Consider the following 57,671-nt stretch of genomic DNA (forward strand, 5'->3'; position numbering starts at 1 on the left):
CGTGCCGCGTGCCGCGTGCCGCGTGCCGCGTGCCGCGTGCCGCGTGCCGCGTGCCGCGTGCCGCGTGCCGCGTGCCGCGTGCCGCGTGCCGCGTGGGTTCCTGTTCCCCTGCTTTTTGGTCTTGGTTTCTGGTGTGCCCTCCTGGTCTGGGGTTGTGGTTGGGGCTGGTCGGTTCGGCCGGGTGGGTGGGGTGGCCGGTTGCGCGCCGGTGGTTTCGACAGGTCAGCGGTGGGGGTGGGTGCCGCCGATCGTGACGTTGGCTGTGGGGGCGGGAGTGGGTGCGGCGGCGCTGGTGGTGGGGTGGGGGTCCATGGTGCCGAGGCGCCAGAGGTGGGCGTAGTGGGCGTTTGCGGACAAGAGGTCTTTGTGGGTGCCCTGTTCGACTATGCGGCCGCCCGACATGACGACGATCTTGTCGGCGCGGGCGGCGGTGGCTAGGCGGTGGGCGACGACGAAGGTGGTGCGTTTGCCCGCCACGCGTTCACTGGCGGTGAGGACGGTGGATTCGGTTGCCGGGTCGAGGGCGGCGGTGGCCTCGTCCAGCAGGAGGATGTCCGGGTCGACCAGTTCGGCGCGGGCCAGGGCGATGAGCTGGCGTTGGCCCGCGGAGAGGCCTTGGCCGCGTTCGCCGACCGGCTGGCGGAAACCTGCCGGGAGGGTCGCGACCATGGGCAGGGCGCCGACCGAGCGGACGGCCGACTCGACGCGGGCGGGTGGGGAGTCGGGGGCGCCGTAGGCGACGTTGCGGGCGATGTCGCCGGTGAACAGGTGGGCCTCCTGGGGGACGACACCGAGGCGCTGGCGGTAGCCGGACAGGTCGTAGGAGCGCAGGTCGACGCCGTCGGCCAGGACCGCGCCGTCGGTGGGGTCGTAGAAGCGGGCGATCAGCTTGACGACCGTGGACTTGCCAGCGCCGGTCGCGCCGACCAGGGCGACGGTCTCGCCTGGGCGGACGCGCAGGGAGATGTTCGAGACGGCTGGGCGGTCCGCGCCCGCGTAGGTGAAGGAGACATCGCGGAGTTCGATCTCGCCAGTGAGGCGCGCGGGCACGGGGACCGGGTCGGCGGGCGGGCGCACCGTGGTCGGGGTGCGCAGCAAATCGGCGATGCGGCGCAGGCCGACCCTGGCCTGCTGGTATCCGTCGAACACGCCGGACAGTTGCTGCACCGGGGCGAAGAACAGGCCCAGATACAGCAGGAACGCCAGTAGCACGCCGGGAGTCAGCTCGCCGTCGGCGACCCGGTGGGCGCCCACGATCAGGACAGCCGCCTGCCCGAAGCCGGACAGCATGGACACGAACGGGAAATACGTCGCGATGTAGCGCTGCGCCCGCAGCCGCGTCCGCCGGTAGGCGTCGCTGCGTTCGGCGAACCGGCGCGCCGACACGTCCTCCCGGGTGTACGCCTGCGCCACCCGCAGGCCGGAGACGTTCTCCTGCATGTCGGCGTTGACCGCGCTCACCCGGTCGCGGGCCTCGGCATAGGCCGCGGACGACAGCCGCTGGAAGATCACCGTGGCGACGAGCAGCACCGGAAGCACGGTCAACGCCACCAGCGCCAACGACAGGTCGGTGACCAGCAGCGCCACCGTCACCGCCACCACCGTCAGCAGGCTCGCGGCGGCCGTGGTGAGCCCGGTCTGCAGGAACGTCGACAGCGCGTCGACGTCGGTCGTCATCCGGGTCATGATCCGCCCCGCCATCTCGCGCTCGAAGTAGTCCAGGCCGAGCCGTTGCAGGTGGGCGTAGCTGCGGACGCGCAGCAGGTACAGCAGCCGCTCGCCCACGCGCGCCGTCAGCACCGTGTTCACGGCGGTGTTCAGCCACATCACCCCGACCAGCGCCGCGGCGACGGCGGTGGCGACGAACAACGCCCCCGTCGCGCCGGTCAGCACGCCCGAGTCGATCCCGCTGCGGAACAGGGCGGGCAGCGCGACCGCGATCACCGAGTCGAGCACCACCAGCCCGAAGACCACCGCGAGCGCCGTCCGCGCCGGACGCAGCAGCCTGCGCAGCCGGAACCCGGGATCGGGCGCGGTCGGGTCCTCCCCGTGCAGATCGGGGCGCTCGACCGCGGGGGGCAGCGCCCGCACCCTGGCCAGCAACTCGTCCGTCGGCGGCACGTTCAGCGCGTCCGGCGAGCCGCCGCCCATCCGGCCGCGACCCACGGCGGTCGTCTTCTGCGTGTACAGCGCCGCGCCGGTCTGCGACTCGCCGCTGTCCTCCGGCCACAGCGACGGCGTCACCCCGTCCGGCCCTGGCATCAGGTCGGCGCCCGTGCGGCGGGTCGGGTCCTCGATCGCGTCGCCCGGCCCGGCCAGCAGCGACCGGTACAGCGCGCACCGCGCGTTCAGCTCCGCGTGCGTGCCGACATCGACGACCTTGCCGCCGTCGAGCACCGCGATCCGGTCGGCCAGCGCGAGGGTCGACCGGCGGTGCGCGACCAGCAGCGTCGTCCGGTCCGCGGTGACCTCGCGCAAGGTGTCGTGGATGGCGGACTCGGTGGCCGCGTCCACCGCGGACGTCGCGTCGTCGAGCACCAGCACGCGCGGGTCCGACAACAGCGCCCTGGCCAGCGCGACCCGCTGGCGTTGCCCGCCGGACAGCGTCAGCCCGCGCTCGCCCACCACCGTGTCGTACCCGTCGGGCAGCGCTTCCACGAACTCGTGCGCCTGCGCGGCCTTCGCCGCCGCCCGGATGTCCTCGTCGGTGGCGTCCGGCCGCCCGTAGGCGATGTTCGCGCGCACCGAGTCGGAGAACAGGAACGCCTCCTCGAACACCACCCCGACCGTGCCGCGCAGCGACGACAGCCGCAGGTCGCGCACGTCGACCCCGTCGATCCGGATCGCACCAGACTGCACGTCGTAGAACCGGGGAAGCAGCAGCGACACCGTCGACTTGCCCGACCCGGCCGTGCCCACCAGCGCCAGCGTCTCGCCCGGCGACACCCGCAGCGACACCCCGTCCAGCACCGGCTCGCTGCGCGTGTACCCGAACCGGACCCCGTCGAGCACCACGTCGACCGGCCCGTCCGGCACGTCGATCGCGTCCGGCTTGTCCACGACGTCGGGCTGCGAGTCGATCAGCTCGTAGACCCGCTCCACCCCGGCCCGCGCGAGTTGCGCGTTGATCAGCAGTCCGGCGAGCAGCCGGGTCGGCCCGACCAGGTTCGCCACGTAGCTGGCGAACGCGAGGAACGTGCCCAGCGTGACCTGCCCGTTGAGCGCCAGGTAGCCGCCCAGCGCGAGCACCGCCACCTGCCCGGCCGATGGCATCGCCACCAGCGTCGCCGCGGGCCGCGAGGTCAGCTTCGCCGTGCGCATCCGCTCGGCGAACAGCGCCCGCGCGGTCTTCTCCAGCCGCGCGACCTCACGCGCCTCCTGGCCGAACCCCTTGACGACCCGCACGCCGGTGACGGTCTCCTCGACCTGCTGCGCGACGTCGGCCGCGCGCTGCTGCGCGGACCAGGTGGCCGGGAACAGGGTGGACCGGCTGCGCGTCGCCACGACCGCCACCACGGGGGTGACGACCAGCGCGACCACGGTCAGCATCGGTGAGAGCCAGAGCATCGCGCCGAGCGCCGCCAACCCGAACACGACGGTGCCGATCGACAGCGGCACCATCATCAGCAGGCCCTGGACCAACTGCAGGTCGTTGATCGACCGCGACACCACTTGCCCGGTGCGCATCGCGTCCTGCTTGCCGCCGTCGAGCCGCTGCACCGCGCCGAACACCGCCTGGCGCAAGTCGTGCTGCACGTCCAGGGCCAGCCTGCCGCCGAGATACCGGCGCAGGAACGCGCTGCCGAAGGTCAGCAACTCCATCGCGACCAGGGCCGCGACCAGCCAGCCCAGCCGTGCCGTCTCGCCATCGACCGCGTCGTCCACGACGAACTTCACCAGCAGCGGGCCCGCCGCCTGGAAGCCGACGCCGATCACCGACGCGACCACCGACAGCACGACCAAGCGGCGGTGCTGCCAGCAGGCGGCGGTCAGTCTGCGGATCCAGCCGGGGGCTGTGGAGGTGTGGGGCACCTAGCCAGATTAGGTCCGGGCCGCACTCCGTGGGGGAGTGCGGCCCGGGGCCTGTGGATAACTTCGGGCTGTGGATAACTACGTGATGTCCCGCCGCTGATTCCGGATGATTCCGGTCATGAAGAACAACGCCGTCCAGCCGAGGAAGATCAACCCGCTGATCCACAGCGAGAACGCGCCGGGAGCGCCCGCGGAGAACCGGATGATCTCCTCGATGGTCTCCTGCCTGCTCGCGGGGATCGCCGCGCCGCCACGGTTGAACACGAGTGTCTGGATCTGCTCGAACAGCAGCGCGGCGGCGGTCGAGCCGGTGAGGCCGTTAGCCGAGCCGTTCGGCAGGAAACCGGGGAGGTTGGAGCCCTCGGTCGTGCCGAAGAGCACCACTTCGCCGAAGGGGCCGACGACGAGCGCGTAGATCAGCAGGATCACCAGCGCTCCCACCGGCGAGCCGATCAGCGCGCCGACCCCGAGGCCGACGAGCGTCCACAGGATGCACATGATCATGCCCGCGAGCACGATCAGGAACCACTGCTCGCCCTCGGGCAGGAGGTTGGTGTCCGAGCCGATCAGGGTGCCCAGGCTCGCCGCCGCGCTGATGACCAGGCCGAAGATCGCGCCCCACAGCACGTACGTGATCGCCTTCGCGCCCAGCACGCTCGCGCGGGAGGGGGCGGTGAGGAACGTCGTGGTGATCGTCTTGCGGCTCAACTCGCTGGCCAGGCCGAGCGCGCCGAAGATCATCGGGAAGATCGAGGCGATGTTGATGCTGCGCGCCAGCGCGATCACCGACCAGGACATCTCGTCGACGGGCACGTCGAAGTTGCGGAGCTCAGGCTCATTGGTGACGTCGTTGATGAGTTCTCCGGTGACTGCCGACCAGCCCCATGCCCAGAGGACGGCCAGCACGACAGCCGGGATCATTAGGCCCCACCACAGCTTGGTGGTGAGGATCTTGCGGAACTCGGCGTTGATCAGCCTGCCCATCACGCGTTGCCCCCCTGTCCGGTCGGGTTCTGTTGCGACTCCGGCGGCGGTGGGGCCTGCGGGACGTCCACCGGCCGCGGCGCGGGCGGCACGGCGTCAGCCGCGGGCGGCTGGTTCGACGCCGTGTCCTGTGCCGGGTTCTGATCTGCCCCTGCCGGGGTCGACGGGGACGCCGCCGGGGTCGGGTGGGACGGCGGTGTCTCCGCCGCAGGCTCCTGGGGCTCCGGGCTCCGCGCCGGGGGATGCTCCGGCGTCGGGCCTTGTCCGGGGGTCTGGGAGGGCGGCGGGGTTTGGGCCGCGGCCTGCTGCGTTTCCGGGGTCGCGGGCGTGGCCTGGTAGGACGCCGGAAGCTGCTCGCCGACCTGGTGTGGCGCTGCCTGGTAGGGCGAGGGAGTCTGCGCCGCAGCCGGGTAGGGCTGGGCGAAACCGGGCTGCTGGCCACTCTGCTGCGGCGCGAAGGCCTGCGAGTCGCCCTGGGGCGGAGCGAAAGGCTGCGGGTTGTTGCCCTCGGCAGGCGCGAAGGTCTGCGGCGCGCCTTGGGGTGGCGCGAACGCCTGTGGGTTGCCTTGGGGTGGCGCGAAGGCTTGTGGGTTGCCTTGGGGCGGGACAGCTTGGTGCTGTGTTCCTTGAGGCGGTTGGTAAGCCCGCGGGTCGCCCTGGGGTGGGGTTTGGTGGGGTGGCGCGAAGGCCTGGGGGTCGCCCTGGAAGGGCAGGGTGATCTGCGGGGTGCCCGGAGAAGGGGTGTGGACCGGCTGGGGGCCGCCCTGCGGCGGGGTGCCCGGCGGGGCGTAGCCCTGCTGCTGGTAGCCCTGCTGCTGATAAGGCTGCTGCTGGTAGGGCTGCTGGTGCTGCGGACCCTGTTGGTACTGCGGCACGCCATAGCCGGGTGCGCTGGGGGCTGCCCACTGGCCGCTGGTCAGGCGGAAGAACAGCTGCTCCAGGTCGACCCGTTCCTCCTGCACCCCGTACAGCGCCGTCCCGGCCTTCGCGGCGATATCGCCGATCTGCTGGACGGTGGCGTCGACTACGGCGATCTTGCCGTCGGGGGTGGGGGTGATGCCGGTGATGCCCGCCGCCTGGAGGGCGGTGGCCAGAGCGGTGGGGTCGGCGGGTTGGACGATCACGCGGGACTGCTGTGAGCGGCGCAGGTCGTCGAGCTTGCCGTAGTACATGGTCTGGCCGCGGCTGACGATCACCACCTGGTCGATGGTCTGCTCGACCTCGGCGAGCAGGTGGCTGGAGATCAGCACCGTGCGGCCGGAGGCGGCGAACGCCTTGAGGAAGGTGCGCAGCCAGGCGATGCCCTCGGGGTCCAGGCCGTTGGCGGGCTCATCGAGCACCAGGACCTGCGGGTCGCCCAGCAGCGCGGTCGCCAAGGCCAGGCGCTGCTTCATGCCCAGCGAGAAGCCGCCCGCCGCCCGGTTGGCCGCGGCGCCGAGGCCGACCAACCCTAGAACCTCGTCGGCGCGCTGGTCCGTCAAACCCATCGCCGCCGTGTAGACCCGGAGGTGGTTGATCGCCGTGCGCTTCGGGTGGAAACCCTGGGCCTCCAGCACCGCCCCCACGACCCGGCCCGGGTTGCCCAACCCGGCGAAGGGCTGGCCGTTGATCGTGGCGAACCCCGACGTCGGCCGGACCAACCCCAGCAGCATCCGCAGCGTCGTGGTCTTGCCCGCGCCGTTGGGCCCGAGGAAACCGGTCACCGAACCCGGCTCGACGTGGAAACTCAGGTTCTGCACCGCGGCGACCGGACCGAAGTTCTTGGTCAAGTTCTGCACCACGATGCGACCGCTACCGTCCTGCACAGGCCCCTCCAGCTCGCCAGGCGTGTCGTGGCGGCCATCTTGCCGCATCGTGACACTCCGCGTCCGGGTAGGGCGCGGAACGCCGAGCAAGCCAACGGGCAGGTCACCCTGAATTGGGTGGGCGGTCACCGAGTGTCAGTACTGGCGTTCCCTTACCGGGGCGCGGTGCACCGGCTCCATCGGGACGACCGGCGGCTCGGGAGGCGCTTGCGCCCGCGCCCCGGCAGGCTTCTCCTGCGGCACCAACACAGCCTGCCTGCCGAACGGATTCCGCAGCGGCCGCTTCCGGTCCCGGTGCGCCACACCCTCGCCGATCAGATGCTCATGCGCCATCCGCCACACCTGACACGGCCACCGCAGCCCGCGGAAACCCCGCAGGCTCGCCGCCCCCGCCGGACACGCCCGGCACCGGCTCTCCTCATCCGGTTGGTGCACCGTCAGCAGCAACCGCCACCCATCGGCCAACCGGCTGATCTCACTGCGCGCCAACGGCAACAACGTGGACTCGTCCGCCGTCCCCGCCACCTCGTCCAGCAGCGCCAACCGCGCCAGCACCGCCGCCCGCAACGCCTCGTCCCCACGCACCGGCATCACCCGGCCCGCACGTTGTCCGCGCGACCCGCCGCCTGGTCCAACACCACGCCGAGCGACCGCGTCTGCTGGGCGGACAACACCGCGGACGCCCCAGGCGGGGGAACCAAGACGACCAGATCGTCCTCCACCAACACCGTCAACGCGCGATCTCGGCCGAAGGGATCGTGGCAGCCGAGGCACCACCGAGGCTCAGTCACCGATGAGGCATCGGCGCGCCGACCCGGCCACCGTAGCGCCGACCGGCGGTTTCACCCCGATGCGCGGTTTCTCACCCGAAAGGGTCCATTATCTGTGAGGAAGTAATCACGACTCGCCCGCCCCCAGTGCAGCGAACCGCGCCGAATGTGCCTAAGCTATAGGTGGCGGCCCGCTCCCAGTGACCCCCAGGCTGGTTGAGCGGGCCGCCCTCACACCTCCCCCTCCCATGCTCGCGGAGAGCGCGAGCCGGTGGTGTTCGTCAGTGTTGGCCGGGGGGCCGAGCCCCCCGAGCCCCCCACGGTGCGGCTGGTTCCTGACCCGGCGTTGTTCTGTGTGGGCCTGTGGGTGGTTGATGGTGACTGGTGTCCGATCCCGACGTTTCTATAGGACCGTCCACATGCCTCACCTGCGGCGTGTGCCAGGGGACTGGGGTGGGGCAGGGCAGGCGGGGGCGGGGGCATAGAGGGGGTTAGGGGGTTAGGGCGGTTTGTAGGGGGGTTTGGGGGAGGGTGGGGTGGGTGTGGGCTACTTGGGGGTTGGTTAGGGCGCCTGCGTGGGTGTTGAGGCCGTGGGCGAGGGTTTGGGAGGTTTGGAGGGCTTGGCGCCAGCCTTGGGTGGCTAGGGACTGGGTGTGGGGGAGGGTGGCGTTGGTGAGGGCGTAGGTGGAGGTTCTTGGGACTGCGCCGGGCATGTTGGCCACGCAGTAGAAGAGGGAGTCGTGGACCTGGTAGGTGGGGTTCGCGTGGGTGGTGGGGTGGGAGTCTTCGAAGCAGCCGCCCTGGTCTATGGCTATGTCTACTAGTACTGAGCCGGGCTTCATGTGGGCGACGACGGTGTTGCTGATGAGTTTGGGGGCCTTGGCGCCGGGGATGAGGACTGCGCCGATCAAGAGGTCTGCGGTCTTTGCTGCCTGTTCTATGGCGTAGTGGGTTGAGGTGGTGGTTCTTACTTGGCCGTGGAACTGGGCGTTTATGTGGCGCAGGCGGTCGATGTTGGTGTCCAGGACCTCGACTTCCGCGCCCATGCCGTGGGCGATGGTGGTGGCGTTGACGCCCGCCACGCCGCCGCCGATGACCACTACCTTCGCGGGGTGGACGCCGGGGACGCCGCCGGGGAGGACGCCGCGGCCGCCGGAGGGGCGCATCAGGGCGAACGCGCCGACCTGGGGGGCCAGCCTGCCCGCGACCTCCGACATGGGGGCCAGCAGGGGCAGCGCGCCGGTTTCGGTCTGCACCGTCTCGTAGGCGATCGCGGTGGTGCCCGCGGCGAGCAGGGCCCGGGTCAGCGGCTCGTCCGCGGCCAGGTGCAGGTAGGTGAACAGGATCTGCTCGGACCGCAGGTACGGGTACTCGGCGGCGACGGGCTCCTTCACCTTCAGGACCAGTTCGCCCTCGGCCCACACGTCCTCGGCGTCGGCGAGGATCTTCGCGCCCGCGCCCAGGTACTCCTCGTCGGTGATCGCCGAGCCCAGGCCAGCGCCCGCCTCGACGAACACGGTGTGGCCGTGGGCGGTCAGCTCGTGGGCGCCCGCTGGGGTCAGCGCCACCCGGTACTCGTGGTTCTTGACCTCTCGGGGAACGGCGATCTTCACCGGGATCGTCCTCTCGGTCGGGGCTGGACCCGCTGCGGGGTGTCCCCTATCACGGTCAGGCAGCGTTAAGCGGCTGTCATCGTGCCCTGAAACCGAGAGTAACCCCGCCGTGTTGTGCTCGCGGAACAATCACTGCCAGCGGAGCGCGGTGAGCTGGGTGAGCAGGGCGAGGCGGGTGTCCGGGTCGGCGAGGTCGGCGTCGAGCCGGGCGGTGATCCGCGACAGGCGGTACCGCAGGGTGTTGGGGTGAATGCTCAGCGCCGCCGCGGCGGCTCGGGGATCGCCGGGGTGGCGCAGCCACTCGTAGAGGGTGTCGGCGTACCAGCCCGCGTCCGCGTCGGCGATCAGCTGGGTGAGCGGGCCGAAGGCCGCGACTCCCGCCGCGTTCGCCGCCACCGCTGCCCGGTGGAGCACGAGGACTGTCCACACCTGGTCGTGCACCGCTATCGGCCCCTCGGCGAGGCCCGTGCGCAGCAGGCTCAGCGCCTCGTCCGCCTCGGCGCGCGAGCGGGCCAGGTCCGCCACCTCGACCGGAGTGCCCGCACCGACCAGCGGACCGTCCAGATCGGCCAGTGCCGTGCGCAGGGTTGGCCAACCGTCCACATCCGGCACTATCGCGTAGAGGACACCGTGGAGGTCCGCGATAGCGGGACGCTTACCGACGCCCTCGGTAAGTCGTTCTAAGAGGGACAGTCTTACGCCTTCTCCGTCCAACGCGTCGTCGCTCTGCGCGTCGATGGCGACCACGCGGTGCGGGCCGCGGTCCAGGTCGAGTTCGGCGGCGGCCAGGCGGGTGCTGCCGGTTCCTTCGAGGACCGACCGCACCAGTTCGGCCGAGTGCCTGCGCTCGCTGGCCTCGCGGGCCCGCCTGCGCAGCAGGTGCAGCGCGACGACCGGCGCGGCGTCGGCGAAGGCGGCGGCCCGCTCGTCGGGCACCGGGCCCGCGACCACCGCCCACATGGAGCCCAGCAGCTGGCCGCCCATCCGGATCGGCACGATCAGCCGGGGCAGCGTGCCGTCCTTCTGCGCGGGCACGAAGATCGCCGTGCGGCCGCGGCTGAGTTCGCGGAACACCCCGCGCGACCGGAAGCGGGCCAGCACGTCGTCCGGCACGCGCCTGCCCATGATCGTCGACACCCGCGCCGGGTCGGTGCGGTCCTGCCGGGCGGAGTACGCCAGCACGCGGGAGTTCGCGTCCTCGATGGTCACCGGCGCGTCGACCACTGCCGCCGCCGCGTCGGCGAGCCGGAACAGGTCGCCGAACGCGGCCGAGTGCAGGGCGTCGGACTCGTCCGCGGCGGCGTCGAGAACCGACCGCAGCAGCCACACCAGCTGCGCCCACGCCGTGGCAGCGTGCACCTCGACAATCGCCGTGCCCGCCCGCAGCGCCGCGGTCTTGACCGCGCCGCGCGCCGCGTACGGGGGTTTGAGCAGCACCGCCGCGGCGCCGTGCGCCCCGCAGTGCCGCACCAGCGCGACCGCGTCCTGCGTCGAGGCGACCGCGACGCCGAGCACCAGGTCGCCCGCGCCGACCTGCGCGCGCCGCCCCGCCTCGGCGATGACCACGTCGGTGACGTGCAGCCCGTCGGCCTGCTCCACGGCGAGGGCGGTGCGCAGCAGCGTGGGACCCACCCGGTCCACCACGCCCTGCACGCTGATCATCGCTCTCCTCGGCGCTGCCCGATTCTCAGACCACGGTAGCGCTGCCGGAGAGCCCTGAAATCGCGGAAGTCCTAATCCGACAGTGCGGCGGCGACCAGCCCGCCGACGTGCCGCTGGCCCGCCGCGTTCGGGTGGACCGGGACCGACAGGCTCGTCGGCAGCAGGCCCTCGACCCACTTGTTCCACGGCAGGAGCTGGCAGACGTCGTGGCCGGTGGTCAGGCCGGGATTGACGAACACCGCGCCCGCTGCCTCGGCGCTGGCGCCGATGGTCTCGTTGAGGACGCGCTCGATGCCGTCGAAGTAGGGGACGTCGCCGACGGCGAACGGCACGACCGGCCAGCAGCCCGTGGTCGGCGGCAAGATCCGCAGGTAGCCCACGACGACGATGGTGGCGTTGGGCGAGCGCTGCGCGATGCCGTCGACCACGGCGGTGATCTTCGGCGCGAGCTGGGCGATGCGCTCTTCGAGGACGCCCGCGTAATGGGCCTTGCACGGCGCGCCGAGCGGGTTGGTGAAGCTGAGCTTGGCGCAGGTGGTGATGATCTCGCCGAAGCCGATGTCGTTGCCGCCGATGGAGACCGTGACCAGGTCGGTGTCGGCGGTCAGCGCGCTGAACTGCGGCGGGTTCTGCCCTTGCGGCGCGGTCATCTCCCGGGTCTGCGCGCCGCCGCAGCTGATGTCGACGAACTCGGTGGGGGCGAGCTTCGCGGCGATGACCGACGGGTAGTTGTCCGTGGCCCGCGCGCAGCCGGGCGCGTCCTCGCGGAACTTGGTGAGCGTGCCGACCGACGCGAACGAGTCGCCGAGGGCCACATAGCGCTGGTAGTCCTGCGCCGCGTTGGCCGGTGGCGCGATCAGGGCGGCGGCGAGCACCCCGCTCAAGACAGTGGTGACGGCCAACGCGCGGAACCTGGGCATGGGGACCTCACTCGCCGATAAGCCGAAGGGGATTCGCATACTGCTGTGTGATCGCGGCCACTGTCAAGGAGTGCGGGCGAAGCGGAGCGTGAGCCAGGCGAGGCCCGCGACGATCTTCATGCCGTTCTCGTTGGGGTGCACGGCCTGCGCGGGCGCGGCGGGCCGCAGCGGCTCGACCCAGCGGCGCTCGGGCGGCTGGCAGGAGTCGCGGTCGAGGGAATAGGTGTAGGGGGTGACAAAGCGGGCGCCCGCGGACCGGGCGACCTCGGCCAGTGTGCGGTTCAGCGACTCCTGCACGCGGTCGAAGTACGCGTTGTCCCCCGCGGCGAACGGGACCTGGGGCCAGCAACCGGTTTCGGGCGGCAGGATGCGCAGATAGCCGACCACCAGGACGACGGCGTTGGGCGAGCGCTCTTTGACGCCCGCGAGAACCGCGCGCACCCGCTTGCCCGTCGCCTCCACCCGCTGGGCCAGGACGTCGGAACCGGACGCGGTGAAGTGCGCGCGGCAGGGGGAGCCGGTCGGGTCGGCCGCCCCGGCCCGGCCGCAGGCGTCCATGATCTGGCTGAACCCGACGTCGTTGCCGCCGATGGTGATGGTCACCAGGTCCGTCTCCTGGCGCAGCGCGTCGAACTGCGGCGGGTTCTCCCCGCCCGGAACCCGTTGCGGCGCGGTCATGTGCGCGGTCGTCGCGCCGCCGCACGTCACGTCGCGGAAATCGGGCACCCGCAACCAGTTCGCCAACTGGCCCGGGTAGTTCCGGCTGGCGCGGCCGCAGCCCGCGGGCTCGTTCCCTTGGTCGGGGATGCCGGGGCCGGACGCGTAGGAGTCGCCTAGTGCGACGTAGTGATGAAAGCGCACCGACGGAGTAATCGCTGTCGCAGGGGTGGCGGCGGTCAGGAAAACGAGCAGGCTGGACATCATGGCGGCGGCGCGCATGGTTCCGATCGTTCCCCGGCGGGTCGATCACGGCAACCGCGGTGTGTTCCAACCTGTGGACAACCGCCCGTGATCCGGCACGCGCGGTTACGGTGCTTGCCATGGCAGTCCTCACGGTTCGGCGCTATGTCGATCTCGGCCGTCTCTCCAGCGCCGCTTGTCGCTGATCTCCGCTCGCTTCGGACCACCCCCGTTTCCTCTTCGCCGCGCGCGGCTTCTTCTGCGTGCGCGCGGCGCCTTCGCCTAGGAGATTTCCGATGACCGAATCCGCCTGGTCCTTCGAGACCAAACAGATCCACGCAGGCGCCGCGCCGGACCCGTCCACCGGCGCGCGGGCGACCCCGATCTACCAGACCACCTCTTTCGTCTTCCGGGACAGCCAGCACGGCGCGGACCTGTTCAGCCTGGCCGAGCCGGGAAACATCTACACCCGGATCATGAACCCGACCCAGGACGTGCTGGAGCAGCGCGTCGCGGCACTGGAGGGCGGCGTCGCCGCGCTGGCGTTCGCGTCCGGCTCCGCGGCCACCACCGCGGCGATCCTCAACGTCGCCAACGCCGGTGACCACCTGGTGTCGAGCCCGTCGCTCTACGGCGGCACGTACAACCTGTTCCACTACACGCTGCCCAAGCTCGGCGTCGAGGTCACCTTCGTCGACGACCAGGACGACCTGGCCGCGTGGCGCGCGGCGGCGCGCCCGAACACCAAGCTGTTCTTCGCCGAGACGCTGGCCAACCCGGGCGGCAACGTGCTCGACATCCGCGCGGTGGCCGACGTCGCGCACGAGGTCGGCGTGCCGCTGGTCGTGGACAACACCGTGCCCACCCCGTACCTGCTGCGCCCGATCGAGCACGGCGCCGATGTGGTCGTGCACTCGGCGACCAAGTACCTCGGCGGCCACGGCACCACCATCGCGGGCGTGCTGGTCGACGGCGGCACGTTCGACTTCGGCGCGGACCCGGCGCGGTTCCCCGGGTTCACCGAGCCCGACCCGAGCTACCACGGCCTCAAGTACTGGGAGGCCCTCGGCCCGGGCGCGTACGCGGCCAAGGCGCGGGTGCAGCTGCTGCGCGACACCGGCGCGGCGCTCTCGCCGTTCAACGCTTTCCTGATCCTGCAAGGCATCGAGACGCTGTCGCTGCGCATCGAGCGGCACGTGGCCAACGCGCGGGCGCTCGCCGAGTGGCTGGAGCAGCGCGACGAGGTGGAGCGGGTCTACTACGCGAGCCTGCCGTCGAGCCCGTTCCACGAGGCGGCGCAGAGGTATCTGCCGCTCGGGGCGGGCGCGATCGTGTCGTTCGACCTGCGCGGCGGGGTCGAGGCGGGCCGCAAGTTCGTCGACGGCACGGAACTGCACAGCCAGCTGGTCAACATCGGCGATGTGCGCAGCCTGATCGTGCACCCGGCGAGCACCACGCACAGCCAGCTCGCCGCCGAGGAGCAGCTAGCCAGCGGCGTGACGCCCGGCCTGGTGCGGCTCTCGGTCGGCATCGAGAACGTCGAAGACCTCAAGGCCGACCTGGAGGCCGGTTTCCGGGCGGCCAAGGCCGAACTGTGACCGCTGGCCCGAGTGGTGTCCCCCTTCCCGCCACGGGCGCGTGGCGGGAAGGGGACCCGTCCGGCCACCGGCGGTGGCTGCGCGCGGAACGCCCGCTCGTGCTCGAGGCGGGCGGCGTTCTGCCGGACTTCGCGGTGGCCTATGAGACCTGGGGGACGCTGAACGCGGACCGGTCCAACGCCGTGCTGGTCGAGCACGCGCTGACCGGCGACAGCCACGTCGCCGGGCCTGCTGGGCCGGGGCATCCCACGGCCGGGTGGTGGGACGAGCTGATCGGGCCCGGCCGCGCGGTCGACACCGACCGGTTCTTCGTGGTGTGCCCCAACGTGTTGGGCGGCTGCCAGGGCACGACCGGCCCGGCTTCGGTCGCCCCGGACGGGAAACCGTGGGGCAGCCGGTTCCCCGCCGTCGGCGTCCGCGACCAGGTCACCGCCGAGGCGGTGCTGGCCGACGCGCTCGGCGTCGACACCTGGGCGGCGGTCCTGGGCGGGTCCATGGGCGGGATGCGCGCGCTGGAATGGGCGGTCGGCAGGCCGGAACGGGTCGCCGCCGTGCTGCTGGTGGCGTGCCCGGCCGCCGCGTCTGCCGAGCAGATCGCCTGGGCTTCCCCGCAGCTGCACGCGATCCGCGCCGACCCGCACTGGCACGGGGGCGACTACCACGACGCGGAGGAAGGGCCGCACGTCGGCCTCGGCATCGCCCGCCGGATCGCGCACGTGACCTACCGCAGCGAACCCGAGCTCGCGCACCGGTTCGGGCGGCGGCGGATGCCGGACGGCCGGTTCGCCGTCGAGTCCTATGTGGACCATCATGGCGCGAAGCTGGCCCACCGGTTCGACGCGGGCAGCTACGTCACGCTGACCACAGCGATGAACGAGCACGACATCGGCGTGGGGCGTGGCGGAATCCCGGCCGCGCTGGCCAGGGTGCGCGCCCGCGCGATCGTGGCCGGTGTGGACAGTGACCGGCTGTATCCGCTGGCGCAGCAGGAAGAACTCGTCGCGGGAATCGCGTCGGCCGACCGGCTTCGGGTGATCGCCTCGCCCGCCGGGCACGACGGCTTCCTGATCGAGACCGACCAGCTGTCGGGTCTGGTGAAGGAACTGCTGGGCTGAGGGTCAGCCGCCGCGAATCCACTCCGGGACCGGGAGATCGCGGATGGCGCATTCCTCGGACAGCCGCAGCGTCCAGCGCAGGGCCTGGACCATCAGCGTCGCCATCTCCTCCGGGGCGGCGTTGGCCAGCGCGATCTCGATCTGCGCTGCCGCGCTGTCGGTGTCGCCGTGCACCTCGGCCAGCAGCGTGCGCACCGCCGTCCGCACCGGCGGGTCGGCCTCGTCGATCGGGACCTCGTGGCCGTCGTCGTCGTAAACCTGCATCTTCACCGGGGCGGTGCCGCCGGAGCCCAGCGCGGCGACCATGGCGCTGCACTCGTGGAACAGCAGCAGCATCAGCTCCCGGGCGTTCGCGTGCCGGTCCGGCGCGGCCCGGACGGCGGCGGCGAGCCGGTCCAGCGCCCCGTCGTCCTCCCCGGCCCGCATGGCGGCCAACGCCCCCGCCGCCGCCTCGATGAGGCCGCGCCTGCGGTTCGGATCGGACTCGCTGTCGGCGTCCACGCCCTCATCCTGCAACAGCGGAGCGCCGCGCGGGGAGATCGGCGCAGGCCGATTCGCTCGGTTGGCGGTTTGTCCGCCCGGTCGCCTGCCTCATGAGGTGGTCGTCGCTGCGGAGCGGACGCGGGACAGGATGCCATCGGGGTCGGTGGGGTCGCCGAACGCGGGGCCTTCTGCGGTCTGCACGCCCAGGTCGGCCCACCAGCGGGCCTCGGTGTGGTCGCGGACGCCGAGCACGCCGACGGAGGCGCCCATGCCGGTCAGCGCCGCGACCAGTTCGCGGGTCGCGCGGACCGGGGCGGTGTCGGCGGGGAGCCAGTCGGGGCGCCAGCCATCGAAGAGGTCGGCGAGGATGACGGCGCGCACCTCGAAGCGCTCGGCGACGGCCAGTTGGCGGGGGCCGCCGGTGAACTCGTGCAGGGCGGCGGCCACGCCGATGTCGGCCAGGGTGCGCAGGTTGTCGCGGGCGTCGCCGCGGCCTGCCAGCACGGCGGGGGTGTCCAGGGCGATCTCCAGCAGGCCGGGCGGGACCTGGGCGGTGGCGATCGCGCGGTTGACGGTGGCGGACAGGTCCGCGTCGGCGGACTGCAACGGGGAGAGCAGCACGCGTTGGACGGGTGTGTCCGGGGTGAACAGGGACTGCCAGGTGGGCAGGTTTTCCGTCGACTGGTTGATCAGCCACGGGCCGAGAGCCACCGACAAACCGGTCATCTCCGCCAAGTCGCTCGCCGACTCGGACCCGGGCTTGTGGACCAGCGCCCGCACCCGCACCGGCGCGTTGTCCGAGAGGCGTACGACCGGTCGGTAAGCGACGGTCAGCTCGCCGTTTTCCCACGCCGCGGGAAGCGCGGTGGCGCCGCGGCCGATCTTGCGGGCCCGGTGGTCGGCTCGGCTGTCGAACTCGGTCCACTGGTGTTTACCGGTTTCCCGAGAGTGCCGCAGCGCGGCGTCGGCGGCGCGGAACAGCTCCGCGCTGGACGTGTCCGCTGCGTGCGCGCGGGCGACGCCGACGCTGGCGGTCGCGGCCAGGCCGAGGTGGCCGTCGTAGTCGGGTTCGGACAGCTCGCCGGTGACCAGCTCGACCACTTCCGCGACCGGGGGCGCGGTGCGGCCGTGCACGATGAGGACGGCGAACTCGTCGCCGTCGACGCGGGCGACGAGGGCGTCGTGGCCCGCGACCGCTGTGGCGAGCCGGTGGGCGACCGTGCGCAGCAGGCGGTCCCCGGCGAGGTGCCCGTGGGTGGTGTTGACCAGGGAGAACGCGTCGAGGTCCAGGCAGAGCAGGGTGAGCACGCTGCCCGGCGGGGCCTGGCCGTGGACGGCCTCCAGCCGGGACTCGAAGTGCAGCCGGTTGGCCAGGCCGGTGAGCGCGTCGTGCAGGTTCTGGTGGCTGAGCCTGCTGCCCAGCAGCTGCAGCTCGCTGAGGTCCTGGACCATGGCGACCCGGTAGACCGGCTGCCCGTCGTCGCCGCGCAGCAGCGAGGTGGTCAGGTACACCCAGGCGGTGTCGCCGCCGGGCCGGATCAGCAGCTTGCGGTCGCCGGGCAGGTTCGGGTCGTCGTCCGGGACGATGAACTCCGCCAGCGAGCGGTTCGCCAGCTCGTCGACGGGGCAGCCGAGGATCGCGGCCAGCGCCGGGTTGACCTCCACGAACCGGCCGTCCAGCTCGGTGATGGCGATGCCTATCGATGACGCGGTGAACACCTCGCGGAACCGGGTCTCGGTGTGCCTGCGGTCGCGTTCGGCGCGCTGCTTGGCGGTGAGCAGGGCGACCTTCATGTTCTCCTGCTGGTCCAGCGTGCGGATGCGCAGCGCGCCCGCGTACCCGGTCGCCACGGCGCCCAGCGCGGAGACCACCGCGACCGGGTCATGGCCGCCGTCGAGCAGGCCCCGGCCCAGCACGCGCAGCGAGCCCGCGAGCGTCGCCTCCCCGGTCAGCGCGCCGGTCACCATGCGCTCGCCGACCCGGGCGGCGCGCGCGGTGTCGACCGGGTCGGCCGCCACCGCCGCGGTCAGCTCAGCGAGCAGCCCGGAGAGCAGCGACTCGACGTCGGCGGCGGACGCGGGGACGTACGCGGTCGCCGCGACGACCCGCAGCCACCCGCGCACCAGGGACTGCCGGTCGCCGGAAGGTTCCAGCGGCTGCATCGGGGCCTGCCGTCAGCGCTTCCGGCCCACACCGGCGTAGATCCCGGCCCGCTTCGGGTCGTCGCCGTCGTAGAGGCCGGTGTCCGGGCGCCACAGCGCGGTCGGGACGATCCCCGGCTCCAGGATGTCGAAACCGTCGAACAGCTCGGTGATCTCCGGGCGCGAGCGCGGGTACATCGGGTCGCGGCTGGACTTCATCACCTCGACGATCCGGTCCATCTCCGCGGGCATCAGGTCCCGGGTGAACTGTGAGAACGCCAGGTAGCTGCCGGGGGCTATCGCGTCGCGGTAGTCGGCGATGATCTTCTGCGGGTTCTTCTCCGGCGCGACGAAGTGGAACACCCCGGCCATCAGCAGCCCGATCGGCTCGGTGAAGTCGAGCAGGCCGACCGTCTCCGGGGCGTTCAGGACATCCCCCGGGCGGGTGAGATCGGCCTGCACGATCGTGGCAAGCGGGTTGTCGGCGAGTATGAGCGCGCTGTGCGCGTAGGCGACTTCCTCGTAGTCGACGTAGACCACCCGCGCGGTGGGGTCGGCCTCCTGGGCGATCTCGTGGACGTTGCCGACGGTGGGGATGCCGGAGCCGAGGTCGAGGAACTGCCGGACCCCGTTCTGGATCATGAAGAGCACGCTTCGGCGCAGGAAGGCGCGGTTGTGCCGGGCGATCTCCCTGGCGTTGGGCTGGGCGACGAGGAACCGCTCGGCCAACTCCCGGTCGTGGGCGAAGTTGTGCCCGCCGCCGAGCAGGTAGTCGTACAGCCGCGCCGCGCTCGGCCGCTCCAAGTCGATTCCCTGGGGGACCCAGTCGGTCTCCTCGGTCACGCCGCACCCTCTTCCCTGTCACGTTCCGTGCTGGAGAGGTTACCCACTTGGCGGGCGGGCAGACCAGGCGGCGAGGCCCCGGTTCAGTGAACGCGATCGGACAACTGGACCAACGCGGCCATCGCCATGCCGGTGAGCAGATCGGCCATCTGGTCCCGGTCGAGGTGCCTGCTGTGCGGGGTCGAGTTGATCAGGCCGAACACCGCGTGCGCGGCGGCGCGGGCGGTCGGCTCGCCCGCGGCGGGCACCGCGGCGCGGATGACCTCGACCCAGGTCTCGACGTAGCGGCGCTGCAGCGCCCGGACCTTGCGGCGGTCCGGGTCGGTCAGGTTGCCCAGGTTGCGCTCCTGCACGGTGATGAGCGCGGGGTTGTCCAGGGCGAAGTCGACGTGGAAGCGGACCAGGTCGCCGAGGGTCTTCTCGGGCCCGCTCGCCGCGTCGACCCTGGCCTGGCCGCCGTCGAGCAGGACCTCGCTGATGGAGGTCAGCATCTCGCCGAGCATGGCGTCCTTGGACCGGAAGTGCCGGTAGAGGGCGGGGCCGGAGATGCCCACGGCCGAGCCGATGTCGTCGATGCCCACTCCGTGGAAGCCGTGCCGGGCGAACAGTTCAGCGGCGGCGGCGAGGATCTGCTCACGGCGGCTGGGCTTGCCCGCGACGGGTTCGGCTGCTGGTGGCACGCGGTTCATCGTAAGACAGGCACGTTAGCGGGCGCTAACTTGCCGAAGTCGCGCCTCTTATCGCCATTGGCGAGCCAACTCCCATCGGCACTAATGATCGGAAATCTCCCGGCCGATTGATCGCTGGTAGAGCTGGATCTTGTCGATCCTTCCACGATTGGAGATTGGGAATGCGTCTATCACGTTCAGTGGCCGTCGCGGTGCTCAGCGCACTGTCGCTTATCGGTCTGGTGGCCTCCGCTCAGGCGGCCACCGGCAGGTACGTCGCCCTCGGCGACTCCTACTCGTCCGGCCACGGCGCGGACGACTACGGCAACAGCGGCGTCTGCTACCGCAGCTCGAACGCCTACCCCCAGCTCTGGGCCAACGCGCACGCGCCGTCGTCGTTCGCGTTCGTCGCCTGCTCCGGGAACACCACCAGTGACCTCACCGCCAACCAGATCAGCGCCGTCACCTCGAACACCTCGCTGGTCACGGTCTCGATCGGCGGCAACGACGCCAAGCTGGGCGACGTCATGTGGGACTGCAACACCAGCCTCGAGTCGACCTGCGTCACCCTCAACGAGAAGGCGCAGGCGTTCATCAGGGGGACCCTGCCCGCCAGACTGGACGACGTCTACCGGCAGATCCGCGACCGGGCGCCGTCGGCTCGGGTGATCGTCATGGGCTACCCGCACATCTATGAGCTCGGCGGTTTCTGTCCCGGCCTCAGCGAGGGCAAGCGGGAGGCGATCAACCAGACCTCCGACGTGCTGGCGCAGGTGATCTCCGCGCGGGCCGCGGCCGCCGGTTTCACCTTCATCGACGGCAGGCAGGTGTTCGCCGGGCACGAGGTCTGCGCCGACACGGAGTGGATCACCTCGCCCCCCGGCACCGTGTCGAAAGCGGCTTACCACCCGAACGTCGCCGGGCAGCGTGACGGCTACTACGCCGCTCTCCGCAGGGTGACTGGCTGATTTGTCCTGGCTCCGGAAAGGCCGCGTCCTGGGTGGAAAACGGCCTTTCCGGAGCCGCTGGTTCCGGTGGACGCGCGGGTTAGCGAGCGCTAACATCGAGGAAGGAGTTAACGATGACTAACAAATGATCACTGGCGAGGAGCGAGATGGACGCGCCCGTTCTGCGCACCGCGGCCGACCCGGCCGACGACCGCTTCCCGCGCAACGCCAAGGAGCACGCCGAGCTGGTCGGCGACCTGCGCGAGCGGCTGGCGCGGGCCGCGCTGGGCGGTCCGGAGAAGGCCCGCGCCCGGCACGTCGAGCGGGGCAAGCTGCTGCCCCGCGACCGGGTCGACACGCTGGTCGACCCCGGTTCCCCGTTCCTGGAGCTGTCCCCGCTCGCGGCCACCGGCCTCTACGGCGACGACGCCCCGGCCGCCGGGCTGATCACCGGCGTCGGCCGGGTGTCCGGGCGCGAGGTGGTCGTCGTGGCTAACGACGCCACGGTAAAGGGCGGCACGTACTACCCGATGACCGTCAAGAAGCACCTACGCGCGCAAGAGGTCGCCCTACAGAACAACCTGCCCTGCGTCTACCTGGTGGACTCTGGCGGCGCTTTCCTGCCCATGCAAGACGAGGTCTTCCCCGACCGCGACCACTTCGGGCGCATCTTCTTCAACCAGGCCACCATGTCGGCCCGGGGCATCCCGCAGATCGCGGCCGTGCTCGGCTCGTGCACCGCGGGCGGCGCCTACGTGCCCGCGATGAGCGACGAGGCCGTCATCGTCCGCGGTCAGGGCACGATCTTCCTCGGCGGGCCGCCGCTGGTGAAGGCCGCGACCGGCGAGGTCGTCACCGCCGAGGAACTCGGCGGCGGCGACGTGCACGCCCGCGTCTCCGGGGTCACCGACCACCTCGCCGACGACGACGCGCACGCGCTGCGGATCGTCCGGTCCATCGTCAGCACGCTCGGCCCGCGCGCCCCGCGCCCGTGGGACGTCGCGCCGGTCGAAGAGCCCGCCGTCGACCCGGCCACCCTCTACGGCGTCGTGCCCACCGACCCCCGCACCCCGTACGACGTGCGGGAGGTCATCGCGCGGATCGTCGACGGCAGCCGGTTCCGCGAGTTCAAGAAGGAGTACGGCGCGACCCTGGTCACCGGGTTCGCCCGTATCCACGGCCACCCGGTCGGCATCGTCGCCAACAACGGCGTGCTGTTCTCCGAGTCGGCGATGAAGGGCGCGCACTTCATCGAACTGTGCGACCAGCGCGCCATCCCGCTGCTCTATCTGCAGAACATCACCGGCTTCATGGTCGGCCGCGACTACGAGGCGGGCGGCATCGCCAAGCACGGCGCGAAGATGGTCACCGCCACCGCCTGCGCGCGGGTCCCGAAGTTCACCGTGGTCGTCGGCGGCTCGTTCGGCGCGGGCAACTACTCGATGTGCGGGCGGGCGTACTCGCCGCGCTTCCTGTGGATGTGGCCCAACGCGCGCATCTCGGTCATGGGCGGCGAGCAGGCCGCCGCCGTGCTGGCCACGGTCCGCCGCGACCAGATCGAGGCGGGCGGCGGCGAGTGGTCGCCCGATGAGGAGGCCGCGTTCACCGAGCCCATCCGCCGCCAGTACGAGGACCAGGGCAACCCGTACTACTCCACCGCCCGCCTGTGGGACGACGGCGTGATCGACCCGGCGGACACCCGCCAGGTGCTCGGCCTCGCGCTGTCGGCCGCGGCGAACGCGCCCCTCGACCCTGTCCGCTACGGCGTCTTCCGGATGTGACCATGTTTTCCAGCGTGCTGATCGCCAACCGCGGCGAGATCGCCGTGCGGGTCGCGCGGACCCTGCGCCGGATGGGCGTGCGGTCCGTGGCCGTCTATAGCGACGCCGACGCCGACGCGCGGCACGTCCACGTGGCCGACACCGCCGTGCGCATCGGGCCCGCCGCCGCGCGGGAGAGCTACCTGAGCATCGAGCGGGTCATCGCCGCCGCCCGCGCGACCCGGGCCGATGCGGTGCACCCCGGCTACGGCTTCCTCGCCGAGAACGCCGAGTTCGCCCGCGCCTGCGCCGCCGCCGGGCTGGTCTTCATCGGCCCGCCGCCCGCCGCGATCGAGGCCATGGGCGACAAGATCCGCGCCAAGCTGACCGTCAGCGCGGCGGGCGTGCCCGTGGTCCCCGGCCGCACGGAACCGGGCCTGTCCGACGACGACCTGGTCTCGGCCGCCGAAGACATCGGTTTCCCGGTGCTGCTCAAGCCGTCGGCAGGCGGCGGCGGCAAGGGGATGCGGCTGGTCACCGGCCCCGAGGGGCTGCGCGCGGCCGTCGAGTCGGCCCGCCGCGAAGCGCTCGGGTCTTTCGGCGACGACACCCTGCTGGTGGAGCGGTTCGTGCCCCGGCCCCGGCACATCGAGATCCAGGTGCTGGCCGACGCGCACGGCGCCGTCATCCACCTCGGCGAACGCGAGTGCAGCCTCCAGCGGCGGCACCAGAAGATCATCGAGGAAGCCCCGTCGCCGCTGCTCGACCCGGCCACCCGGGCGCGGATGGGGCAGGCGGCCGTCGACGCCGCGAAGGCCGTCGACTACACCGGGGCCGGGACGGTCGAGTTCATCGTCTCCGCCGACCGGCCGGGCGAGTTCTTCTTCATGGAGATGAACACCCGGCTCCAGGTCGAGCACCCGGTCACCGAGCAGGTCACCGGCTTGGACCTCGTGGAGCAGCAGATCCGGGTCGCCGCCGGGGAACGGCTGACGCTGCGCCAGGAAGACGTGGCGCTGCGCGGGCACTCCGTCGAGGCGCGCGTGTACGCAGAAGACCCGGCGAACGGATTCCTGCCGACCGGCGGCAAGGTCCTGGACGTCCGGGAGCCCACAGCGGACTGGGCGCGCACGGACTCCGGGCTGCGGCCGGGAACCGTGGTCGGCTCGGACTACGACCCGATGCTGGCCAAGGTGATCGCCTGGGGCGACGACCGCGCGACCGCGCTCGACCGGCTCTCCGCGGCGCTCGCCGACACCGCCGTGCTGGGCGTCGGCACGAACATCGCGTTCCTGCGCGCCCTGCTCGCCGACCCCGACGTGCGCGCAGGCAGGCTCGACACCCAGTTGGTGGAACGCAAGCTGGACGGGCTGACCGGCGGCGCCGAGGCGCCGGACGAGGTGTTCGCCGCCGCCGCGCTGGACGAGTTGCTGGCCATGCAGCCGACCGGGCCGGTGATCGACCCGTGGGACGTGCCCAACGGCTGGCGGCTCGGCCGCCCCGCCGTGGTCCCGCTGCGGCTCGCCTGCGGTGGTCGAAACGTCACGGTGCGCCTGTCCGGCTCCCCTGAGGCTGCGATCGTCACCGTGGACGATGGGCCGCCCGTTCCCGCGCGAGCATCCCGAGTGGACAGTGAGCTGCGCGTTTCCTATAAGGGCCTTGACTTGCGTTACGCGCGTGCTCTTGATTCGGATGTTCTGTGGCTGGCGGCGGACGGCCGGACCTGGGCGGTGGCCGAACACTCCATGCTGGCCGACGACGCCGCGTCCTCGGCCGGGGACGGCCCGATCACCAGCCCGATGCCCGGAACGGTGCTCGTGGTGAAGGTCTCCACGGGCGAACGCGTGACCGCGGGACAGCCGCTGCTCGTGGTCGAGGCGATGAAGATGGAGCACACCCTCACGGCGAAAAACGACGGTGTGGTCTCCGAGATCCCGGTTCGAGCGGGCCAACAGGTCGCGATGAACCAGATTCTGGCCGTGGTGACCCCACCGGAGGAACCGACATGATCGACATGAGACTGGACGAGGAGCACGAGGCGCTGCGCAAGACCGTGCAGGAGTTCGCCCTGGAAGAGGTCGCCCCGGTCATCGGCTCGTACTACGAGCGCGCGGAGTTCCCGTACGAGATCGTCGCGAAGATGGGCGCCATGGGGCTGTTCGGGCTGCCCATCAGCGAGGAATACGGGGGCATGGGCGGCGACTACTTCGCGTTGTGCCTTACCTTGGAAGAGCTTGCGCGGGTGGACTCGTCGGTCGCGATCACCTTGGAGGCAGGCGTTTCCCTCGGCGCGATGCCGATCTACCGGTATGGCACCGCGGAGCAGAAGCGCCGCTGGCTGCCTCGGCTGGCCGCGGGCCAGGGGCTTGGCGCTTTCGGTCTCACTGAGCCGGGGGGTGGCTCGGATGCGGGCGCAGCACGCACGACCGCCCGGCTCGACGGCGACGAGTGGGTTGTCAACGGGACCAAGGCGTTCATCACCAACTCTGGGACGGATATCACCGATCTGGTGACGGTTACCGCGGTCACTGGTGTGCGGGACGGGCGCAAGGAGATTTCGGCGATCATCGTTCCGGCGGGGACACCTGGGTTCTCTGTGTCCAAGAAGTACTCGAAGGTCGGGTGGGCGGCGTCTGACACCAGGGAACTCTCGTTCAGCGATGTCCGTGTGCCCCGGGAGAACCTGCTTGGCGAGCGGGGGCGCGGGTACGCTCAATTCTTGTCCACTTTGGACGAAGGTCGGGTCGCCATCGCGGCGCTGTCGGTTGGGCTCGCGCAGGGCTGCGTGGACGAGTCCCTGCGCTACGCCCGTGATCGTGAGGCGTTCGGGCATCCTATCGGCTCGTATCAGGCGATTCAGTTCAAGATCGCCGACATGGAGGCTCGGGTGCATACCGCGCGGCTTGCCTACTACGCGGCCGCGGCGAAGATGCTTCGGTCGGAGCCGTTCAAGAAGGAAGCGGCTATCGCGAAGCTGGTCGCCTCCAACGCGGCCATGGACAATGCTCGCGATGCCACGCAGATCTTTGGCGGATATGGGTTTATGAACGAGTTTCCGGTGGGGCGGTTCTATCGCGATGCGAAGATCTTGGAGATCGGGGAGGGGACTAGCGAGGTTCAGCGGATGCTGATCGCTCGGGAGCTTGGGGTGGGTGCGTAGGTGGCTTGCTCGATGGGGTGGAGTGATTTCTTCGGCCCCTACGAAGGAAGATCGCCGTGTGAAAGACGGGTGGGAAGCCTTCGGCCGCACACGTGCGGAGCCAGCTTGGCGATCTTTCTTCTCCCCAGAAGAAACCACTCCACCCCATCGAGCACCTGGCAGGGCCGGGTCCGGTTGGCAGGAGGGCGGGTTGCCGTTCCATGCCCTCAAACGACCTTCATTCGCCGCCCCGCAGCCCCACAACAAAGCCCCACCCACCCTGGGGGCTGACCCCGCTCCAGTCTATCGCCGCAGGTCAGCGCGAGGAAGAGGGTGCGCCGCGCCTGTGGACAACTCGCGATCAAGGTGTCCCGGATGTCCGGCGGGGTCAGGCTCGGCGGGCGACTGCGGCGTAGGACATGGCGTCGGTCGGGTTGGTGATGGGGGCGGAGTCGGGGCGCCACAAGGGGGTCCAGACGACGCCTGGGGGTACCAGGTGCAGGTCTGCGCACAGGGCGGTGACTTCGGCGTGGGTGCGGGGGCTGGGTAGGACGCCTGCGCCCTCGTGGAGGCGGACTACGTCTTCGCCGTTGTCGGGGTTGCCGTCGCCGGTTCCGTGGCTGAGGACGAGGAAGCTGCCGGGGGCCATCTCGGCGACGTAGCGGGTGATGGCGGGGTGGGGGTCGGGGATGTAGTGCAGCACGGCCACCATCAGCACCGCCACCGGCTTGGTGAAGTCGATCAAGTTCCGGACGGCGGCCGAGCCTAGGACGGCGTCGGGGTCGCACAGGTCGGCGTGGACTGTTTCGGCGGTGGGCACGTCGCGCAGTTCGACGTCGCCGCAGGCCACTGCGATCGGGTCCTTGTCGACGTAGACGACGTGGGCGCCCGGGGCGGTCTCGTGCACGTTGCCGACCGTGGGGATGCCTGAGCCCAGGTCGAGGAACTGGTGGATGCCCTGGTCCAGGCAGTACCGCACCGCGCGTTGCAGGAAGTGGCGGTTGAGGCGGGCGGCGATGCCGACGTGGGGCATCGCGGCGAGGAACTTCTCGGCGAAGATCCGGTCTGGTTCGAAGTTGCAGGCGCCGCCGAGCAGGTAGTCGTACACCCGCGCCTGATGTGGGCGCTCCGGATCCATTTCCGACAGGCCGGACAAGGCCACCTCCCCAGCGATGACATGGATACTAGCGAGGTCGGGGCAGGGTGAGCGGGGAGGTCGACGATGACGACGGCACTGGACTGGGCCACCGCGGTCACGACCAACGTGACGGGCAAGGTGCTGCGCGGCGGCGTGGCCGACCTGCGGCCGATGCCGCGGGTGCTGGTCGACAAAGGACGGATGCGCTCGGTCTACCGGTTCACCCCTGGCCGGGCGCCCGTCAGCGGCGACCCGGTACTGCTGGTGCCGCCGCTGGCCGCGCCCGCGCTGTGCTTCGACCTGCGCCGCGGGTGCAGCCTCGCCGAGCACCTGGTGGACGGCGGCCGCTCGCTCTATCTGGTCGACTACGGCACGGTCAGCTTCGCCGACCGCCGCCTGGGCCTGGAGCACTGGATCGACGACGTGCTGCCGCACGCGGTCCGCGCGGCCAGCGCCGACGCGGGTGGTCGCCCGGTGCACGTCGTCGCCTGGTGTCTGGGCGGGATCATGTCGCTGCTCACCGCCGCCGACCGGGCCGACCTGCCGATCGCGTCCGTGGTGTCGGTCGCCGCCCCGTTCGACATGACCGCGATCCCGCTGATCGCGCCGTTCAAGCCGCTGACCGACCTCACCGACAGCTGGATTCTCACCCCGGCCTACCGGCTGCTCGGCGGCGCGCCGCGGGCGCTGGTGAAGCGCGCCTTCCAGCTCTCGGCGATCGACAAGATGATCACCAAGCCGTACGCGATCCTGGCGCACCTGCACGACGCGGACTTCCTCGCGCAACTGGAGGCTGTCGACCGGTTCGCCGACAACATGATCGCCTACCCCGGCCGCACGTTCGGGCAGATCTACCACCGGTTCTTCCGCGCGAACGACCTCGCCGAGGGCGAGTTCGACCTGGACGGGCGGCGGATCTCGCTGTCGAACGCCACCGTCCCGGTGCTGGTCGTCGCCGGGGAGAGCGACAGCATCGCCCCGCGCCGCGCGGTCGGGCACCTGGTGGACCTGCTGCACAACGCGCCGGAAGTCGTCTTCGAGGTGTGCCCAGGCGGCCACCTCGGCGTCCTCGCGGGCCGCGCCGCCCGCACGACGACCTGGCGGCACATCGACGCGTTCCTGGACCGGCACAACCCCCGCTGAACAGCGAGAAGGGCGCGGCCCCCCGAGGTCCGCGCCCTTCCTGCCTCCCCCTGGCTCACATGTGCACGACTGGCCCGGCGCTCTTGATCTCGTCCGGGACGCCCGGGCGCAGGATGAGCCCGCAGACGACCGCGCCCGCGACGAACAGGCCCGCGCTCCAGGCGAACGCGGCGCTGTAGCCCGCGATCGCCGCGGCCGCCTGGTTCTTGCCCTCCAGCATCGCCGAGGTCACCGCGCTCGCCGCGACGGTGCTGAACAGCGCGGTGCCGATCGAGCCGCCGACCTGCTGCACCGCGTTGATCGCCGCCGAGGCCGCGCCGGAGTCGTCCGGGTCGACGCCCGCGATGCCCACGGTCATGCCCGAGGCCATGGTCAGGCCGATACCCAGGCCGGTGATCAGCAGGCCGGGCAGCACACCGCCCAGGTAGGTGCTGGTCTCGTCCAGCAGCGCCAGCATCCCGGTGCCCACGCCCGCGAGCACCATGCCGACCACGATCAGCGGCCGCGGCCCGATCTTGGGCAGCAGGGCGGTGGTGGCTCCGGTCGCGCCGATCATCAGGGTGCCGATCATCGGCAGGAACGCCACGCCGCTCTGCACCGGCCCGAACCGCAGGTTGACCTGTAGGAAGTAGGTCAGGAACAGGAAGATGACGAACATCCCCGCGCACAGGATGAAGATCGACAGGAACGAGCCGCCCCGGTTGCGGTGCAGCAGGATCCGCAGCGGCAGCAGCGGGTGGGCGGTGCGGGTCTGCGAGTAGACGAACGCCACCAGCAGCACGCCGCCCGCGATCAGGAAGCCCCAGGTGCCGGGCGCGCCCCAGGAGTCCTCAGCGGCGTTGGCCAGGCCGTAGACCAGGGCGAACATGCCCGCGGTCGCGGTGGCAACGCCCACCAGGTCGAGCTTGGGCCGCTCGGTGGCGGTGCTCGGGCCCAGCAGCGCGAGCGCGCCGACGAAGGCGACGCCCGCGAAGATCAGGTTGACGAACATGCACCAGCGCCAGTCGAGGTACTCCGTGAGCACGCCGCCGAGCAGCAGGCCGATCGCGCCGCCCGCGCCGGAGATGGCGCCGAAGATGCCGAACGCCTTGCCGCGCTCGGTAGGGTCGGTGAACGTCGTGGCCAGCAGCGACAGCGCGGCGGGCGCGAGCAGGGCGGCGAACACGCCCTGGCCCACCCGGGCGGCGACGAGGATCTCGAAGCTGGACGCCGCGCCGCCGACCGCGGAGGCCACCGCGAACCCGGCGACCCCGACGAGGAAGGTGATCCGCCGCCCGAACAGGTCCGCGATCCGCCCGCCGATCAGCAGCAGGCTGCCGAAGCTGAGCGCGTACCCGGTCACCAGCCACTGGCGCTGGTCGTCGTCGAACCGGAGGTCCTGCTGCGCCGAGGGCAGCGCGATGTTCACGATGGTGGCGTCGAGGATGACCATGACCTGCGCGATCGCGATCACGGCGAGGATCAGCCAGCGCTTGCCCCCGCTGTCCTCTTCCGATTGTGGCGGCGCGGACGCGCGCGTGTCTGACAGTGTCATGGGTTCCCCCTGCGAAAGTAGAGATTCCTTCTCCGGTTAGGCGACGCTAACACGAAAGTGGAGGGAACCTCTCCGTATTTATGCTAAGCTGAAAGCGTGACCTCCGACACGCGCCCCCTGCGCGCCGACGCCGAACGCAACCGCGTCCGCATCGTCGTCGCCGCGCGCGAGGTCTTCGCGGCCCACGGCCTCAGCGTCACCCTGGACGACGTGGCCCGCAGCGCCGGTGTCGGCGTCGGCACGGTCTACCGCCGGTTCCCCAACAAAGAGGCCCTGGTCATCGCCGTCTTCGACCACGTCCTGGACGAGATCACCACCTTGCTCGACAAGACCGCCGCCGACGAAGACGCCTGGCGCGGCCTCACCGGCCTGATCACCGCCATCGCCGAACGCCAGGCAGCCGACCGCGGCCTGTTCGACCTGTGCACCAACGCCGACTTCGGCCAGGCAGACCGCATCGCCGAACACTTCATCCCCGCAGCCGACTCCCTGGTCGCCCGAGCCAAAGCCCAAGGCGCCCTCCGCGACGACTTCGCCGCCCCCGACATCGGCCCCCTCCTGATGATGGTCGCCGCCACCGCCGAGATGACCCGCACCCTCGACCCAGACCTGTGGCGCCGCTACCTGGCCCTCCTCCTCGACGGCATCCGCGCGGGCGCCACCACCCCACTGCCCGGCCCCACCCCCACCCACGCCGAGATGCAGACCGTCATGCACTGCTCCAGTTCGCGGCAGCCGTGATCATCGACAAGATCGCCTGGATACATCTGGAATCCGGCAAAATCCTCAGCACCCGCTCCCGAGGCAAGCACGTCTACTACCTCCCCGGCGGCAAACGCGAACCCGGCGAGACCGACCGGCGAACCCTCGCCCGCGAGATCGAGGAAGAACTCACCGTCACCGTCGCCGACCCTGTCTACTTCGGTGCCTTCGAGGCTCAAGCCCACGGCCACGCCCCCGGCGTCACGGTCCGCATGACCTGCTACACGGCCGACTACCAGGGGACCCTCGCTCCCGCCAACGAGATCGAGGAAGTCGCCTGGCTGACCTACGCCGACCGCGACCGGGTGTCCCCTGTGGACAAACTCATCTTCGACCACCTGCACGGCAAGGGTTCGCTGCGTTAGTCGCCCCGCCTGCCGGAACGAGAAGCGGCCCCCGCGCCACAACAGGCGCGGGGGCCGCTTTCGCGTTTTCGGGATGCTTACTTCAGTTCCGAAGACGACTTGCTCAGCAGTCGGCGGGCGACGATGAGCTGCTGGATCTGCTGGGTGCCCTCGAAGATGTCGAGGATCTTCGAGTCGCGGGCCCACTTCTCCAGGAGGGAGTTCTCGCTGTAGCCGAGGGAACCCGCGAGTTCGACGCAGCGCAGAGTCACGTCGGAGCCGGAGCGGCCCGCCTTTGCCTTGGCCATGCTGGCCTGCAGGGAGTTGGGCTGGCGGTTGTCGGCCATCCAGGCGGCTTCGAGGGCGAGCAGGTAGGCCGCCTCCCAGTCCGCTTCGAGCTGGAGGAAGGTGGCGGCCGCGGCGGACTGGGTGAAGGCGGGGCGGTCGTAGTCGATCTTGACGCCCGCCTCCGTCAGGATGCGGCGGGTTTCCTCCAGGGCGGCGCGGGCGACGCCGATCGCCATGGCGGCGACCAGGGGGCGGGTGTTGTCGAAGGTCTGCATGACCCCCGCGAAGCCCTGCTCCGTGTTGACCTCGGGGCTGCCGAGCAGGTTGTCCTTGTGGACGCGCACGTTCTCCAGGCGGAAGTGCGCGGTGTCGGACGCGCGGATGCCCAGCTTGTGCTCAAGGCGCACCAGCTCGAAGCCGGGGGTGCCGCGGTCGACCACGAAGGACTTGATGGCGGCCTTGCCCAGCGAGCGGTCCAAAGTGGCCCAGACGACGACGCAGTCCGCGCGTTCGCCGGAGGTCACGAAGATCTTCTCGCCGTTGAGGACGTAGTAGTCGCCGTCCTTGACCGCGGTGGTGCGGATGGCGCCGGAGTCGGAGCCGGTGTCGGGCTCGGTGATGGCCATCGCGGCCCACTTGCCCTTGTAGCGCTCAAGCTGCTCGTCGTTGGCGACCGAGGCGATGGCCGCGTTGCCCAGGCCTTGGCGGGGCATGGTCAGCAGCAGGCCGACGTCGCCCCAGCACATCTCGATGGTGCCGAGAAGCAGCTGGAGGTTGGAGCCGTTCTTGTTGCCTTCCTTGTCCTTCTTCTCGCCGCGGCGCACGCCGCCTGCGCCGGTGCCGCCACCCGAGGCCGACAGGCCGTCGAGGAGCGCGGCCAGCATGTCGAGCTCCTTGGGGTAGGTGTGCTCGGCCTGGTCGTACTTGCGCGAGTTGGGTCGGAAGAACTCAGCCGCCGCCTGGTGGGCCTGGTCGACGAGCTGCTCGAACTTCTTCGGGATCTCGAGGTTGATCATCGTCTTCTCCTGTTTCCTTGCCCTCAGACGAGGACGATGCCCTCGGCGAGCCCGACCGCGCGCAGATCCCGGTACCACCGCTCCACCGGGTGCTCCTTGACGAAACCGTGACCGCCCAACAGCTGCACGCCGTCGTTGCCGATCATCATTCCCTTCTCCGCGCACAGTCGGCGGGCCAGGCCCGCCTCGCGCGCGTACGACTTGCCCTGCTCGGCGCGGCTGGCCGCGCGGTAGGTGAGCAGGCGCATACCCTCCAGCTCGATGCCGATGTCGGCGACCTTGAACGCGACGCCCTGCCGGTGGCTGATCGGCTCGCCGAAGGCGACCCGCTCGTTGACGTAGGGGATCACGTAGTCGAGCACGGCCTGCGAGGTGCCGACCGCCAGCGCGCTCCACGCGATCCGCGACAGGCGCACGCACTCGGTGTACACATCGGACTTGCCCTCGCCCAGCAGCGCGGTCGCGGGCAGCGCGACCTTGTCCAGGCGCAGCTTGCCCATGCCCGCGGCGCGCAGGCCCATGGCCGGGTCGGACTCGATGGTGACCCCGGCGGAGCCGGACTCGACCACGAACAGCGCCGGGCCGCGGCCGTCGAGGTCGGCGGCGACGATGAACAGCTCGGCCTGCGCCGCGCGCGGCACCAGGGACTTGACGCCCTCGATGACGAAGCCGCCCGCGCGCCGGTACGCCTTGGTCTTGAGGGCGAACGGGTCGAACAGCGGGCGCGGCTCCTGGACGGCCAGCGCCGCGGCCGGGATGTTGTCGCCGACGAACGCGGGCAGGTACGTGGCCTGCTGCGTCTCGTCGCCCCACAGGACCAGGGCGGTGCTGACCGCGGACGGCGCGAGGCACGCCACGGCCAGGCCCATGTCGCCGTGCGCCATGGCCTCGGCGACCAGGACGTTGGTCACCGAGGACCGCTCGGTGCCCAGGCCGCCGAGCTCCTCGGGCACCCCGACCAGGGTGACGCCGAGTTCGGCGACCAGCGACAGCAGCCCCTGCGGGGTGTCGCACTTGGCGTCCGCGTCGGCGGCGATGGGCCGCAGCTGCTCGGCGGCGAAGTCCACCACCGTCTCGCGGATCATCTGCTGCTCTTCGGTGGGTGTGAGGTCGAAAAGACCCCGCTGCGGCGCCGACGGCAGCCGCTGGGGCTTGCCCAGCTTGCCTGCCGAGGCGAAGGTGCGGCTGGCCGCACCGACCGCGGTGAACCCGGTGCGGGTTGCTTCGTAGAGCCCGCGCTCCACCGGCTTGCGCAGGCCGAACCGGTCGAGCACCGCCGTGCTCGCCAACCGGTTCAGCACGGCGAGCGCCGAACCCATGGCATCGCGCCTGGGCTGCCGCACGCCTGCTCCGTCATTCCCCGCCATGGTGCTCCCACCTCGTCTCGGACCGTTGAATCGTGCTTACCTACTCTAGAGTAGCAAGCGCGCCAGATCGACTCCTGTGGCCCGGGTCACCTGCTTGGCCCAGCGGGGCCTATCGGGCCGCCCTCCGCTTGTCGACCAGGTCGAGCAGCGGTTTCCCCTCGATATAGCGGTCGAGGTTGTCCTGGAACCGGCGGACCAGCTCCTCGCGCCAGCCCGCGACGTCGCCGGACATGTGCGGGGAGATCAGCACGTTCGGCATCCCCCACAGCGTCGAGGACGGCGCCAGCGGCTCGTCGGCGAACACGTCGAACGCCGCGCCCGCGATCTCGCCCGCGTCGAGCGCGTCGACCAGGTCGGACTGCGCGACCAGCCCGGCGCGGCCGATGTTGATCAGCCGGGCCGACCGGCGCATGGCGCGCAGCATCGCGGCGTCGATCAGCCCGGTGGTCTCCGGGGTCAGCGGCGCGGCGAGCACGACCCAGTCCGCCTCGGGCAGGGCCGAGCGCAGATCGGCCATCGGGGTGATGTCGCCCAGGTCCGGGTCGCCGCGGCGGGCCACCCGGCCCGCCGCGGACACCCGCACCCCGGCGGCGGTGAGCTTGCGCCCGATCGCCCGCCCGATCGGGCCGGTGCCGACGACCAGCGCGCGCGAGCCGGACAGCCGCTCGGTCTCCCGGTGCTGCCACTTGCGCCGCTGCTGGTGCCGCAGGGTCGTGGCGAGGTCCTTGGCGAAGGCCAGCACGAGCGCCAGCACGTACTCGGCCATCGGCTCGTCGTAGACGCCGCGCGAGCTGGTCAGCGCGACGTCGCTATCCCGCAACTCGGAAAACAGCAGGTCGCCGACCCCCGCGCCCGCGGTGTGCACCCACCGCACGGCGTGCGCGGCTTGCCAGGCGTGGGCGAGCGCGGTGGAGCGTCGGTCCCAGACGAACACCACGTCCGCGCCGTCGAGGGCGGCGCGGAGCCGGTCCGCGGTGGTGTAGCGGATCTCGGCCCGACCCTCCACTGGCGCCATCGCGGGTGGACGGTCGGCGCCGTGCAGGACCGCGACGCGCGGTCGTGGGCGGGTGTCCATCGCGGAATGCATCCCCGTTCGGGTGGCCGAGCCGGACAAGCGCAGGCAACGCTAAGAACCGTTCCCGGCGGTGTCAAACCGGTGTCGGACAAGCGCTGGACCTGGGCTTAACCAGATAGCGGAAAGGTGTTTCCCGAACTGCGGAAAGCACCGGAAAGAAGCGCGCGGGTAGCGATGTGGTGAACTATCGCGCGCGGGTTTTCTCCTCAGCGTAGAGCGGGTGTTGCGCCGAACGGGTCGCGGTGTCCCCGTTTGGGGCAACTGGCGAGTGCTGCTCGCTCAGGTGCGGGGATTCGGCGGTCGGTCTGTGGTCGTTGGCGTGCCGCCAGTGTCCACCGAGGGCGGCGGCGCGCGCGCACCGCCGTCGCCACCAGGGCCCCCACCTGCGGTTTTCCGGTTGGGCAGAGGATGTGGCTTGCTCTGAACGGCCCAACGCGCCGGTGCGGCGGCGTCGGGTCGAGTCGATCTAGGGGGGCCGGCCATAGGGCCGTTCGACCCTTGTCGCTGTGAGGTTGAATACGAAAACATCCCCCGTATGCAGCAGAGATACCCCTGGTGCACAGACCTTCCCCCGGCTAGCATCACTCTCCGTCAGGGCCATCATCGAATCCGACGGTCAGATGTCGGGGGGAGCGATGAGCCGGGACACCGCGCCGACTCGATCCTGGACGGCGCACCTCCCCAATCGGTGTGTGGCTAAGTGTGTGGGGGCCCCAAGTGAGTTCGACAGCTTCCTCGCCCGCGTCGGGCGCTGTGGAAGAGACCGCGCAGCGTCCCGTGCGGCCCCAGAGCACGGACGCCGTTTTCGCGCGGCTCAAGAGCGCCGCCTTCCACGAACTCGTGGGCGCCTCGCTCAACGGTGACCAGGAGGCCATCGGCACCCTGTTCGCCTGGATCAACCCGGCGATCATCCGCTACTGCCGGGCCCGGATCGGGCGCACCGGCTCGGCGTTCTCCAACGCAGACGACGTGGCCCAGGAGATCCTGCTCGCCGTCCTCGGCGCGCTGCCCCGCTACTCCGACGACCGCGAGTCCTTCCTGCCGTTCGTCTACGGCATCGCCTCGCACAAGGTCGCCGACTACTACCGCCGCTCCGGCCGCGACCGCTCCGAGCCGGTCGCCGACGTGCCGGACACCATCGACCACAACCTGGGCCCCGAGCAGATCACCCTGCGCGGCGAGATGCGCTCCCGGCTGGTCAAACTCCTCGACACCCTCGCCCCGCGCCAGCGCGAGATCCTGGTCCTGCGCCTGGTCGTCGGCCTCTCCGCGCAGGAGACCGCCACCGCGATCGGCCTGACCGCCACCGCCGTCCGCGTCGCCCAGCACCGCGCCCTCACCCGGCTGCGCGGCGGGCTCTCGGCCAGCGAATGGCTCTGAGCCGCGGTTAGGGCCTAGCCCGCCTTCTTGGCCCGCAGGTAGAGCTGGACCTCGATCCGGCCCGGCTCCGCCTCGGCCTCGAACTCGCGCAGCGCCACATCGGTGAACCCGGCGTCCGCCACGACCTGCTTGAGCTGGTCGGGCGGATACGCCGAGACCGTGGTCGGCGAGCCGAGGAAGTTCACCGGGAACGTGTCGAAGTCGCCCTGCACCATGCTGAGCACCAGCAGCCCCGGCCCGCGCAGGGTCGCCCGGATCGAGCGCAGGGTGGCTTCGATGTCGGTCTTGGACAGCATCAGCAGCGCGAAGAACGCCACCGCCGCGTCGAACTCGCCCAGCTCGGAGATCTCCCGCAGGTCGCCGTGCAGGTAAGTGGCGCCGGGGGCCTGCTCGCGGGCGAGGTCGAGCATGACGGTCGACTCGTCGACGCCGACGACCTCCAGCCCGGCGTCGAGCAGCTGCTTGGTGGTCGGCAGGCCGCTGCCGCAGCCGAGGTCGAGCACCCGGGCGCCCGCGGGCAGGTGCTCGATCAGCCACGCGGTCTCGGCGATCTGCACGTCGCGTTCCACGAACGACTCGTCGTACCGCTTGCCGATCAGGTCGAACGCGGGGTTCTCGGTAGCCACGCGGACCAGCATGCCGGGGTCGCCTGCATCGGTCCAGTGGCCGAACGGGCTACACGCCGCGCGCGGATCGAGATCTTGCCGACGATCTTCGCGGTGATCTTCCGGTGGTCTACTCGGCGCGGGTGAGCGGGCTGGGCACGGCCCGCTCGAACACGTTCGCCGCCAGCGAGGCGAACCGCTCCTGGCGGCGGCGCTCGCGGGGGAACCCCAGTGCTTTGAGCGCGTCGGTCACCGCGGCCATGAACGGCGCGGGCCCGCAGGTGAAGGCGTCGTGGTCGGCGTGCGGACTGGCCAGGGCGACCAGGTCGGCCACGGTCGGCAGGCCCCGCTCGGACTCCAGCCAGTGCGTCACGCTCAACCGCCCGGGGTGCTCGGCGGCGAGCCCGGCCAGCCGCTCGGCGAAGATCACCGACTCGGCGTCGCGGTTCGCGTAGACCAGCACGACCTCGCCCGCGCCGCGCAGCAGCGCGGACTTGACGATCGAGATCACCGGGGTGATGCCGGAGCCGCCCGCGAACAGCAGCAGGTCGGCGTCCAGCGACCGCGGCGTGAACACCCCCGACGGCGGCAGGACCTCCAGCACGCTGCCCGGCGCCACGGTGTCGCACACCCAGTTCGACGCGTACCCGCCCGCCGTCCGCTTCACCGTCACCTGCAAGGGCTCCCCGGTGTGCGGGGAACTCGACAGCGAGTAGCAGCGCGCCACCGACCCGGTCCGGTCGCTGGGCACCCGCACGGTGAGGAACTGCCCCGGCCGGTAGTCGAACGCCCCCTCGAAGACCACCGACCGCGCGTCCGGCGTCTCCGCGATCACCTCGGCCACCCGCAGCGGGTGCGATGTGAGTGCTGTCAGTGCTGTCAGTGCTGTCGGCTCGGTCACCAGCGGCCTCCCACGCCTCGATCCCCGACTCGATCATCCCGTGTCGGGAACGAGCGGGAAACCGGTAAACGGAACCGCCCGGTGACCGCCTGCTGGGTTCGCGGCACCCTGGTTCCGGCTGGTCGCTCTTGCCGGGGCCGCTGCCGGGCGTCGGGCGTGGTGGGCATGGGGGTAAGTGCGGTAGTGATCAATGCTGTGGGACTTGTCGCCGGGGTGGTTGTCGGCAGCGCGATTGGCAGCGCGATTGGCAGAGTGATCGGCATGGGGGTGGTCGGTCCGGTGGTTCCGCCTGCCGCGCGGCGTGCGGGAGGGGCGGGCGGAGCCGCGCCGAGTGGGGCGCGTGCCCTTCCCCTGGGCGTGCTCGTGATCATTAGGCGTGACCTCTCCGCGCCGCCCCCGAACCCGGTTCCGGGCGCCGGTTGACGCCGCAGCAGTCTTTTCCCGGTTAAGTGACAGCAAGAGCAGAGCGCAACCTCCTCATGCAATTGCATGAGCCGACCTGATGGGGTGTACTCGGATGGGCCAAGATCAACTGATTGGGCGAGTGGATCAGTGTCGGATCGTGATCAACTTGCCCCTAAAAAACCATCAAAAACACGATCGTGGAATACGTCGCAGCAGGTCAGCGACCTGGTGGCGGTGCTGGTACCTTCTCGCGCAAGCGCCGCCGGGCAAACCCGTTCGGCAATTGCAGAGCCGGGTCGAGTCGGGTGAGGAGGGGTCATGCCGTCCCAGGGGCCGCTGATCCCCCGGCGCCGCTTGGGCCTCGAACTGCGCAAGCTGCGCGACGCGGCGGGCCTGCACCTCGAAGACGCCGCCCAGCACCTGGAGTGCTCGGCGTCCAAGATCAGCAGGCTGGAGACCGGACAGGGCGTGCCCAAGGCCCGCGACGTCCGCGATCTCCTCGACCTCTACCAGGTGCACGACCAGAAGCAGCGCGACCAACTCGTCCGGCTCGCGGGCGAGGGGCGCAGGCAGGCGTGGTGGCAGGACCTCTCGGACGTGGTCTCCAGCAACATGGACACGTTCATCTCGCTGGAGTCCGAGGCGTCCGACATCCGCCACTACGTCCAGTCCGTCGTGCCAGCGCTGATCCAGACCGAGGACTACGCGCGGGCGCTGCTGCGCGCGTTGGCGCCGCGGGACGGCGATGCCGAGCTGGAGAAGCGGTTGCGGCTGCGGCTGGGCAGGCAGGAGTTCCTGGCCGCGCGCGCGGACCCGCCGCGGATCAACATCATCCTCGATGAGGCGACCCTGCACCGGGTGGTCGGCTCGCCGAGGGTCATGGCGGGTCAGCTGCGGGCGCTGCTTGAGGTCGCCGAGCGCCCCACTGTCTCCGTTCGGGTCTATCCGTTCGCGGCGGGGCCCGATCTGGCGATCCAGTGCACGTTCGTGGTGTTCACCTTCGAGAGCGAGTACGACCGCAACGCGGTCCACATCGAGCTCAGCGCGGGCGACCGCTGGCTGGAACAGGACAGCGACATCGTCCGCTACACCCGGATCTTCGACGAACTCGGGCGCAAATGCCTTGATGTCAAGGAAAGCGCTGCCCTCATCCAGTCGATGATCGATCACTACACGACAAAGGAAGAGCAACACTCATGAGAATCAACTACCGGCAGAGCAGCTTCTGCTCGACCGGAGCCTGCGTCCAGGTCGCCGTTCTCGACAACGGCGATGTGTCGCTGCGGGACTCGAAGGACCTCTCGGTCGCACCGCACACCTACACGCCGCAGGAGTGGGTCGCCTTCACCGCCGGTGTGAAGAACGGCGAGTTCGACCTCGTCCCGGGCGCGTTGCTCGACCGCTGAGCCGTCGTGCCTGCCAGGGCCGCCGCGTTCCCCGCGGCGGCTCTGGCGTGCCGTGTAACAGTCCGGTAACCTTGATCGCGGTTGCTCGACGTCGTGTGACCGGGGGACCGGCCCAGTGTGGCCTCACTGCGGCCGGTGTGCGCGATTGTCAGGAGGCGTGACCATGTCGGAATCGTTCATGCCGGAGCCGTTCCTGCCCGCGCCGTCGGGGGCGGCGGCGCGCGCGTCGGTCCGGTTCCGCCGCAGCACCCTGTGCACGAGCGGCGCCTGCGTGGAGATCGCCGTGCCTGCCGAGTCGGCCGCGCTGCTGATCGGCGACGGCCACGGCGGCGTGCTCAGCCTGCCCTCGCCATCGGCCTTCCTCGCCCAGATCAAGCTCGGCCGCTTCGACGCCGCGGGCGGCTGAGGCGGATTCCTCTGTCTCCGCCCCGATTTCCTCCGGTGACCGGGAGGACGAATGGCGGGCGGGTCGGGCCGGTTCGCTACTCTCGGGCACTGTCGCCGGGACCGCCGGTCCCCCCACGCGAGGAGTGCCCGTCATCGAAGCTGGTCAGTTGGTCGCCGGTCGGTATCGGCTGCTGGACACCATCGGCAGCGGCGCCATGGGCGTCGTCTGGCGAGCCAGGGACGAGCGCCTCGAACGCGTCATCGCGATCAAGCGGCTGATCATCCGGCCGGGGCTGTCCTCGGCGCAGACCGACGAGGCGCGCAGACGCGCCATGCGCGAGGCGCGGATCGCGGCGCGGTTGCAGCACCGCAACGCCATCGCGATGCTCGACGTGGCCGAGCACGACGGCGATCCGTGCCTGGTGATGGAGTTCCTGCCCTCGCGCAGCCTGTCCGCGGTCATCGCCGAGCAGGGCACGCTGCCGCCGGAGCAGGTGGCCGCGATCGGTTCGCAGGTCGCCGCCGCGCTGGCCGCGGCGCACGCGGCGGGCATCGTGCACCGCGACGTCAAGCCGGGCAACATCCTGCTCGACGACAAGGGCACGGTGAAGATCACCGACTTCGGCATCTCCCGCGCCATCGACGACGGCACCATCACCGAGACCGGGATGCTCGCGGGCACCCCCGCCTACCTCGCCCCCGAGATCGCCCGCGGCCAGGACCCGGGCCACGCCTCCGACGTGTTCTCCCTCGGCGCCACGCTCTACCACGCCGTCGAGGGCAAGCCGCCGTTCGGCCTGAACCCCAACCCGCTGGCGCTGCTGCACGCGGTGGCCTCTGGCAACGTCACGCCGCCGCGCAACGCGGGCCCGATCACGCCCGCGCTGATGTCGCTGCTGCGCGCCGACCCGGCCGACCGGCCCACCATGGACGAGGCCGCGAGCATCCTCGCGCAGCCCACCGCCCCGATGCCGATGCCGGTGTTCGAGCAGCGCACGGTCCCCGGCCGCGCCGCGGTCACGCCCACGCTCCAGGCCGCCCGGCCGCGCGCGGCGTCGGCCACCGTGCCGCACCGCACCGCCGCCCCCGCCCCGGTCAAGGCGCCCGCCCCGCGCCGCGGGCCGCTGCTCGCCGCCCTGGCGGGCGTGCTGGTCCTGGCCGCCGCGGTGACCCTGGTGATCGCCAACGCGGGCGAGCGGCCCGGGGCCCAGCAGCCGAACACGGTCACCTCCGTGGTCACGGTGAGCCAGGAGCCCGAGGCGAGCAGGCAGTCGGTCACGGCGCCCGCGCCCGCGGCGACCGAGAAGGTCACCGTCTACTCCGAGGCGGGCCTGCACGTGGTCAGGTACTACGGCAGCGACCAGTCGCCCGAGCAGCGGTGGGAACTGCTCGGCCCCAACGGCAAAGCCGTCTTCGGCGACTTCGCCGGGTTCGCCGCCTACTGGGGGCAGTACGACTACATCAGCTCCCGCAACGCCAACGGCGTCACGCCCAACCCGGACGGCTCGGTCAACGTCCCCCTGGACGTGACGGTGAAGTCGGCGGCGGGCGAGGTCACCGGGAAGAAGACCGTGAAGGTGATCCGGGTCGGCGGGCAGTACTTCATCGACTCCGACTCCCGCTAGGACAATCACCCCGCGGTATTCACCGGCGGCATCCACCCGAGACGTCCACCTGGGACTGATTGCGGGAACCGCGGGCAGGTGGCAGCGTGAGGGCCTTCCCGGGGTCGAGGAGGACCACCATGCCGATGATGCCCGTGACGGACTCCGTTTTCCTGCTCGGCGAGTCCCGGGAGCATCCGCTGCACGTGGGCGGTCTGCAGCTGTTCGAGCTGCCCGACGGCGCGGGGCAGGAGTACGTGGGCGGTCTGCACCGCGAACTGCTCACCCACTCCGTGGCCGGGCTGTTCCGGCGCAGGCTGCGCGGCCCGATCGGCAGCCTGGGCCAGTGGGCGTGGGCCGACGACGACCGGCTCGACCTCGAATACCACCTGCGCCTGTCCGCCCTGCCCGCCCCGGGCCGGGTGCGGGAACTGCTGGAACTGGTGTCCCGGCTGCACGGCTCGCTGCTCGACCGGCACCGGCCGCTGTGGGAGAGCCATCTCGTGGAAGGCTTGCAGGGCAACCGGTTCGCGGTCTACACGAAGGTGCACCACGCGCTGCTCGACGGCGTGTCCGCGCTGCGGATGCTGCAACGGTCGCTGTCCACCGACCCCGCCGAGCGCGGGATGCGCCCGCCGTGGGCGCCGCGGCCGGGGCAGACCGGTTCCTCGACCTCGCCCGCGCACCGGCTCGCGACCGTGGCGCACGCCGTGCGGGACCTGGCCGGGATGGGCCCGGTCATGGTGAAGTACGTCAACCAGGTGTTCCGGGAGCAGTCGGCGACGCTGCCGTTCGAGGCGCCGAAAACGATGTTCAACGTGCCCATCACCGGCGCCCGCCGCTTCGCCGCGCAGGGGTGGCCGCTGGAGCGCGTCCGCGCCATCGGCGCCGCCACCGGCACGACGGTCAACGACGTCGTGCTCGCCATGTGCGCGGGCGCACTACGGCAGTACCTGCTGGAACTGGGCGCGCTGCCGGACAAGCCGCTGGTCGCCGCCGTGCCGATCTCACTGCGCGGGGACCGTGACGGTGCGGGCGGCACCGGCGGCAACGCGGTCGGGTTGATCCTGGCCACCCTCGCGACCGACCTGGCCGAGCCCGCCGAGCGGCTGCGCGCGATCGCCGCGTCCACCCGCCGGGGCAAGGCGTTCTACCAGGGCATGAGCCCGCTGCAGATCACCGCGCTGAGCGCCATCCCGCTGGCCCCGCTCGCGGTGGCCCTGCTGCCCGGCGCGGTGCGGATCGCGCCGCCCGCGTTCAACGTGCTGATCAGCAACGTGCCGGGCCCGCGCGCCCCGCTGTACTGGAACGGCGCGCGGATGCAGGGCCTCTACCCCGTCTCGGTGCCGTACGAGGGCCAGGCCCTCAACATCACCGCCACCAGCTACGCGGGCTCGCTGGAGTTCGGCTTGACGGGGTGCAGGCGCAGCGTTCCCCATCTCCAGCGCCTGCTCACCCACCTGGACACGGCCCTGGGCGCCCTGGAGAAGCAGGTGCTCACGCCATGACGGCCGTCAGCCGCTCTTGCGCCGGAACTGGCGCTTGCCGCCGACCTTGCCGTGCGCGTCGTGGACCTTCGACCCGCCGGTCGCGTGGTCCTCGCCCGACTTGGCCAGGGCCTGCTTGCGGGCGAGCGCCTCGCGGAAGCGGCTCTTGAGGTCCTGGGGTTCCGCGGCGTCCTCGGGCTCGGGCTGCTCGGGCTGATCGGACATAGCGGACCTCCACGTCGGAAAGTGAATGGTGGGGCCAGCCTCGCATGGACCTAGGGCGATGGTCGACTCGATTTCGCGGGGTCCCCCACCCGTTCGCACAGCCTATCGCGGGGGCTCGGCGCGCGCCTTGAGCCCTTCGGCCTCCATGCTCAGCCGGACCCGGTGGCCCACCCGCGGTGTCCCGGCGTCGAGCGGGACGACCGAGGTGACCGACGCGGTCCACTCCGGCCGCCGCCTCGACCGCGACGAATATCTCCACCCCCCGGGCCGTCGGCGCGTTGATCACAATCTCGCGGTGGAACTCCATTGACACGCCCTAGCGCCCGCGGGGTGCGTGATGATCGTGCTTGGAGGCCGCCCATTACCCTTTTGGGCGGAGGAGAACGGTGAATTTGCTAGACCACATCGCTTTGGTGGCGGACCTGGCCTGTCGGCCGGATCTCGACTTCCGCGCGCTGGCCGCCGATGAGCACCTGCGGTTCGAGTTGTACCGGGCGGCCAACCCGGCCGACGACCGGGCCTTCCTCGAGGTCGTCCTGCGCGACCCCGACCACGCGATGGCGGTCGCCGCCGCGGTCGCCCGCATCGATGACCGGGGCAAGGCCCTGCCGGACTTCGTGCGCTGGGCCGACCACGTCCGCCCCGCGGTCGCCCACGTCGAGTTCGTCCGCTCCCGCCTGGACGAGTGGTGCCTGCTGTGCGACGCCCTGGCGGGCAAACCGGTTTCGGAGAGCGCCGTGCTGGCCGCGTCGGACTGGGCCCAGCGCAAACTGGCCGCCGAGGTCGACGGCGACCTGCTGGCCCTGCTCGCCGTGCACGGCAGAACCCGCCGGGTGCGGGCGATGACCAGGGTTCCCCGCCCGGTCCGTCCCCGCCCATGTGTCGACTGATCTCGGCGCGCGCCCCCGGTTCAGTCCGTTGTGGACGGTGTGTCGGCAGGCTTGGTGGCGTTGAAGCGGCGCATGATGAGGAACTCGGCGAACTCGGCGGCCAACTCCAGGCGGCGGTCCTCCGCCACCGGGTCCGGCGCGATCTCCCGGCGGATCGCCTCGCCGTCGAAGGTGTGCTCCAGGGTGTTGACCAGCATCTCGAGGTCTTCTGCTGGGAACAGTTCTGTGCCAGGGATCAACCGGGCGGCATCGACGATGTCGGCGAAGAACTGGCGCCCGGTCTCGCTGAGCCGTATCCGCAGGTCCGGGTCGGTGCGGGCGGCCACCATCAGTTCGAACCACACGACGTTTTCCACGTTGCGGTGGCGGTCGCGCATCAGCCGGAGCGCCTCGAGGATCGTCGGCGCACGCAGTTCGCCCAGTTGCCGCCGGGCGTGCGCGATGTGCCGCTTGCCGACCTCGGCGGCGGTGGCGACCATCAGGTCCAGGCGGGAGTCGAAGTGGCGGAACAGCCCGCCGCGGGACACTCCCGAGCGTTCGCAGATCACACCGAGCGAGGCGTTGGCGTATCCGACCTCGGCGATGACGGAGATGGTCGCGTCGATCAGCCGCCCGATCGTCGTCTCGCGGCGCTCCTGCTGGGTGCGCCGCCTCGGCGCGCCCAGTGCCACCTGGCCGTCGTGCGGCTCCGCCGTCGACGGCGCGTTTGTGGCGTAATCCACCATGGGCTCAGGTTACTACTCACTCTCGGACAAATTAGAGACCGATCGGTCGTTTCTTGTTGACGTTTGAAGACCGATCGGTTTCTATTCGGGGCATGGTGTGGGACACACGATCCGGCGCTGACGCGGCGAGGCGTGGTTCCGGCACATGATCACCCGATCTCTCACGTCCCGACTCAAAGTGGAGTGCCGTATGCCCATCTCTCTTCGTCGTGGCCTGGTCGCCACCGTGTCCGCGACGCTGGTCGCGGCGGGCGCGGTGGCGGTCTCCGCGGTGAGCGGCCCGTCCGCCATCGCCGCCGACACAACCTCGGTCTACGTTCCGCCGTCCTCGCTGCCCTCCGGCCAGAACGGCGACATCATCAAGTCCCAGCCCTCGACCTTCAACGGCGCGAAGGCGACCCGCATCCAGTACCTGTCCCGGGACAACAAGGACAAGCCGGTCGCGGTCAGCGGCACGGTCCTGGTCCCGAACGCCGCGTGGACCGGTTCCGGCGAGCGGCCGATCGTGGCCTACGCGCCGTTCACCTTCGGCATGGGCGAGCAGTGCGCGCCGTCGAAGACCATGGCGGGCGAGGGCGGGGACATGGTCTCCGGCTTCCAGAACAGCTTCGTGAGCTCGCTGCTGAACGCCGGGTTCGCGGTGGCGCAGACCGACTACATCGGCCCCTGGGTCCAGGGCAGCGGCGAGCACCCGTACGTGAACCGACTGGCTGAGGCGCACACCGTGCTCGACGTGATCCGCGCGGCGCAGCGGCTGCCGGGAACCGGGCTGCCGAGCAGCGGCCCGGTGGGTATCGCAGGCTACTCCGAAGGTGGCTCCGCCGCGGCCTCCGCTGCTGAGCTGGCCGCCACCTACGCGCCCGAGTTGAACGTCAAGGGCGTCTACGCCGGAGCGCCGCCCGCGGACAAGGCCGTGCTGGCCAAGTCGCTGGACGGCGGCATGTACGCCGCGTTCCTGGGTTACGCGCTGATCGGCATCAACCAGGCCTACCCCGAGGCCAACATGATGGGCCTGGCCAACCAGGCGGGCGCCGACATGTTCCTCGCGGCCCGCAAGACCTGCACGCTCGACGCGGTCTTCAAGTTCATGGGCACGCAGACGAGCAAGCTGACCAAGGACGGCAAGCCGGTGTCCTCGTACCTGTCCCAGCCGCCGTTCGACGCGATCATCGCGGAGAACAAGATCGGCAACATCAAGCCCGCCATGCCGGTCATGGTCCAGCACGGCTCGATGGACGACGTGATCCCGGTCGCCGTGGGCAAGCAGATGGCCAAGGACTGGTGCGGCAAGGGCGCCAATGTCCAGTGGAAGGACCTGACCTCCTTCTCGCCGTTCCTGTCCCACGCGATGGGCATGATGTCGGCGTCCGGTGACGCGACCAGCTTCCTCAAGGGCGCGTTCGCCGGGCAGGCGGGCGCGGGCAACTGCGGCAAGTTCTGATCATCTGAGCCGCCGCTACGGGTGAAGGGCCCTTTCCTGGTGCTGGTCGCCGGGGAAGGGCCCTTCGCCGTCGTCGGACGGTTGAGCCGTCCGGCCGAAATTTGAGACTGATCGGTCTCTACCTATTGAGGTTTTGCGACCGATCAGTTTCTATCTTGGCATGGCATGGGACACGATCATTCGCGGCGGCCGCTGGTACGACGGGACGGGCGCGCCATCGGCGGTACGGGACCTGGGCATTCGGGACGGCCGGGTGGCGGCGGTGTCGTCGGAGCCGCTGGACAGCGCGGGCTGCCAGAGGGTGATCGATGCCGCCGGGCAGTGGGTGATGCCCGGGTTCATCGACATCCACACCCACTACGACGCCGAGGTCCTGCTGGCTCCCGGCCTGGGCGAGTCGGTGCGCCACGGTGTCACGACCGTGCTGTTCGGCTCCTGCTCGCTGGGCACGGTGCACGTCGACCCGGCCGACGCGGCCGACCTGTTCAGCCGGGTCGAAGCCGTGCCGCGCGAGCACGTGATCCGCGCGCTGAGCGAGCACAAGACCTGGTCCAGCGCGGCGGAGTACATCGACGCGCTCGAAACGCTGCCGCTGGGCCCGAACGTGACCGCGTTCCTCGGCCACTCCGACCTGCGGGCCGCGGTGATGGGGCTGGGCCGCTCCACCGACCGCGTCGACCCGGGCCCGGCGGAACTGCGCCGGATGCGGGACCTGCTCACCGACGCGCTGTCCGCCGGATTCATCGGCCTGTCGGAGATGCGCAACCCCTGGGACAAGCTGGACGGCGACCGGTACCGGTCCCGGACCCTGCCCTCGACCTACGCGTCCTGGCGCGAATACCGCCAACTGCACCGGATTCTGCGCCGCGAAGGCCGCGTCCTGCAGTCGATCCCGAACCTCACCACGCCGTTCAGCCTCGCGCTCTACTTGGCCGCGTCCATGGGCTTCGGCGTGCGGCCCGCGCTCAAGACCAGCTTCCTCACCGCGGCCGACGTCAAGGCGAACCCGCTGCTGCACCACACCATGGGCCCGATCGCCCGGCTGGCGAACACACTCGGCCGGGCCGACTTCCGCTGGCAGCACCTGCCGGTCCCGTTCGACATCTTCGCCGACGGGATCGACCTGGTGGTGTTCGAGGAGCTCAGCTCCGGCGCCGCCGCCCTGCACCTGCAAGACGAGGCCCGCACCGAGCTGATGCGCGACAAGGAGTACCGGCGGCGGTTCCGGCGCGAATACGATCGCAAGTGGACACCCCGGATCTGGCACCGCGACTTCTACGACGCGCACATCATCGCCTGCCCGGACGCCTCAGTGGTCGGCAAGACCTTCGGCCAGGTCGGCGACGAGCGCGGCCTGCACCCGGTGGACGCCTTCCTCGACCTCGTCGTGGAACACGGCACGAAAGTCCGCTGGCGCACGACGATCTCCAACCACCGCCCGAAGGTGCTGGACAAGCTCTCCGCGCTTCCCGAAGTCCAGATGGGCTTCTCCGACGCGGGCGCGCACCTGCGGAACATGGCCTTCTACAACTTCCCGCTGCGGCTGCTGCGCCGCGCGCACCACACCGGCTTCATGACCGTCGAACGCGCCGTGCACCGCCTCACCGGCGAACTCGGCCAGTGGTACGGCATCGACGCGGGCACCCTCCGCGAAGGCGACCGGGCAGACCTCGTGGTCATCGACCCCACAGCCCTCGACGAGTCGGTGGACCAGCACAGCGAGGCCCCGACCGAGGCATTCGGCGGCATGAGCCGCATGGTCAACCGCAACGACCGCGTCGTCACCGCGACCCTGGTCGCGGGCAACTTCCTTTACGGCGCAGGGCAGTTCCACCCGATCCACGGCAGCAGGCGCACCGGTCGCTTCCTCCGCGCCGGAGAACCCCGCGGCACCGTCGACCCGGCCACGTCAGCCGACAGCGGCAAGCGCCGCGAGCGGATCGGGTCTTCCAACCGGTGACTGTTCCGCGGGAGAAGCCATGACCTCGGTGTCGCCAAGCCGTTCCCACGGGCGTGCGATCCCGCAGGCCAGCCTGGCGGGCGAGCGCAGGGCTCCCGCGGACCGGCCGCTCAACCGGCCTGGAAACGGCCCCGCCGCGCCATCGGCCGGGACGGTCGGGGCTGGTCAGGCGGGGAGTTCGTACTCCAGCTCGAAGAAGTGCTCCTTCTCCGGGGTGATGGTGATGGTGGCCGTGCCGCGCATCCCTTTCAGCTCACCGGTCGCGGAGCCGGGCACGACGAAGTAGCGGGAGCTGAGCTCGCCGCGGTCCTGGCTGGAGCTGTGGGACAGGACGAAACTGCCCTTCTTGCCGTGCACCGTGCCCTCGAAGTACTCGATGCCGACGTAGGTGGCCGACTTCTCCTCCGTGGTCTGCGCCATGATCATCTCAGTGTGGCCGCGGCCGTCGATGTCGCCGCCCGCGAACAGGCGCGAAGACTTGCCGTGCAGCAGTTTCGCGCCTTCGGTGACTCGGTAGGGCTCGTCCGCCTCTTCCCAGACGTCGAGGTCGAACTGGCTTCTCGCGGTTGGCACGGTTGGGCTCCCTGTGGCTCGAGGTTTCGGCCGCCACCATAGCCAGTCCAGGGTTTCACCGCGCGCGATCGCCGGGCCGCTCAAAGTTGAGCGGCGCGGGCGCCTGCCGGGGCGCAGCATCGGCGGGGCGAATGTGTGCCCGACTCGTCGAAGGCGGCGCGATGCCGATTCCCCCGGGGCAAGACCGACCGCGCCGACCGCGCCGGACCGAGGCCGCGCCCGCGGTGATCGGGGCGGACGAGGCGCACATCTGGGTGCTCGACCCGCACACGTTGGCCATGTCCGACCTGGTGTCGGCGTGCCGGGACCTGCTGTCCGATGACGAGCGCGCCCGCGTGCGCCGCCGCCGGTTCGACCGGGACCGGCACACCGCGCTCGCCGCGCACGCGCTGGCCCGCACCGCGTTGAGCTGGTGCGCGCCCGAGATTCACCCGGAGGAGTGGGTTCTCGGGCGCACCGAGCACGACCGGCCGGAGGTGCGCTGGCCGATCGTGCTGCCGCCGCTGCGGTTCAACGTCTCGCACACCGACCGGCTCATCGCCTGCGTTGTCACCTCGGGCATCGCCTGCGGGATCGACGTCGAGGTGGTCGACCGGGAGACAGACGTCGACCTGCTGGCGCGCAACATCTGCACGCCCGCCGAGTTCGCCAGCCTGGCCGGGCTGCCCGATATCGCGCGCCGTGCCCGGTTTTTCCGGTACTGGACGCTGAAAGAGGCCTACACCAAGGCGCGCGGCCTCGGCCTGTCGGTCCCGTTCGAGCGGCACGGCTTCGACTGGGACAGCGGCCCGATCCGGCTGCGCGTCGACGGCCCAGCCGATGCTCCGGCCGACGACCCGGAGCACTGGCAGTTCGCCCAGTGGCCGGTGACCGACCGCCACATCCTCGCGGTCGCCCTGCGCACCGGGGCGGCGCCGGACCGGCGCGTCATCCGCCACCCGACCCCCACCGAGTCGTCCGAATCGGACAGTCCGGGGGTCTTCGCACGTTGGAGGTTTGAAAACCATGACTAGAACCGTGCTCATCACCGGATCAGCCGTCCTGACCGGCGCGCATCTCGCCGCGCGCAGGCTTTCCGCGTCCGCCGATTACGTCGTGTTCGCGCCCTGGGGCGCCGACCAGCCCAGCGGGGCCGACCTCGTCGCGGCGGTGCGGCGCGTGCTGCGGTCCACTGTGTCCGGAGCCGCGGATGTCGGCCGGATGCGCTGCCTGTCCTACGGCGAAGGCCTCGCCCGCGCGCTGCCCGAGGGCTGGCGCATCGAGGAAGTGTGGTGCCTGACGGGAACGCCGTGGGTGGGCGGCGAGCAGGTCGCCGCGGCCGATCTCGTCGGCACCCGCAGGCTGCTGGAAGAGCTGGGGCCACTGGGAGTCCGCGAACTGAACCAGGTCGGGTCCGTTTATGCCGCCGGCCTCGACGCGGGGCATGTGGCGGAGACGCCGTGGGCGGCCGATGACGGGCTCGGGGACGAGGTGTCCGCCCAGTACACGGCGATGGAGCGGGAAGTCGTCAGCGCGTGCGCAGCGGCGGGGGTGGCGCACCGGACGTTCCGCACGGGCCTGGTGGTCGGCGAAAGCCTGGGACTGGCGGGGGTTCCGCGCGAGGGCGCGGCGCCGTTGTTCGGCACGCTGCACGACCTGGTGCGCGAGGTGCGCGAGCGGCTGCCGGAGTACTTCGGGCACCAGCCGCTGCGCTGGCACGCCCGCGCGGGCGGCAGCCTCGGCCTGATCGAGGTCGGCGAGGCGGCGGAAGCGTTGCTGTGCCTGGGATACAGCGAGCAGGCGGGCGGGGTGCACCATGTGGTCGCGCCGTCGAACTTGACTGTGGAGAAGCTGATCGACCAGATCGGTGAGGCGTACGACATTCCGATCGCGGCCGTCGCCGACCGGGACGAGTTGACCGCTGTCGACCGGCTTTTCGCGGCCCGGCTGGGCGCGTTCACCGGGTTCTTGAGCGCCCGCACCACATTCGACCACGCCGACCGCTGCGGACCGGAAAGCCAGGTGAATCCCGACCTGCTGCGTCTGCTGCGGCGCGGCCAAGACCTCGCGGCCCGCGCGGCCGCCCGGCGCGTCGCCGAGACCAGGATGGGCGTGCGGCGGCGCACCATCGACGCGCACGGCGCACCGCTGACCTACGAGGTCGCGGGCTCCGACGGCCCGGTGCTGGTCATCCTCAACGCGCTCGGCCAGGGAACCGGGTTCTGGTACCGGCTGGTGGACAGGCTCGCCGACCGCTACCGGGTGATCCTGTGGGAGCCGCGCGGCACGGACTCCCCGGTGTCGGTGCTGCTTCCGGACCAGGTGAACGATCTGGTCGAGGTGCTGCGCCACGAACGCGCCGACACGTGCGACCTGCTCGGCTGGTGCACGGGACCGAAGGTGGCGGTGGAGTTCGCCCGGCGCAGGCCGTCCGCGGTGCGGTCGATGGTGCTGCTCAACGGATCTTTCCGAGCAGGCGGGCGCGTCGGAGACCCGGACACGCCCTATGAGCGCAACCTTGAGGCGCTGTGCCGCATGGTCGGCGGCCAGCCGCACCTGGCGAAGTCGATGCTGCGCATGTTCGGCCTGCAAGAGGAGTTCGACCCAGCCGACGAGGCCGACCCGCACCGGCTCGCCGAACGCGTGCTGTCGCTGGCGAACCGCACCCTCGCCGAGGATCTGCGACGTCCGTTCCGGTCCCCGGCGACGCTGGTGAACTACGCGCGGCAGCTGCTGGACTTCTGGGCGCACGACAGCCTCGCCGAGGCCGGGTCGGTGACGACGCCGATGCTGTTCGTGGGCGCGGAGTTCGACACCGTGGCCTCTCCGGAGCGTTTCCGGCAGTCCGCCGCGGCGTTCCCGAACGCCCGGCACGTCCAGATCGACGGCGCCACCCACTATGTGATGCACGACCGACCCGACCTCGTCGCCGCGCTGGTCGACGGTTTCCTGCGCGGGCACCCACTGGGCGACCTCGCGGGCCTGCGCTGGTCGGACCTGCTGGAGGTGCGCTGACCTGCGCAGTTTTGCCTACTGGCCGAGGTTCGCGCGGCGCACAGTGAATGTCCCGCGCCCCTTCGACAGAGGAGCCGCCGTGACCCGTGACCCACTCACCCGAATCCGAACCCTGCTCGACCCCGGGCATTTCCGGCTGCTGCAACCGAAGGACGACTGCGGCGTGCTCGCCGCCCGCGGCACGGTCGAGGGCGAGCCGGTCTTCGTCTACTGCACCGACGCGACCCGCATGGGCGGCGCGATGGGCACCGAGGGCTGTCGGCGCATCGTGCACGCGATCGAAAGCGCCGTGGCGCAAGGGGTTCCGGTGGTCGGCCTGTGGCACTCCGGCGGCGCGCGGCTGGCCGAGGGCGTGGTGGCGCTGGACGCCGTGGGCAAGGTCTTCCACGCCATGGTCCAGGCTTCCGGGCGGGTGCCGCAGATCTCGGTGGTGCTCGGTCCGGCCGCGGGCGGTGCGGCCTATGGCCCCGCGCTGACCGATGTCGTGGTGATGAGCGGGAACGGGCGGGTTTTCGTCACCGGCCCGGAGGTCGTGCGGTCGGTCACCGGGGAGGTGGTCGACCAGGAGCAGTTGGGCGGCGCGGAGGCACACGGGCGCAAGTCCGGCGTCGTGCACGTGACCACAGCGGACGACGAATCCGCGATCAGCGTCGGTCGGAATCTGGCCGCGCTGCTGGGTCGACAGGGGTGTGTGAACGCCCGGCTGCTGGGCGAGTCGGTGGACCTGGGCCGGTTCCTGCCGGAGCGGGCCAACCGGGCGTACCCGGTGAAACCGCTGGTGGACGCGCTGTTGGACGCGCCGGGAATCGAGCTGCACCCCCGGTGGGCGCCGAACATCAACACCACTCTGGGCCGCTTCTCCGGACGGACGGTCGGCGTGGTCGCGAACAACCCACTGCGGTTGGGCGGTTGCCTGGACGCGACTTCCGGGGAGAAGGCCGCGCGGTTCGTGCGGATGTGCGACGCTTTCGGGATTCCGCTGATCGTTTTGGTCGACGTGCCCGGCTATCTTCCCGGCGTAGGACAGGAATGGGGCGGCGTCGTCCGGCGCGGGGCGAAGCTGCTGCACGCTTTCGCCGAGGCGACGGTTCCCCGGGTCACGATCATCACCCGCAAGGCTTACGGCGGCGCGTATCTGGCGATGAACGCCCGGTCGATGGGCGCGCACACAGTCCTCGCGTGGCCTACCGCCGAGGTGGCTGTGATGGGCGCGGAGGCGGCGGTGAACGTGCTGCACCGCAAGGCGCTCGCCGCTACCCCGGAATCCGAGCGCGAGGCTGTCCGCGTCCGACTGGTCGCCGAACAGCGCCGCTCAGCGGGTGGGGTGGACACCGCTCTGCGTATCGGCGCTGTGGATGACGTGATCGAGCCGATGGAGACCCGCAAGCGCATCGCGGCTGCCTTGATCGAGGCCGGTGAGCGGCGGGGCAGACACGGGAATATTCCGCTGTGAGGCTGACTTCTGTGGGGCTGGTTGCGGGGTTGGCTCGATGGGGTGGAGTGGTTTCTTCGGGGCCCCTACGAAGGAAGATCCCGTCGCGGGGAAAGACGGGTGGGGAGCCTTCGGCCCCACGACCACGGCGAGTTCAGGAATCTTCCTTCACCCCCGAAGAAATTACTCCACCCCATCGAGCGCTTGGCGGGCGTCGGTGCCGGTTGGCAGGAGGGCCGGCTTGCTGGTCCGCCCCATCGAGCACTTGGCGAGCGCTGGTTCGGCCTGGCAGGTGCTCGGGTGTGCTCCTTGTCTCCATTGAGCACCTGGCAGCTTTGGGTGCGGCTTTGTGTGTGGCGGGTGTGCTGCGCTGGCCTACCGGCCCGATCGGTGCCTGGCAGGGTTTGGCTGGCCGACCCTCCCAGGCATCCACCTGGTAGCCCTGTGCCGGGGCTTACGCCACGGCGTAGGTGGGGACCAGTTGCTCGAAGAACGTCGGCTCGCCGAAGCGTTGGTACCACTCGAAGCGGTAGGCGTCGGGGAAGGCGGCGTGGGCTACCGCTTCTCCGGTTATCTGGCTGGCGTGGGTGACTATCGCGGCGAGTTTGGCGGCCAGTTCGGCGTAGGTGGCGCGGATGGAGAGGGTGATCTCGGAGGGGAACAGGCCGAAGGGGGCCGAGGTCGACCTTGCCGCCGCGTGGACGAGGTGGGCGTTCTCGCCGAGTCTGGTCAGGTGGGTTCTATCTACAGTGGACTCATAGCTGGTGATGCGGGCCAGGCGCGCGGCTTGACGGCCGATTCGGTGGACGGCGATGTGGTCTGGGTGGCGGTAGATGCCGCGCCAGTCGTAGTGCAGGATCATCTCGGCGTTCTCCTCCGCCGCCAGGTCTGCCACGCGGCGGGCGGTGGCGCCGATGGGGGCTCTCAGCAACGCCTGGGGGTGGCGGTTCTGCGGCCAGCCGGGGAGGCCGGAGTCTCGGTGTCCTAACAGGACCAGCCGGGACACGCCCAGGATCTCGGCGGCGCGTTCCAGTTCCAGGAGGCGGCGGGCGGTCAGGGTTTCGTGGCGTTGCAAGGGTATCAGGGCCTCGCCCAGGTCGCCGTCGGTGGCGCAGATCAGGACCACCCTGGCACCCGCGTCGGCGAAGCGGCGCATGGTGATGCCGGTGAAGATGGCCTCGTCGTCGGGGTGGGCGTGCAGCACCAGGACTGTGCGGCCGGTGAGGTCGGGTAGCTGTGCTGGTCTCATGGTGTCCTCCGGGTGACTGTCACTGCGCGGTCACCACTGCACGGGCAGCGACTCTGGGCCGCGCAGCAGCCTGCCTTGCTTCCACGGGACCTCGGCCGCGGGAACCGCCAGCGCCAGGCTGGGGAAGCGGTCGAGAAGAGCGTCGAGGACCACGGCGAGTTCCATCCGCGCGAGCTGGGCGCCCAGGCAGTAGTGCGGGCCGTGGCCGAAGGCCAGGTGCGGGTTGTCCGCCCGGTGGATGTCGAGGCGATCCGGGTCGGTGAACACGCGGCGGTCGCGGTTCGCGTTCACGCCCGCGGCGAAGACCGCCTCGCCCGCGCGGACGACGCCGCCGCTGAGTTCCACGTCCTCCTTGGCGATCCGGGCGTTGCCGATGCCGTTTCCCATGGGCACGAACCGCAGCAGCTCCTCGATGGCCGAGGGCAGCAGGGCGCGGTCGGCGCGCAGGGCGTCGATGATGTGCGGGTTGGTCAGCAGGACGTAGGTAAAGTTCCCGATCTGGTTCGCGGTCGTCTCGTGGCCGGAGATGAGCAGGGTCACGCCGAAGGACACGAGTTCCTGTTCGGAAAGCTTCTCGTCCTCGTCGCGCGCCCCCACCAGATGGCCCAAGAGGTCGTCGTAGGTGTTCTCGCGGTGGTCGGCGACCAGGCGCGCCAGGTAGCCGCGCAGGGCGATCTCGCAGCGCTGCGCCTCGTCCGGGTCGTACGCGGTGGTCGCCATGACGGCGTCCGTCCAGTGCCGGAACTTGCCCTGGTCGTGGTACGGGACGCCGAGCAGCTCGCAGATCACGGTGATGGTCAGCGGCAGGCTGACCCCGTCCATCAGGTCCGCGGGCGGGCCGTCGCGCTCGACCCGGTCCAGCAGGACGTTGGCTATCCGCTCGATTCTGGGGCGCAGCCTGCCGATCCGGCGCGCGGTGAACGCCTTCGACACCAGCTTGCGCAGCCGGGTGTGCTCGGGCGGGTCCATGCCGAGAATCGAGTCGCCGCGCCGCGGAAGTGGCGTGGTGCGCGGAATCCCGTCGCCGACATGGGCCCGGGTGAAGCGGGGATCGGAATTGACCAGCTTCACGTCCGCGTAGCGGGTGACCAGCCAGCCCTCGCCCTCGTACGGTAACCGCACTCTGGCCAGTGGCTCCGACTCTCTCAGCTGCGCGAAAACCGGGTCCACCTCCAGACCGGTGATTTCGCCGAACGGGTACACGAGAACGCGCCTCGTCTCCGCCATGTCTGTTGGACCCCTTTCCCAGACAGCAGCTCCATACCGACGGTAGGCAGCGAGCAGTCCGGCCTCTGCGCAGTACTGAGCAGACCGCGCCGCCGCGCGGGGAGAGGGTGGCGCACAGCACACGCGGCAGAAGGGGACTGTGGCAATGACCGACATCATCGAGAGGCCCGCGACCGTGGAGCAGGCCGCTCCGGCGCCGGAGTCGTTCAACACGTCGAACTCCGGGTTCGTCATCCACCGCTCCGGCCAGCTGCGCTACGAGCACCGGCGTGAAGGCCGTGAGTTCGCCCTGGAACTGGCCGCGTTCCTCAACAAGCCGCTCGCGGGCAAGGCGACCATCGTCGTGTTCGAGGAGCTGTTCGGGCAGCAGGACCGGGTGCACTGGGTGCAGCACTTCAAGAATCCCAACGACTACCGGGTCATCCTGGAGCTGGTCGACCACGACAAGACGTTCAAGGACATCACCGAACGCGACCGTCTCGCCGAGGACGGCGGCGGCAACTGGGAGCGAATGTTCATCGAAGGCACCTTCAGCGAGCGCGTCATCGTGCCGCAGCACGGCGTCGGCGACCACGACGAGGACGATGACGACCCGTCGTACTTCGCCGACCCGGCCTCGCACCAGACCAGCGTCCCGGCGGGCGAGCTGCTGCACAGCGGGAACGCGGGCGTGACCATCATGCGCACCGCGCACTGCAAGTACGAGTTCCGTGAGGAAGCCCGGCAGTTCGCCTACGAGTGGGCCGCGCACATCAACACCACCCTGCGCGGCTCGGCGTCGGTGTTCCTGTTCGAGGAGACTTTCGGGCGCCAGGACCGCATCCACTGGACACTGCACCTCAAGACCCTGGACGACTACCGCAAGCTCGTCGCGCTGGGCCGTGAAGACTCCGAGTACCAGCGGATTCTCCGCGAGCGCCGGGTGGCCCTGGCCAAGGGCGGCGGCTCGTGGGAGAAGACGTTCGTCGACGGCACCATTCACGACCTGGTGCTGACTCCGCTCAAGTCCGGGCGCACCACCGGGTTCTGACGTGACCGCCGCCCTGACCGTCGAGCGGAAGTCCGGTGTCCACCAGGTCACCCTGGGCCGGGCGGGCATCAGCGGCGCGCTGCTCGCCGAGCTGGCCGCCGTCCTCGACCACGCCGAGGCCGACCCGGACTGCCGCGTCGTGCGGCTTCAGGGCGCGGACGGCGTGTTCTGCTCCGGGCTCGACTTCGACGCCGCGACCGGGCACCTCGGCGAAGGCGGCGGGCTGGCGGACGCGGGCGGGGACGCTTTCCTCACCCTGCTCCGCAGGTTCACGCTCAGTTCCCGAGTCATCGTGTCCACTGTGGACGGCTGGACGTCTGGCGGCGGTGTCGGCCTGGTCGCCGCGAGCGACTTCGTCTTCGCGACCCCGCGCAGCCAGTTCAGCCTGCCGGAAGCGCTGTGGGGGCTGCTGCCCTGCTGCGTGCTGCCGTTTCTGATCCGGCGCGTCGGGTTCCAGAAGGCGTACACGATGACCCTGTCCACCCAGTCCGTGACCGCCGAGGCCGCCGAGCGGTTCCACCTCGTCGACCAGATGACGGAGCGGTTGGACACCGCCGTGCGGGCGCTGCTCGGCAGGCTGCGGCGGCTCGACACCTCGACGGTGGCCGACGTCAAACGCTACTGCCGTGCCCAATGGTCCACATCGGACGCCAGCGAGGACCGGGCGCTGCGCGAGTTCGCGCGCCTGATGGCGGACGAGTCCGTCGCGCGGCGCATCTCCGAGTTCACGACCCACCAGAAGTTCCCCTGGGAGGCGTAGCACCATGGTCGCGTTGGTTTTCCCCGGTCAGGGTTCGCAGCGCAAAGGCATGGGCGCCGGGCTTTTCGACCGCTATCCCGAGCTGACCCGGCAGGCCGATGCGATCCTCGGATACTCCATCGTCGAGCTTTGCCTGGAAGACCCGGACAACCGGCTGCGGCAGACCCAGTACGCCCAGCCCGCCCTGTTCGTGGTCAACGCGCTGACCTACCTGGCGCGAGCCCGTGACCTGCCCGCGCCGAAGTACCTGGCGGGCCACAGTCTCGGCGAGTACGACGCGCTGTTCGCCGCGGGCTGCTTCGACTTCGCCACCGGCGTCGACCTGGTGCGCAGGCGCGGCGAGCTGATGGCCAGGGCGAACGGCGGCGGCATGGCCGCGGTGGTCGGGATCGACGCCGACCGGGTGGCCGAACTGCTCGGCGGCGGGGCGGACACCGGTGTCGACATCGCCAACCTCAACAGCCGCACGCAGGTTGTGCTGTCCGGGCCCCCGGAGGGCATCCGGGCGGCCACGATCCTCATCGAGCGCGACAAGGCGGCGCGGTGCGTGCCGTTGAAGGTCAGCGCCGCGTTCCATTCCCGCTATATGGCCGAAGCCGCCGCCGAGTTCGCCGAAGTGCTGGGGAAGGTCACCTTCACCGACCCGAGCGTGCCGGTGATCGCCAACGTCACTGCCCGGCCATACCGACCCGGCGAGGTCGGCACGCTGCTGGCCGAGCAGATCCGCAAACCGGTGCGGTGGGCGGAGTCCATGCGCTACCTGATCGACCACGGGGTCGAAGAGATCGAGGAACTGGGGCCCGGCCGGGTGTTGGCGGGCCTGTGGAAGTCGGCGGTCACCGACCCGTTGCCCGCGGCCGAGGCGGTCGAACCGGAACCGGTCGCGCCGCGCGCGAGCGGACTGCGAGCCGAGGACCTGGGCTCCGCGGAGTTCCGGCGGGA

General features: G+C 70.8%; 47 protein-coding genes and 2 pseudogenes (1 of these 49 running past the window's edge). 24 read left to right on the plus strand and 25 right to left on the minus strand.

Annotated elements, in window-relative coordinates:
* Positions 1–222 precede the first annotated feature (222 nt).
* The 9 genes and pseudogenes from BLS56_RS24035 to BLS56_RS24070 form a co-directional block, all read right to left on the minus strand.
* Complete coding sequence (locus BLS56_RS24035) at positions 223–4,032, minus strand: ABC transporter ATP-binding protein (protein ID WP_091455200.1); 3,810 nt, start codon at positions 4,030–4,032, stop codon at positions 223–225.
* Positions 4,033–4,110: 78 nt separating this feature from the next.
* Positions 4,111–5,016: an ABC transporter permease subunit gene (locus BLS56_RS24040; protein ID WP_091455202.1), complete on the minus strand. Its 906-nt coding sequence runs from the start codon at positions 5,014–5,016 to the stop codon at positions 4,111–4,113.
* Positions 5,017–5,768: 752 nt separating this feature from the next.
* A pseudogene (locus BLS56_RS24045) lies at positions 5,769–6,821 on the minus strand (ATP-binding cassette domain-containing protein); the annotation flags it as partial.
* A 135-nt stretch (positions 6,822–6,956) separates the two neighbouring features.
* Positions 6,957–7,406, minus strand: a complete 450-nt coding sequence (locus BLS56_RS24050) for a hypothetical protein (RefSeq protein WP_228771882.1) — start codon at positions 7,404–7,406, stop codon at positions 6,957–6,959.
* A 5-nt stretch (positions 7,407–7,411) separates the two neighbouring features.
* Complete coding sequence (locus tag BLS56_RS31740; protein WP_175483018.1) at positions 7,412–7,555, minus strand: hypothetical protein; 144 nt, start codon at positions 7,553–7,555, stop codon at positions 7,412–7,414.
* Between the two features lie 527 nt (positions 7,556–8,082).
* The gene (gene ald / locus BLS56_RS24055) at positions 8,083–9,204 is read right to left on the minus strand and encodes an alanine dehydrogenase (protein ID WP_091455204.1); all 1,122 of its coding nucleotides are present in this window, start codon (positions 9,202–9,204) and stop codon (positions 8,083–8,085) included.
* Positions 9,205–9,333: 129 nt separating this feature from the next.
* Complete coding sequence (locus tag BLS56_RS24060) at positions 9,334–10,866, minus strand: PucR family transcriptional regulator (protein WP_091455206.1); 1,533 nt, start codon at positions 10,864–10,866, stop codon at positions 9,334–9,336.
* 71 nt (positions 10,867–10,937) lie between these two features.
* Positions 10,938–11,786 (minus strand): SGNH/GDSL hydrolase family protein, encoded by an 849-nt coding sequence (locus tag BLS56_RS24065; protein WP_091455208.1) that lies wholly within the window; start codon positions 11,784–11,786, stop codon positions 10,938–10,940.
* 63 nt (positions 11,787–11,849) lie between these two features.
* A complete protein-coding gene (locus BLS56_RS24070; protein ID WP_228771883.1) occupies positions 11,850–12,725 on the minus strand; it encodes an SGNH/GDSL hydrolase family protein in 876 nt (291 codons plus the stop codon).
* Between the two features lie 257 nt (positions 12,726–12,982).
* On the opposite strand from BLS56_RS24070, the gene BLS56_RS24075 reads away from it, so the two are divergent.
* A complete protein-coding gene (locus BLS56_RS24075; protein WP_091455210.1) occupies positions 12,983–14,284 on the plus strand; it encodes a bifunctional o-acetylhomoserine/o-acetylserine sulfhydrylase in 1,302 nt (433 codons plus the stop codon).
* Complete coding sequence (metX, locus tag BLS56_RS24080) at positions 14,281–15,399, plus strand: homoserine O-acetyltransferase MetX (RefSeq protein WP_091455213.1); 1,119 nt, start codon at positions 14,281–14,283, stop codon at positions 15,397–15,399. The genes BLS56_RS24075 and metX overlap by 4 nt, the downstream gene beginning before the upstream one ends.
* Positions 15,400–15,402: 3 nt before the next feature.
* On the opposite strand, the gene BLS56_RS24085 is transcribed toward metX, so the two are convergent.
* The 4 genes from BLS56_RS24085 to BLS56_RS24100 all read right to left on the minus strand — a co-directional run bounded on the left by BLS56_RS24085 (position 15,403) and on the right by BLS56_RS24100 (position 19,556).
* Entirely contained in the window at positions 15,403–15,825 is a 423-nt protein-coding gene (locus tag BLS56_RS24085; RefSeq protein WP_228771891.1) for a hypothetical protein, read from the minus strand.
* 165 nt (positions 15,826–15,990) lie between these two features.
* The gene (locus BLS56_RS24090; protein WP_091455217.1) at positions 15,991–18,045 is read right to left on the minus strand and encodes a GGDEF domain-containing protein; all 2,055 of its coding nucleotides are present in this window, start codon (positions 18,043–18,045) and stop codon (positions 15,991–15,993) included.
* Between the two features lie 12 nt (positions 18,046–18,057).
* Positions 18,058–18,867: an SAM-dependent methyltransferase gene (locus BLS56_RS24095; protein ID WP_091455219.1), complete on the minus strand. Its 810-nt coding sequence runs from the start codon at positions 18,865–18,867 to the stop codon at positions 18,058–18,060.
* Positions 18,868–18,950: 83 nt separating this feature from the next.
* On the minus strand, positions 18,951–19,556 hold the full coding sequence (locus BLS56_RS24100) for an SACE_7040 family transcriptional regulator (RefSeq protein WP_091455221.1): 606 nt from the start codon (positions 19,554–19,556) through the stop codon (positions 18,951–18,953).
* Between the two features lie 161 nt (positions 19,557–19,717).
* On the opposite strand from BLS56_RS24100, the gene BLS56_RS24105 reads away from it, so the two are divergent.
* From BLS56_RS24105 to BLS56_RS24120, 4 genes are all read left to right on the plus strand, one after another.
* Entirely contained in the window at positions 19,718–20,503 is a 786-nt protein-coding gene (locus tag BLS56_RS24105) for an SGNH/GDSL hydrolase family protein (RefSeq protein WP_091455224.1), read from the plus strand.
* A gap of 146 nt (positions 20,504–20,649) precedes the next feature.
* Positions 20,650–22,263: a carboxyl transferase domain-containing protein gene (locus BLS56_RS24110; protein WP_091455227.1), complete on the plus strand. Its 1,614-nt coding sequence runs from the start codon at positions 20,650–20,652 to the stop codon at positions 22,261–22,263.
* Positions 22,264–22,265: 2 nt separating this feature from the next.
* The gene (locus tag BLS56_RS24115; protein WP_091455229.1) at positions 22,266–24,251 is read left to right on the plus strand and encodes an acetyl/propionyl/methylcrotonyl-CoA carboxylase subunit alpha; all 1,986 of its coding nucleotides are present in this window, start codon (positions 22,266–22,268) and stop codon (positions 24,249–24,251) included.
* Positions 24,248–25,402 (plus strand): acyl-CoA dehydrogenase family protein, encoded by a 1,155-nt coding sequence (locus BLS56_RS24120; RefSeq protein ID WP_091455230.1) that lies wholly within the window; start codon positions 24,248–24,250, stop codon positions 25,400–25,402. Before BLS56_RS24115 ends, BLS56_RS24120 begins: the two co-directional genes overlap by 4 nt.
* Positions 25,403–25,769: 367 nt before the next feature.
* Here BLS56_RS24120 and BLS56_RS24125 read toward each other — a convergent pair whose 3' ends face one another.
* Entirely contained in the window at positions 25,770–26,519 is a 750-nt protein-coding gene (locus tag BLS56_RS24125; RefSeq protein WP_091455233.1) for an SAM-dependent methyltransferase, read from the minus strand.
* Between the two features lie 84 nt (positions 26,520–26,603).
* On the opposite strand from BLS56_RS24125, the gene BLS56_RS24130 reads away from it, so the two are divergent.
* Positions 26,604–27,662 carry an alpha/beta fold hydrolase gene (locus BLS56_RS24130; RefSeq protein WP_091455235.1) on the plus strand — a complete coding sequence of 353 codons (1,059 nt, stop codon included), beginning with the start codon at positions 26,604–26,606 and terminating at the stop codon, positions 27,660–27,662.
* 55 nt (positions 27,663–27,717) lie between these two features.
* On the opposite strand, the gene BLS56_RS24135 is transcribed toward BLS56_RS24130, so the two are convergent.
* Positions 27,718–29,196, minus strand: coding sequence for an MFS transporter (locus tag BLS56_RS24135; protein ID WP_091455238.1), 1,479 nt, complete (start codon positions 29,194–29,196; stop codon positions 27,718–27,720).
* Between the two features lie 96 nt (positions 29,197–29,292).
* Between BLS56_RS24135 and BLS56_RS24140 the strand changes: the two genes are divergently transcribed.
* A complete protein-coding gene (locus BLS56_RS24140; protein WP_091455241.1) occupies positions 29,293–29,937 on the plus strand; it encodes a TetR/AcrR family transcriptional regulator in 645 nt (214 codons plus the stop codon).
* Positions 29,937–30,323 (plus strand): NUDIX hydrolase, encoded by a 387-nt coding sequence (locus tag BLS56_RS24145; protein ID WP_091455414.1) that lies wholly within the window; start codon positions 29,937–29,939, stop codon positions 30,321–30,323. Before BLS56_RS24140 ends, BLS56_RS24145 begins: the two co-directional genes overlap by 1 nt.
* A 77-nt stretch (positions 30,324–30,400) precedes the next feature.
* Here the strand turns inward: BLS56_RS24145 and BLS56_RS24150 are convergent, their stop codons facing one another.
* The 3 genes from BLS56_RS24150 to BLS56_RS24160 form a co-directional block, all read right to left on the minus strand.
* Positions 30,401–31,606 carry an acyl-CoA dehydrogenase family protein gene (locus BLS56_RS24150; protein ID WP_091455243.1) on the minus strand — a complete coding sequence of 402 codons (1,206 nt, stop codon included), beginning with the start codon at positions 31,604–31,606 and terminating at the stop codon, positions 30,401–30,403.
* Between the two features lie 23 nt (positions 31,607–31,629).
* Positions 31,630–32,925: an acyl-CoA dehydrogenase family protein gene (locus tag BLS56_RS24155; RefSeq protein WP_091455246.1), complete on the minus strand. Its 1,296-nt coding sequence runs from the start codon at positions 32,923–32,925 to the stop codon at positions 31,630–31,632.
* A gap of 157 nt (positions 32,926–33,082) precedes the next feature.
* Complete coding sequence (locus tag BLS56_RS24160) at positions 33,083–34,048, minus strand: D-2-hydroxyacid dehydrogenase (protein WP_091455249.1); 966 nt, start codon at positions 34,046–34,048, stop codon at positions 33,083–33,085.
* Between the two features lie 777 nt (positions 34,049–34,825).
* On the opposite strand from BLS56_RS24160, the gene shbA reads away from it, so the two are divergent.
* Positions 34,826–35,428, plus strand: coding sequence for an RNA polymerase sigma factor ShbA (gene shbA, locus BLS56_RS24165; protein ID WP_091455415.1), 603 nt, complete (start codon positions 34,826–34,828; stop codon positions 35,426–35,428).
* Positions 35,429–35,442: 14 nt separating this feature from the next.
* Here shbA and BLS56_RS24170 read toward each other — a convergent pair whose 3' ends face one another.
* Together BLS56_RS24170 and BLS56_RS24175 are read right to left on the minus strand one after the other, a co-directional pair.
* Entirely contained in the window at positions 35,443–36,054 is a 612-nt protein-coding gene (locus BLS56_RS24170; protein ID WP_228771884.1) for a class I SAM-dependent DNA methyltransferase, read from the minus strand.
* A 115-nt stretch (positions 36,055–36,169) separates the two neighbouring features.
* Positions 36,170–36,916: pseudogene (locus tag BLS56_RS24175) on the minus strand (FAD-binding oxidoreductase); the annotation flags it as partial.
* Between the two features lie 741 nt (positions 36,917–37,657).
* On the opposite strand from BLS56_RS24175, the gene BLS56_RS24180 reads away from it, so the two are divergent.
* From BLS56_RS24180 to BLS56_RS24200, 5 genes are all read left to right on the plus strand, one after another.
* Positions 37,658–38,539 (plus strand): helix-turn-helix domain-containing protein, encoded by an 882-nt coding sequence (locus tag BLS56_RS24180; RefSeq protein WP_091455253.1) that lies wholly within the window; start codon positions 37,658–37,660, stop codon positions 38,537–38,539.
* Positions 38,536–38,745, plus strand: coding sequence for a DUF397 domain-containing protein (locus BLS56_RS24185; protein ID WP_091455255.1), 210 nt, complete (start codon positions 38,536–38,538; stop codon positions 38,743–38,745). The genes BLS56_RS24180 and BLS56_RS24185 overlap by 4 nt, the downstream gene beginning before the upstream one ends.
* A gap of 163 nt (positions 38,746–38,908) precedes the next feature.
* On the plus strand, positions 38,909–39,151 hold the full coding sequence (locus BLS56_RS24190) for a hypothetical protein (RefSeq protein WP_139190958.1): 243 nt from the start codon (positions 38,909–38,911) through the stop codon (positions 39,149–39,151).
* 124 nt (positions 39,152–39,275) lie between these two features.
* Positions 39,276–40,757 (plus strand): serine/threonine-protein kinase, encoded by a 1,482-nt coding sequence (locus BLS56_RS24195; protein WP_267463942.1) that lies wholly within the window; start codon positions 39,276–39,278, stop codon positions 40,755–40,757.
* Between the two features lie 119 nt (positions 40,758–40,876).
* Positions 40,877–42,244, plus strand: coding sequence for a WS/DGAT/MGAT family O-acyltransferase (locus tag BLS56_RS24200; protein ID WP_091455260.1), 1,368 nt, complete (start codon positions 40,877–40,879; stop codon positions 42,242–42,244).
* 6 nt (positions 42,245–42,250) lie between these two features.
* Here the strand turns inward: BLS56_RS24200 and BLS56_RS24205 are convergent, their stop codons facing one another.
* Positions 42,251–42,448 (minus strand): DUF5302 domain-containing protein, encoded by a 198-nt coding sequence (locus tag BLS56_RS24205; RefSeq protein WP_091455263.1) that lies wholly within the window; start codon positions 42,446–42,448, stop codon positions 42,251–42,253.
* Positions 42,449–42,834: 386 nt separating this feature from the next.
* Here BLS56_RS24205 and BLS56_RS24210 point away from each other — a divergent pair, with 386 nt between their 5' ends.
* Positions 42,835–43,338, plus strand: coding sequence for a hypothetical protein (locus BLS56_RS24210; protein ID WP_139190959.1), 504 nt, complete (start codon positions 42,835–42,837; stop codon positions 43,336–43,338).
* A 20-nt stretch (positions 43,339–43,358) separates the two neighbouring features.
* Here the strand turns inward: BLS56_RS24210 and BLS56_RS24215 are convergent, their stop codons facing one another.
* Positions 43,359–44,063: a TetR/AcrR family transcriptional regulator gene (locus tag BLS56_RS24215; RefSeq protein ID WP_091455267.1), complete on the minus strand. Its 705-nt coding sequence runs from the start codon at positions 44,061–44,063 to the stop codon at positions 43,359–43,361.
* A gap of 190 nt (positions 44,064–44,253) precedes the next feature.
* On the opposite strand from BLS56_RS24215, the gene BLS56_RS24220 reads away from it, so the two are divergent.
* Positions 44,254–45,504 (plus strand): lipase family protein, encoded by a 1,251-nt coding sequence (locus BLS56_RS24220; RefSeq protein WP_091455270.1) that lies wholly within the window; start codon positions 44,254–44,256, stop codon positions 45,502–45,504.
* A 160-nt stretch (positions 45,505–45,664) separates the two neighbouring features.
* Complete coding sequence (locus tag BLS56_RS24225) at positions 45,665–47,464, plus strand: N-acyl-D-amino-acid deacylase family protein (RefSeq protein ID WP_091455272.1); 1,800 nt, start codon at positions 45,665–45,667, stop codon at positions 47,462–47,464.
* Between the two features lie 165 nt (positions 47,465–47,629).
* Here the strand turns inward: BLS56_RS24225 and BLS56_RS24230 are convergent, their stop codons facing one another.
* Positions 47,630–48,037 (minus strand): DUF3224 domain-containing protein, encoded by a 408-nt coding sequence (locus BLS56_RS24230; protein WP_175483021.1) that lies wholly within the window; start codon positions 48,035–48,037, stop codon positions 47,630–47,632.
* A gap of 161 nt (positions 48,038–48,198) precedes the next feature.
* Between BLS56_RS24230 and BLS56_RS24235 the strand changes: the two genes are divergently transcribed.
* The 3 genes from BLS56_RS24235 to BLS56_RS24245 all read left to right on the plus strand — a co-directional run bounded on the left by BLS56_RS24235 (position 48,199) and on the right by BLS56_RS24245 (position 52,484).
* Complete coding sequence (locus BLS56_RS24235; RefSeq protein ID WP_175483022.1) at positions 48,199–49,050, plus strand: 4'-phosphopantetheinyl transferase family protein; 852 nt, start codon at positions 48,199–48,201, stop codon at positions 49,048–49,050.
* Positions 49,043–51,031, plus strand: a complete 1,989-nt coding sequence (locus tag BLS56_RS24240) for an alpha/beta fold hydrolase (RefSeq protein ID WP_091455281.1) — start codon at positions 49,043–49,045, stop codon at positions 51,029–51,031. Before BLS56_RS24235 ends, BLS56_RS24240 begins: the two co-directional genes overlap by 8 nt.
* A 79-nt stretch (positions 51,032–51,110) precedes the next feature.
* Positions 51,111–52,484 (plus strand): acyl-CoA carboxylase subunit beta, encoded by a 1,374-nt coding sequence (locus BLS56_RS24245; protein WP_228771885.1) that lies wholly within the window; start codon positions 51,111–51,113, stop codon positions 52,482–52,484.
* Between the two features lie 433 nt (positions 52,485–52,917).
* Here BLS56_RS24245 and BLS56_RS24250 read toward each other — a convergent pair whose 3' ends face one another.
* Both BLS56_RS24250 and BLS56_RS24255 read right to left on the minus strand, forming a co-directional pair.
* Entirely contained in the window at positions 52,918–53,712 is a 795-nt protein-coding gene (locus tag BLS56_RS24250; protein ID WP_091455286.1) for a PIG-L deacetylase family protein, read from the minus strand.
* Between the two features lie 30 nt (positions 53,713–53,742).
* On the minus strand, positions 53,743–54,939 hold the full coding sequence (locus BLS56_RS24255; protein WP_091455289.1) for a cytochrome P450: 1,197 nt from the start codon (positions 54,937–54,939) through the stop codon (positions 53,743–53,745).
* Positions 54,940–55,084: 145 nt separating this feature from the next.
* On the opposite strand from BLS56_RS24255, the gene BLS56_RS24260 reads away from it, so the two are divergent.
* The 3 genes in view from BLS56_RS24260 to fabD are tightly spaced (at most 4 nt apart) and all read left to right on the plus strand, a layout consistent with a single transcriptional unit that may run on beyond the window.
* Positions 55,085–55,969: a DUF6039 family protein gene (locus BLS56_RS24260; RefSeq protein WP_091455291.1), complete on the plus strand. Its 885-nt coding sequence runs from the start codon at positions 55,085–55,087 to the stop codon at positions 55,967–55,969.
* A gap of 1 nt (position 55,970) precedes the next feature.
* Positions 55,971–56,729 carry an enoyl-CoA hydratase-related protein gene (locus BLS56_RS24265; protein WP_228771886.1) on the plus strand — a complete coding sequence of 253 codons (759 nt, stop codon included), beginning with the start codon at positions 55,971–55,973 and terminating at the stop codon, positions 56,727–56,729.
* Positions 56,730–56,733: 4 nt separating this feature from the next.
* A protein-coding gene (gene fabD / locus BLS56_RS24270; protein WP_091455293.1) for an ACP S-malonyltransferase crosses the window boundary here: on the plus strand, positions 56,734–57,671 show its beginning. It continues 1,312 nt past the right edge of the window; 938 of the gene's 2,250 nt are visible here — the first part of the coding sequence; it begins with the start codon at positions 56,734–56,736; its stop codon lies off the right edge, out of view.

It is taken from the genome of Actinokineospora iranica (assembly GCF_900101685.1).
GTDB lineage: Bacteria > Actinomycetota > Actinomycetes > Mycobacteriales > Pseudonocardiaceae > Actinokineospora > Actinokineospora iranica.

Bases quoted from the DNA above. Each gene is read 5' to 3' on its own strand.
- BLS56_RS24040 (WP_091455202.1), bottom strand. From the start codon at position 5,016: ATGGGCAGGCTGATCAACGCCGAGTTCCGCAAGATCCTCACCACCAAG.
- BLS56_RS24060 (WP_091455206.1), bottom strand. From the start codon at position 10,866: ATGATCAGCGTGCAGGGCGTGGTGGACCGGGTGGGTCCCACGCTGCTG.
- BLS56_RS24065 (WP_091455208.1), bottom strand. From the start codon at position 11,786: ATGCCCAGGTTCCGCGCGTTGGCCGTCACCACTGTCTTGAGCGGGGTG.
- BLS56_RS24070 (WP_228771883.1), bottom strand. From the start codon at position 12,725: ATGCGCGCCGCCGCCATGATGTCCAGCCTGCTCGTTTTCCTGACCGCC.
- BLS56_RS24075 (WP_091455210.1), top strand. From the start codon at position 12,983: ATGACCGAATCCGCCTGGTCCTTCGAGACCAAACAGATCCACGCAGGC.
- BLS56_RS24085 (WP_228771891.1), bottom strand. From the start codon at position 15,825: ATGCGGGCCGGGGAGGACGACGGGGCGCTGGACCGGCTCGCCGCCGCC.
- BLS56_RS24090 (WP_091455217.1), bottom strand. From the start codon at position 18,045: ATGCAGCCGCTGGAACCTTCCGGCGACCGGCAGTCCCTGGTGCGCGGG.
- BLS56_RS24100 (WP_091455221.1), bottom strand. From the start codon at position 19,556: ATGAACCGCGTGCCACCAGCAGCCGAACCCGTCGCGGGCAAGCCCAGC.
- BLS56_RS24105 (WP_091455224.1), top strand. From the start codon at position 19,718: ATGCGTCTATCACGTTCAGTGGCCGTCGCGGTGCTCAGCGCACTGTCG.
- BLS56_RS24110 (WP_091455227.1), top strand. From the start codon at position 20,650: ATGGACGCGCCCGTTCTGCGCACCGCGGCCGACCCGGCCGACGACCGC.
- BLS56_RS24115 (WP_091455229.1), top strand. From the start codon at position 22,266: ATGTTTTCCAGCGTGCTGATCGCCAACCGCGGCGAGATCGCCGTGCGG.
- BLS56_RS24120 (WP_091455230.1), top strand. From the start codon at position 24,248: ATGATCGACATGAGACTGGACGAGGAGCACGAGGCGCTGCGCAAGACC.
- BLS56_RS24125 (WP_091455233.1), bottom strand. From the start codon at position 26,519: ATGGATCCGGAGCGCCCACATCAGGCGCGGGTGTACGACTACCTGCTC.
- BLS56_RS24130 (WP_091455235.1), top strand. From the start codon at position 26,604: ATGACGACGGCACTGGACTGGGCCACCGCGGTCACGACCAACGTGACG.
- BLS56_RS24135 (WP_091455238.1), bottom strand. From the start codon at position 29,196: ATGACACTGTCAGACACGCGCGCGTCCGCGCCGCCACAATCGGAAGAG.
- BLS56_RS24150 (WP_091455243.1), bottom strand. From the start codon at position 31,606: ATGATCAACCTCGAGATCCCGAAGAAGTTCGAGCAGCTCGTCGACCAG.
- BLS56_RS24155 (WP_091455246.1), bottom strand. From the start codon at position 32,925: ATGGGTTCGGCGCTCGCCGTGCTGAACCGGTTGGCGAGCACGGCGGTG.
- BLS56_RS24160 (WP_091455249.1), bottom strand. From the start codon at position 34,048: ATGGACACCCGCCCACGACCGCGCGTCGCGGTCCTGCACGGCGCCGAC.
- BLS56_RS24180 (WP_091455253.1), top strand. From the start codon at position 37,658: ATGCCGTCCCAGGGGCCGCTGATCCCCCGGCGCCGCTTGGGCCTCGAA.
- BLS56_RS24185 (WP_091455255.1), top strand. From the start codon at position 38,536: ATGAGAATCAACTACCGGCAGAGCAGCTTCTGCTCGACCGGAGCCTGC.
- BLS56_RS24190 (WP_139190958.1), top strand. From the start codon at position 38,909: ATGTCGGAATCGTTCATGCCGGAGCCGTTCCTGCCCGCGCCGTCGGGG.
- BLS56_RS24200 (WP_091455260.1), top strand. From the start codon at position 40,877: ATGCCGATGATGCCCGTGACGGACTCCGTTTTCCTGCTCGGCGAGTCC.
- BLS56_RS24205 (WP_091455263.1), bottom strand. From the start codon at position 42,448: ATGTCCGATCAGCCCGAGCAGCCCGAGCCCGAGGACGCCGCGGAACCC.
- BLS56_RS24215 (WP_091455267.1), bottom strand. From the start codon at position 44,063: ATGGTGGATTACGCCACAAACGCGCCGTCGACGGCGGAGCCGCACGAC.
- BLS56_RS24220 (WP_091455270.1), top strand. From the start codon at position 44,254: ATGCCCATCTCTCTTCGTCGTGGCCTGGTCGCCACCGTGTCCGCGACG.
- BLS56_RS24225 (WP_091455272.1), top strand. From the start codon at position 45,665: ATGGCATGGGACACGATCATTCGCGGCGGCCGCTGGTACGACGGGACG.
- BLS56_RS24235 (WP_175483022.1), top strand. From the start codon at position 48,199: ATGCCGATTCCCCCGGGGCAAGACCGACCGCGCCGACCGCGCCGGACC.
- BLS56_RS24240 (WP_091455281.1), top strand. From the start codon at position 49,043: ATGACTAGAACCGTGCTCATCACCGGATCAGCCGTCCTGACCGGCGCG.
- BLS56_RS24250 (WP_091455286.1), bottom strand. From the start codon at position 53,712: ATGAGACCAGCACAGCTACCCGACCTCACCGGCCGCACAGTCCTGGTG.
- BLS56_RS24255 (WP_091455289.1), bottom strand. From the start codon at position 54,939: ATGGCGGAGACGAGGCGCGTTCTCGTGTACCCGTTCGGCGAAATCACC.
- BLS56_RS24260 (WP_091455291.1), top strand. From the start codon at position 55,085: ATGACCGACATCATCGAGAGGCCCGCGACCGTGGAGCAGGCCGCTCCG.